At 35.7% G+C, this 57,671-nt stretch carries 50 protein-coding genes, 4 tRNA genes and 1 pseudogene (1 of these 55 only partly in view); 31 read left to right on the top strand and 24 right to left on the bottom strand.

The window, feature by feature from the left end; genetic code table 11:
- Both pncB and HMPREF2660_RS09040 read right to left on the bottom strand, forming a co-directional pair.
- Positions 1-614, bottom strand: the 5' portion of a protein-coding gene (pncB, locus tag HMPREF2660_RS09045) for a nicotinate phosphoribosyltransferase (RefSeq protein WP_013598793.1). 589 nt of this gene lie to the left of the window's left edge; 614 of the gene's 1,203 nt are visible here — the first part of the coding sequence; its start codon is at positions 612-614; the stop codon falls past the left edge of the window.
- 74 nt (positions 615-688) lie between these two features.
- A complete protein-coding gene (locus HMPREF2660_RS09040) occupies positions 689-1,459 on the bottom strand; it encodes a hypothetical protein (protein WP_013598794.1) in 771 nt (256 codons plus the stop codon).
- Positions 1,460-1,531: 72 nt separating this feature from the next.
- Between HMPREF2660_RS09040 and HMPREF2660_RS09035 the strand changes: the two genes are divergently transcribed.
- Positions 1,532-1,924, top strand: a complete 393-nt coding sequence (locus HMPREF2660_RS09035) for an RNA-binding S4 domain-containing protein (RefSeq protein WP_070486834.1) — start codon at positions 1,532-1,534, stop codon at positions 1,922-1,924.
- Here the strand turns inward: HMPREF2660_RS09035 and HMPREF2660_RS09030 are convergent.
- The gene (locus tag HMPREF2660_RS09030; protein WP_070486850.1) at positions 1,884-2,414 is read right to left on the bottom strand and encodes a shikimate kinase; all 531 of its coding nucleotides are present in this window, start codon (positions 2,412-2,414) and stop codon (positions 1,884-1,886) included. The two genes, HMPREF2660_RS09035 and HMPREF2660_RS09030, sit on opposite strands and share 41 nt — an antisense overlap.
- A gap of 128 nt (positions 2,415-2,542) precedes the next feature.
- On the opposite strand from HMPREF2660_RS09030, the gene HMPREF2660_RS09025 reads away from it, so the two are divergent.
- The 5 genes from HMPREF2660_RS09025 (at position 2,543) to typA (ending at position 5,051) form a co-directional block, all read left to right on the top strand.
- Positions 2,543-2,615: transfer RNA gene (locus tag HMPREF2660_RS09025), tRNA-Lys, on the top strand.
- A 7-nt stretch (positions 2,616-2,622) separates the two neighbouring features.
- Positions 2,623-2,706: transfer RNA gene (locus HMPREF2660_RS09020), tRNA-Leu, on the top strand.
- 39 nt (positions 2,707-2,745) lie between these two features.
- Positions 2,746-2,818: transfer RNA gene (locus tag HMPREF2660_RS09015), tRNA-Lys, on the top strand.
- Between the two features lie 55 nt (positions 2,819-2,873).
- Positions 2,874-2,946, top strand: a tRNA-Lys gene (locus HMPREF2660_RS09010).
- A gap of 296 nt (positions 2,947-3,242) precedes the next feature.
- A complete protein-coding gene (gene typA / locus HMPREF2660_RS09005) occupies positions 3,243-5,051 on the top strand; it encodes a translational GTPase TypA (protein WP_013598797.1) in 1,809 nt (602 codons plus the stop codon).
- Positions 5,052-5,109: 58 nt separating this feature from the next.
- Here typA and HMPREF2660_RS10800 read toward each other — a convergent pair whose 3' ends face one another.
- The 3 genes from HMPREF2660_RS10800 to HMPREF2660_RS08995 form a co-directional block, all read right to left on the bottom strand.
- Positions 5,110-5,298 (bottom strand): T9SS type B sorting domain-containing protein, encoded by a 189-nt coding sequence (locus HMPREF2660_RS10800; protein WP_255356444.1) that lies wholly within the window; start codon positions 5,296-5,298, stop codon positions 5,110-5,112.
- Positions 5,243-7,336, bottom strand: a complete 2,094-nt coding sequence (locus tag HMPREF2660_RS10900) for a choice-of-anchor L domain-containing protein (RefSeq protein WP_070486832.1) — start codon at positions 7,334-7,336, stop codon at positions 5,243-5,245. The genes HMPREF2660_RS10800 and HMPREF2660_RS10900 overlap by 56 nt, the downstream gene beginning before the upstream one ends.
- 196 nt (positions 7,337-7,532) lie before the next feature.
- A complete protein-coding gene (locus tag HMPREF2660_RS08995; RefSeq protein WP_013598799.1) occupies positions 7,533-7,928 on the bottom strand; it encodes a hypothetical protein in 396 nt (131 codons plus the stop codon).
- A 43-nt stretch (positions 7,929-7,971) separates the two neighbouring features.
- Here HMPREF2660_RS08995 and HMPREF2660_RS08990 point away from each other — a divergent pair, with 43 nt between their 5' ends.
- A complete protein-coding gene (locus HMPREF2660_RS08990; RefSeq protein ID WP_013598800.1) occupies positions 7,972-8,574 on the top strand; it encodes an NUDIX hydrolase in 603 nt (200 codons plus the stop codon).
- A gap of 1 nt (position 8,575) precedes the next feature.
- On the top strand, positions 8,576-9,085 hold the full coding sequence (locus HMPREF2660_RS08985; RefSeq protein WP_013598801.1) for a DUF4920 domain-containing protein: 510 nt from the start codon (positions 8,576-8,578) through the stop codon (positions 9,083-9,085).
- A gap of 84 nt (positions 9,086-9,169) precedes the next feature.
- On the opposite strand, the gene HMPREF2660_RS08980 is transcribed toward HMPREF2660_RS08985, so the two are convergent.
- From HMPREF2660_RS08980 to HMPREF2660_RS08970, 3 genes are read right to left on the bottom strand one after another with little or no spacing between them, the layout of a single operon-like run.
- Positions 9,170-9,937, bottom strand: a complete 768-nt coding sequence (locus HMPREF2660_RS08980) for a DUF4241 domain-containing protein (protein ID WP_070486831.1) — start codon at positions 9,935-9,937, stop codon at positions 9,170-9,172.
- Positions 9,938-9,967: 30 nt separating this feature from the next.
- Positions 9,968-10,570 (bottom strand): hypothetical protein, encoded by a 603-nt coding sequence (locus tag HMPREF2660_RS08975; RefSeq protein WP_070486829.1) that lies wholly within the window; start codon positions 10,568-10,570, stop codon positions 9,968-9,970.
- A complete protein-coding gene (locus tag HMPREF2660_RS08970; RefSeq protein ID WP_070486827.1) occupies positions 10,563-11,141 on the bottom strand; it encodes a Crp/Fnr family transcriptional regulator in 579 nt (192 codons plus the stop codon). Before HMPREF2660_RS08970 ends, HMPREF2660_RS08975 begins: the two co-directional genes overlap by 8 nt.
- A gap of 206 nt (positions 11,142-11,347) precedes the next feature.
- Here HMPREF2660_RS08970 and HMPREF2660_RS08965 point away from each other — a divergent pair, with 206 nt between their 5' ends.
- Positions 11,348-11,677: a DUF493 domain-containing protein gene (locus tag HMPREF2660_RS08965; RefSeq protein WP_070486826.1), complete on the top strand. Its 330-nt coding sequence runs from the start codon at positions 11,348-11,350 to the stop codon at positions 11,675-11,677.
- Positions 11,678-11,964: 287 nt separating this feature from the next.
- Here the strand turns inward: HMPREF2660_RS08965 and HMPREF2660_RS08960 are convergent, their stop codons facing one another.
- Together HMPREF2660_RS08960 and tsaD are read right to left on the bottom strand one after the other, a co-directional pair.
- The gene (locus HMPREF2660_RS08960; RefSeq protein ID WP_013598806.1) at positions 11,965-12,678 is read right to left on the bottom strand and encodes an RsmE family RNA methyltransferase; all 714 of its coding nucleotides are present in this window, start codon (positions 12,676-12,678) and stop codon (positions 11,965-11,967) included.
- Positions 12,675-13,697 carry a tRNA (adenosine(37)-N6)-threonylcarbamoyltransferase complex transferase subunit TsaD gene (gene tsaD, locus HMPREF2660_RS08955; protein WP_013598807.1) on the bottom strand — a complete coding sequence of 341 codons (1,023 nt, stop codon included), beginning with the start codon at positions 13,695-13,697 and terminating at the stop codon, positions 12,675-12,677. The genes HMPREF2660_RS08960 and tsaD overlap by 4 nt, the downstream gene beginning before the upstream one ends.
- 57 nt (positions 13,698-13,754) lie before the next feature.
- On the opposite strand from tsaD, the gene HMPREF2660_RS08950 reads away from it, so the two are divergent.
- The 5 genes from HMPREF2660_RS08950 (at position 13,755) to HMPREF2660_RS08930 (ending at position 21,761) form a co-directional block, all read left to right on the top strand.
- The gene (locus tag HMPREF2660_RS08950) at positions 13,755-18,371 is read left to right on the top strand and encodes a translocation/assembly module TamB domain-containing protein (protein WP_141743585.1); all 4,617 of its coding nucleotides are present in this window, start codon (positions 13,755-13,757) and stop codon (positions 18,369-18,371) included.
- A gap of 233 nt (positions 18,372-18,604) precedes the next feature.
- Positions 18,605-19,075, top strand: coding sequence for an Lrp/AsnC family transcriptional regulator (locus tag HMPREF2660_RS08945; protein ID WP_013598809.1), 471 nt, complete (start codon positions 18,605-18,607; stop codon positions 19,073-19,075).
- A 39-nt stretch (positions 19,076-19,114) separates the two neighbouring features.
- Complete coding sequence (locus HMPREF2660_RS08940; RefSeq protein WP_013598810.1) at positions 19,115-19,816, top strand: NUDIX hydrolase; 702 nt, start codon at positions 19,115-19,117, stop codon at positions 19,814-19,816.
- Between the two features lie 14 nt (positions 19,817-19,830).
- Positions 19,831-20,217 carry a hypothetical protein gene (locus HMPREF2660_RS08935; protein ID WP_013598811.1) on the top strand — a complete coding sequence of 129 codons (387 nt, stop codon included), beginning with the start codon at positions 19,831-19,833 and terminating at the stop codon, positions 20,215-20,217.
- A 128-nt stretch (positions 20,218-20,345) separates the two neighbouring features.
- The gene (locus tag HMPREF2660_RS08930; protein ID WP_070486823.1) at positions 20,346-21,761 is read left to right on the top strand and encodes an L-serine ammonia-lyase; all 1,416 of its coding nucleotides are present in this window, start codon (positions 20,346-20,348) and stop codon (positions 21,759-21,761) included.
- Positions 21,762-21,851: 90 nt separating this feature from the next.
- Here the strand turns inward: HMPREF2660_RS08930 and HMPREF2660_RS08925 are convergent, their stop codons facing one another.
- Both HMPREF2660_RS08925 and HMPREF2660_RS08920 read right to left on the bottom strand, forming a co-directional pair.
- Complete coding sequence (locus tag HMPREF2660_RS08925; RefSeq protein ID WP_013598813.1) at positions 21,852-22,406, bottom strand: TlpA family protein disulfide reductase; 555 nt, start codon at positions 22,404-22,406, stop codon at positions 21,852-21,854.
- Entirely contained in the window at positions 22,403-22,993 is a 591-nt protein-coding gene (locus tag HMPREF2660_RS08920) for a thioredoxin family protein (protein WP_070486821.1), read from the bottom strand. Before HMPREF2660_RS08920 ends, HMPREF2660_RS08925 begins: the two co-directional genes overlap by 4 nt.
- A 99-nt stretch (positions 22,994-23,092) precedes the next feature.
- Here HMPREF2660_RS08920 and recG point away from each other — a divergent pair, with 99 nt between their 5' ends.
- Positions 23,093-25,198, top strand: coding sequence for an ATP-dependent DNA helicase RecG (gene recG, locus HMPREF2660_RS08915; protein ID WP_070486849.1), 2,106 nt, complete (start codon positions 23,093-23,095; stop codon positions 25,196-25,198).
- Positions 25,199-25,299: 101 nt separating this feature from the next.
- Positions 25,300-25,521, top strand: a complete 222-nt coding sequence (locus HMPREF2660_RS08910; RefSeq protein ID WP_070486820.1) for a hypothetical protein — start codon at positions 25,300-25,302, stop codon at positions 25,519-25,521.
- A gap of 126 nt (positions 25,522-25,647) precedes the next feature.
- Here HMPREF2660_RS08910 and HMPREF2660_RS08905 read toward each other — a convergent pair whose 3' ends face one another.
- The 3 genes from HMPREF2660_RS08905 to HMPREF2660_RS08895 are packed head-to-tail and all read right to left on the bottom strand — an operon-like array spanning position 25,648 to position 28,464.
- Entirely contained in the window at positions 25,648-27,063 is a 1,416-nt protein-coding gene (locus HMPREF2660_RS08905) for an MBL fold metallo-hydrolase (protein WP_070486814.1), read from the bottom strand.
- 3 nt (positions 27,064-27,066) lie between these two features.
- Positions 27,067-27,654, bottom strand: a complete 588-nt coding sequence (locus HMPREF2660_RS08900; protein ID WP_070486812.1) for a methyltransferase domain-containing protein — start codon at positions 27,652-27,654, stop codon at positions 27,067-27,069.
- Between the two features lie 12 nt (positions 27,655-27,666).
- Positions 27,667-28,464, bottom strand: coding sequence for a sulfite exporter TauE/SafE family protein (locus HMPREF2660_RS08895; RefSeq protein ID WP_013598819.1), 798 nt, complete (start codon positions 28,462-28,464; stop codon positions 27,667-27,669).
- Between the two features lie 80 nt (positions 28,465-28,544).
- Here HMPREF2660_RS08895 and HMPREF2660_RS08890 point away from each other — a divergent pair, with 80 nt between their 5' ends.
- Together HMPREF2660_RS08890 and HMPREF2660_RS08885 are read left to right on the top strand one after the other, a co-directional pair.
- A complete protein-coding gene (locus tag HMPREF2660_RS08890; RefSeq protein WP_070486811.1) occupies positions 28,545-29,876 on the top strand; it encodes a M16 family metallopeptidase in 1,332 nt (443 codons plus the stop codon).
- Positions 29,877-29,891: 15 nt separating this feature from the next.
- Entirely contained in the window at positions 29,892-31,937 is a 2,046-nt protein-coding gene (locus HMPREF2660_RS08885; protein WP_070486809.1) for a M16 family metallopeptidase, read from the top strand.
- 291 nt (positions 31,938-32,228) lie between these two features.
- On the opposite strand, the gene HMPREF2660_RS08880 is transcribed toward HMPREF2660_RS08885, so the two are convergent.
- Entirely contained in the window at positions 32,229-32,732 is a 504-nt protein-coding gene (locus HMPREF2660_RS08880; RefSeq protein WP_013598823.1) for an SPOR domain-containing protein, read from the bottom strand.
- 269 nt (positions 32,733-33,001) lie between these two features.
- On the opposite strand from HMPREF2660_RS08880, the gene HMPREF2660_RS08875 reads away from it, so the two are divergent.
- The 6 genes from HMPREF2660_RS08875 to HMPREF2660_RS08850 are packed head-to-tail and all read left to right on the top strand — an operon-like array spanning position 33,002 to position 41,629.
- The gene (locus tag HMPREF2660_RS08875; protein ID WP_070486808.1) at positions 33,002-34,411 is read left to right on the top strand and encodes a c-type cytochrome; all 1,410 of its coding nucleotides are present in this window, start codon (positions 33,002-33,004) and stop codon (positions 34,409-34,411) included.
- Between the two features lie 22 nt (positions 34,412-34,433).
- Positions 34,434-37,613 (top strand): TAT-variant-translocated molybdopterin oxidoreductase, encoded by a 3,180-nt coding sequence (locus HMPREF2660_RS08870; RefSeq protein WP_070486807.1) that lies wholly within the window; start codon positions 34,434-34,436, stop codon positions 37,611-37,613.
- A gap of 30 nt (positions 37,614-37,643) precedes the next feature.
- Positions 37,644-39,047, top strand: coding sequence for an NrfD/PsrC family molybdoenzyme membrane anchor subunit (gene nrfD, locus HMPREF2660_RS08865; protein ID WP_013598826.1), 1,404 nt, complete (start codon positions 37,644-37,646; stop codon positions 39,045-39,047).
- On the top strand, positions 39,034-39,600 hold the full coding sequence (locus HMPREF2660_RS08860; protein WP_052295795.1) for a DUF3341 domain-containing protein: 567 nt from the start codon (positions 39,034-39,036) through the stop codon (positions 39,598-39,600). The genes nrfD and HMPREF2660_RS08860 overlap by 14 nt, the downstream gene beginning before the upstream one ends.
- A complete protein-coding gene (locus tag HMPREF2660_RS08855; RefSeq protein ID WP_013598828.1) occupies positions 39,597-40,265 on the top strand; it encodes a c-type cytochrome in 669 nt (222 codons plus the stop codon). Before HMPREF2660_RS08860 ends, HMPREF2660_RS08855 begins: the two co-directional genes overlap by 4 nt.
- A gap of 26 nt (positions 40,266-40,291) precedes the next feature.
- Entirely contained in the window at positions 40,292-41,629 is a 1,338-nt protein-coding gene (locus HMPREF2660_RS08850) for a hypothetical protein (RefSeq protein WP_070486805.1), read from the top strand.
- Positions 41,630-41,732: 103 nt separating this feature from the next.
- On the opposite strand, the pseudogene HMPREF2660_RS08845 reads toward HMPREF2660_RS08850, so the two are convergent.
- The 3 genes and pseudogenes from HMPREF2660_RS08845 to HMPREF2660_RS08835 form a co-directional block, all read right to left on the bottom strand.
- Positions 41,733-42,284, bottom strand: a pseudogene (locus HMPREF2660_RS08845) (acyl-CoA thioesterase).
- Complete coding sequence (locus tag HMPREF2660_RS08840) at positions 42,277-43,785, bottom strand: GH3 auxin-responsive promoter family protein (protein ID WP_070486804.1); 1,509 nt, start codon at positions 43,783-43,785, stop codon at positions 42,277-42,279. Before HMPREF2660_RS08840 ends, HMPREF2660_RS08845 begins: the two are co-directional and overlap by 8 nt.
- Positions 43,782-44,564, bottom strand: coding sequence for a M23 family metallopeptidase (locus tag HMPREF2660_RS08835; protein ID WP_070486801.1), 783 nt, complete (start codon positions 44,562-44,564; stop codon positions 43,782-43,784). Before HMPREF2660_RS08835 ends, HMPREF2660_RS08840 begins: the two co-directional genes overlap by 4 nt.
- Positions 44,565-44,665: 101 nt before the next feature.
- Between HMPREF2660_RS08835 and HMPREF2660_RS08830 the strand changes: the two genes are divergently transcribed.
- Entirely contained in the window at positions 44,666-47,065 is a 2,400-nt protein-coding gene (locus HMPREF2660_RS08830; protein ID WP_141743584.1) for a type IX secretion system periplasmic lipoprotein PorW/SprE, read from the top strand.
- A 40-nt stretch (positions 47,066-47,105) separates the two neighbouring features.
- On the opposite strand, the gene def is transcribed toward HMPREF2660_RS08830, so the two are convergent.
- A complete protein-coding gene (gene def, locus HMPREF2660_RS08825) occupies positions 47,106-47,777 on the bottom strand; it encodes a peptide deformylase (protein WP_070486798.1) in 672 nt (223 codons plus the stop codon).
- Entirely contained in the window at positions 47,774-48,184 is a 411-nt protein-coding gene (locus tag HMPREF2660_RS08820; RefSeq protein ID WP_070486797.1) for a DoxX family protein, read from the bottom strand. The genes def and HMPREF2660_RS08820 overlap by 4 nt, the downstream gene beginning before the upstream one ends.
- 106 nt (positions 48,185-48,290) lie before the next feature.
- On the opposite strand from HMPREF2660_RS08820, the gene HMPREF2660_RS08815 reads away from it, so the two are divergent.
- From HMPREF2660_RS08815 to HMPREF2660_RS08790, 6 genes are all read left to right on the top strand, one after another.
- Positions 48,291-49,106, top strand: a complete 816-nt coding sequence (locus tag HMPREF2660_RS08815) for a hypothetical protein (RefSeq protein WP_070486795.1) — start codon at positions 48,291-48,293, stop codon at positions 49,104-49,106.
- Between the two features lie 115 nt (positions 49,107-49,221).
- Complete coding sequence (locus tag HMPREF2660_RS08810) at positions 49,222-49,599, top strand: hypothetical protein (protein WP_013598836.1); 378 nt, start codon at positions 49,222-49,224, stop codon at positions 49,597-49,599.
- 149 nt (positions 49,600-49,748) lie between these two features.
- Entirely contained in the window at positions 49,749-51,125 is a 1,377-nt protein-coding gene (gene ffh / locus HMPREF2660_RS08805) for a signal recognition particle protein (protein WP_013598837.1), read from the top strand.
- Positions 51,126-51,232: 107 nt separating this feature from the next.
- Entirely contained in the window at positions 51,233-51,643 is a 411-nt protein-coding gene (locus HMPREF2660_RS08800) for a PH domain-containing protein (RefSeq protein ID WP_013598838.1), read from the top strand.
- An 89-nt stretch (positions 51,644-51,732) separates the two neighbouring features.
- On the top strand, positions 51,733-52,452 hold the full coding sequence (locus HMPREF2660_RS08795) for an AAA family ATPase (RefSeq protein ID WP_070486793.1): 720 nt from the start codon (positions 51,733-51,735) through the stop codon (positions 52,450-52,452).
- Positions 52,453-52,588: 136 nt separating this feature from the next.
- Positions 52,589-54,835: a RelA/SpoT family protein gene (locus HMPREF2660_RS08790; RefSeq protein ID WP_013598840.1), complete on the top strand. Its 2,247-nt coding sequence runs from the start codon at positions 52,589-52,591 to the stop codon at positions 54,833-54,835.
- A gap of 49 nt (positions 54,836-54,884) precedes the next feature.
- On the opposite strand, the gene HMPREF2660_RS08785 is transcribed toward HMPREF2660_RS08790, so the two are convergent.
- Both HMPREF2660_RS08785 and HMPREF2660_RS08780 read right to left on the bottom strand, forming a co-directional pair.
- Complete coding sequence (locus tag HMPREF2660_RS08785) at positions 54,885-56,492, bottom strand: S8 family serine peptidase (RefSeq protein WP_070486792.1); 1,608 nt, start codon at positions 56,490-56,492, stop codon at positions 54,885-54,887.
- Positions 56,493-56,575: 83 nt separating this feature from the next.
- The gene (locus HMPREF2660_RS08780) at positions 56,576-57,496 is read right to left on the bottom strand and encodes an N-acetylmuramoyl-L-alanine amidase (RefSeq protein WP_013598842.1); all 921 of its coding nucleotides are present in this window, start codon (positions 57,494-57,496) and stop codon (positions 56,576-56,578) included.
- Positions 57,497-57,671 lie beyond the last annotated feature (175 nt).

Raw genomic sequence — 57,671 nt, 5'->3', positions numbered from 1 at the left:
TTATATTTATGGGCGAAATGAACATTCGAGCTGCCGACAAAACTTCTTCCGCTGTGGTTAATGAGTTCTTGTATGACCAAGTCATGTACCTGGTAAGAGTGTCTTCTGCGTGTCCCAAAATCGGCAACGGTTACCCCGAGCTTGTTGAAAAGATCTATTTTATTCGATGTTTTTTCAGTAATTTCTTGATCAGACACTCGGGATAAATGATTTAATCTATAATACAATTCACTAATCAAAGCAAGTAAAGGAACTTCCCAAAGAATTGTTCTGTACCAATATCCTTTTACATGAACTTGCAAATCGCTACCTTCTTGTACTATTTCTACTTCATCAGGATCATAACGATAACCTTGTAAAAAATCTAGGTAAGAAGGGCTGATATATGGGCAGTTTCTATGAAGATATTGTTTTTCTTCTTTCGTTAGTCCAAGTTCTGCCATAGCGACTACTTGTCGTTTTAGTTCCTCACCAAAACCTTCTGGGAACTCATGTTTTCCACGGTTAATGAAAGTGTATTTTGCTTGTACATCGGGATACAATTTGGTTACAGCAAACTGCATCGTGATTTTGTAAAAATCGTTGTCTAGTATCGAGTTGATAATTCTTTCCATATAAAACGAATTTAAACAAAAAAAGCCTTTTCTACGATAAAAAAGGCTTTTAAAAAAAAAATATTTATTTTGAATTATTTTTTTCGAGGTATTATTTTGTTCAATTCAAATGAAAATACAAAACTATAATCTCGGTAAATCTGATCATTCAAGTAGTTACCATCCCAAACTTTTCTTCTTGCATAGGCCAAACGAGAAGGTAGAATTATCACCCCTTGCATATGGTACAAGTCGCTGCTGCTTCTGTTGGTTGCTTTGAAATGTTTTAAGCCTTCTACAAAATTTTCTAGTACGTAATATTCTTCTTTGAAACCTGATTTTATTTGCTCATCTGTGAGATTTACATGATAAAATACTGGGTCGTAAACAGGAACGCCTCTTTCTGTTGTGCTCGAGAATAAACGAACTTGCCCGAATTTGTATTTGTAGTTTTTGTTGTCTGTAGCACGGAAAATGTAATTATCGTAAGAAATCAGGATAGAATCATTTTTGTTAGACGTAATGCTATTTCCTTCTGCTTGGACATTTGGGTTTATTGCATACCAAATACCTTTTTCGTCTCGTTGTGCAAAATTATCCAATGTCGGGTATTCATCGTCGTTGATTCCAGTCGTAGGGTTAGTCCCAACAATTGTATCTTTCGCGGTTAACTTACCGTTGGTAGGATGAAAATAATATTTTGCGAGGTATTGTTGGATAGCCTCGTCGTCTAACGCATTTCTTTGTTCTAGAGGAATATCCACATAGACATCTAATTCATCTTTGTTATCATCATCTTTCTTGCACGAAGTTACGCTGTAAACAGAAACGTAAGCCGCAAGGGCGAAAAAGAATTTTTTTATCATTTCTTATTATTTCGTTTTAAATTGCGAATTTATACAAAAATAACGTAAAATTATCTTAAAATTAGCAGACTTATGCGGTTGGACAAATTTTTGTGGAGTGTTCGCTATTATAAAACTCGAAGTTTAGCAGCAGATGCATGCAAGAAAAATCGGATAAAAGTGAATGGTGAAGTCGCAAAAGCGTCACGAGACATTATACCAGGAGATGAAATTGCAGTCAGAAAAGATCAGATGAATTTTTCTTTTCGTGTTTTGCAAGTTCCAGAAAATAGAATAGGAGCCAAGTTGGTCACTTTGCATATCATCGATACTACTCCAAAAGAAGAGTATGAAGCTTTGGAACTTCGTAAAATATCTCAGGATTACTATAGACAAAAAGGAGAAGGACGTCCTACAAAAAAAGATCGTCGAGATTTAGACGACTTTATTTCGGGAGAATTTTCTGATACCGAAGATGTTCTATAAGCAATAGAGCCACATCTTGTGGGTTCATTTGTTGTGTTTTGAAATGGGTGTGCGCTTGCTCATAAAAAGCTCTTCGCTCGAACAAATGTTTCGCTATATACTCGGCTAGCTCATCATCTTCCAGGTGTATTAATAAAGGACGTTGCTCCTTGTTTTTACACAATCTTTCCGTCAATTCGTTCAGAGGGGTTTGCAAATATATAGAATGAGATAGCTGATTTATCAGATGCATATTGTTGTAATAAGCTGGCGTGCCACCACCCAAAGACAAAATAATATTTTCTTTTTGTAGGAGGTTTTCCAACATTTCTCTTTCAATTTTCCTGAAACCAATTTCTCCTTTCTCTCTGAAAATTTCCGGAATCGTTCTGTCATGTGCATTTTCGATAAAATGATCCAGATCGATAAATGTTCTTCCTAGTTGTTTTGCCAATATTTTTCCGACCGTCGTTTTTCCACTTCCCATATAACCTATTAACGAAATATTCATCACAATATATTTTTTGCAAAGGTGCATTAATTTTTAAATCAATTAATTATAAAAAATAATAAAAAATTTCTTCAAAAGGTTTGCAATTGTCATAAACTTCTCTCTATATTTGCAGTCGCAATTCACAAGACCTGGTAGCTCAGTTGGTAGAGCACAACACTTTTAATGTTGGGGTCCTGGGTTCGAGCCCCAGCCAGGTCACATGTTCGCCCATGTGGTGGAATTGGTAGACACGCCATCTTGAGGGGGTGGTGTCCCTTCGGATGTGCTGGTTCGAATCCAGTCGTGGGCACGAAAAATTATAAGAAAAGATTTAAGAAGTTTTACTTCTGACCTGGTAGCTCAGTTGGTAGAGCACAACACTTTTAATGTTGGGGTCCTGGGTTCGAGCCCCAGCCAGGTCACAAACTTCTTATATAAAAGAGGTAGTTTTCTTTATACTACAAAAAAATATGCGGCGACCTGGTAGCTCAGTTGGTAGAGCACAACACTTTTAATGTTGGGGTCCTGGGTTCGAGCCCCAGCCAGGTCACTACTACGCAAAAGGTTTTAGATTTAGTTCTAAAACCTTTTTTCTTTTTGATGGGAAATTTTCGATGAGATGTTGATTGAATTAATAACTAACAGATTTTGTGTTTTTATCTATTCGAGAAACACGCGAATTATTTCAGGTAGCAAACAAAGATGTTTTTTGAGAAGACTGTATTTCATCCTACCGAAAAAATAGAAACAAACTGCTTACTAAAGCGTTAAAAAAAAATAAAAAACCTACAGATAAGCACATACTTACGAGAATTTTTTGTAATTTTGCAGTCTGAAAATTTGAACATGCAAAACATTCGAAATATTGCGATTATCGCTCACGTTGACCACGGAAAAACTACTTTGGTCGACAAAATTCTACATAGCACCATTCACATTCGCGAAAGCTTAGACAACGGAGATCTTATCATGGATAACAATGATATAGAACGCGAACGCGGAATTACCATTTTCTCTAAAAATGCAGCCGTAGAATACAAGGGAGTGAAGATTAACGTTATTGATACTCCTGGGCACGCCGACTTTGGTGGAGAAGTAGAACGGGTGCTGAAGATGGCCGATGGGGTAATTTTGTTGGTGGATGCCTTCGAAGGGCCGATGCCACAAACACGTTTTGTGCTTCAGAAAGCGTTAGAGTTAGGGCTAAAACCATTGGTGGTCATCAATAAAGTAGATAAAGAAAACTGTAGACCGGATGAAGTTCATGATAAAGTTTTCGAATTGTTCTTTAACCTAGATGCAACCGAAGAGCAATTGGATTTCCCAGCCTTTTATGGATCGTCTAAGCAAGGATGGTTCAATACCGAAAATGTTCCTAGCCAAGATATTACACCTTTATTAGACGGTATTTTAGAACATGTCCCAGCTCCTGAAGCTAAAGAAGGACCACTACAAATGCAAATAACCTCTTTAGACTATTCAAAATTCTTAGGGCGAATCGCAGTAGGAAAAGTAACTCGTGGTGTAATTAGAGAGGGCGATTGGATTGCACTGATAAATAAGGATGGAAGTTTCAAGAAACATAAAGTAAAAGAATTATACACATTCAAAGGTCTCGGAAAAGAGAGAACTAAAGAGGTAGTTGCAGGAGATATTTGTGCAGTTGTAGGGATTGATGGTTTCCATATTGGGGATACCATTGCCGATCCAGAACATCCAGAAGCTTTACCGATTATGCATATAGATGAGCCTACAATGAACATGTCATTCGGGATCAATAACTCACCGTTCTTCGGGAAAGATGGGAAGTATGTAACATCTAGGCATTTGGTAGAACGTTTAGAAGATGAACTGGAGAGAAATTTAGCTTTACGAGTAGAGCCTACAGAAGACTCGAATACGATGTTGGTGTACGGTCGTGGGATTATGCACTTATCGGTATTGATCGAGACGATGAGAAGAGAAGGTTATGAGCTAACAGTTGGTCAACCACAAGTAATCATCAAAGAAATAGATGGCGTGAAATCTGAACCTTATGAAGTTTTAGTGATTGATGTGCCGGATCATTATGCTTCAAAAGCAATAGACTTGGTTACTCAACGTAAAGGAGATTTATTGGTTATGGAAGCCAAAGAAGGTATACAACATTTAGAGTTCGAAATTCCATCACGTGGATTAATTGGTTTGCGTTCGATGATGTTGACTTCTACTGCTGGTGAAGCTGTTATGGCACATACTTTTAGCGAGTACAAACCGTTTAAAGGTACTATCTCGGGGCGTTCGGCAGGAGTATTGATTTCTAAAGATCAAGGAACCTCAACACCATATTCAATCGATAAACTACAAGATCGTGGAAAATTCTTCATCGAACCGGGAGAAGAAGTGTACGAAGGAATGATTATCGGTGAACATGCACGAAACAACGATTTGGTTGTGAATGTTATCGAAGCAAAAAAATTAAACAATATGCGTGCTGCTGGTAAAGATGATTCTACGTCTATTGCACCAAAAATAGAAATGACTTTGGAGGAATGCATGGAGTATATTCAGGCAGATGAATGTATAGAAGTTACACCAAACCATATCCGTTTACGAAAAATTCACTTGAAAGAAGTAGACCGTAAGCGTTACGAGAAATCAATGGAAGGTGCTTAATTAGCAGATTCTATAGAAATAGGAAAAAGGGAAATTCGAACAGAGTTTCCCTTTTTATTTACTTGTTTTTTAAGATGATAGAATTGCTTATTTTCTGTACTTGTGTGCTTCCAGGTTCGGTCCATTCTAGCTTATACCAATAAGATCCTGTTTCTTGTCGATACCCATTTTGTTTTCCATCCCAAATAAAATTATTCGAAGAAGTCCCTTCGAAAATCAATTTCCCGTACCGATTGAAAATCTTCATACTTGGGGTTTTCTTTGCTCCGTAAATCCGAGAAATCCAACACGTCATTTTTACCATCACCATTGGGCGAAATAAAATTCTGAAATTGAAGCATAATAAAGTTTTTCTCGGTAGGATGACAATCGAGCACAGTCGATCTCACTTTCACGGTATGTGAACCAACTTCTACTTGATGAAAACTATTCGAGGTCTGATAATTACCATTATCCAGTGCGTATTCGTAAGGAGGAACTCCGCCCGAAGCATAAATGGTAATTGTCTGATTTTGGATTTCTATCTTTTCGATCACGATGTCTTCGGCTTCTTTTACCTCTACAAATTGTAGATATTCGCAACCATTGGAACCTAATTTCACCCAATATTTTCCGACAGAAACTCCGTAAATCGTTGAGGTGGTTTCTCCAGTCGACCAAAGATAAGAGTCGAATCCTTCACCTGCGTCTAAATTTGTTGTAGTTCCTTTACAAATCGTAACTTCATCTAATAGTGTTGATGTGTTGGGTTGTTTAAATTCTAATGAAATCTTCTCGATTGTTGGGCATTTATTTGATTCTTTGAAACGAACGTATAAATCAACCGAAGAAGTCAATGTGTAGGCATTGGCTATAGCATTTTGGTTTTTTTCGGCCTCTTCTGCTGTAAGATAAAACAGTGCATATTCATAATCTTGTGTTATGAAATCTGGTAAATAAACCTCTACTTTACCATCTAAATCATCATCACAAAACGATAATAAAGTATTAGAACTGAAAGTAGATTTTTTGTCCATCATGAGAGAAATTTCATGTATAGTAGCGGGACAATCTTTGGTTTGTGTCCTTAGATAAATCTTTTTTTCTGGTTCAGATGAGTTAAGTTCTACAGTGGATATTTCGTTCTTCGAATTCAATTCGGCGTCATGTTGATTGAGATAAAATTTTGCATCATATATCGGATAAAAATCCTCGATAATTCTCTCTGTCAGGTCGTGGAGTTGGATGGATATAACGTCGTCAAAATTGTCGTCACAAAAAAAGAATTCATTTTCGGTGATTTTGGCAGTCGGATATTCTTCTACTATTACTTTTCCGGCCACTGTACAACCGTTGGATAATTCTATAAAAACTTCGTACATTCCTGCTTCATTTACCTCGAGTTTTGGCTCGTTTTGTCCGATCAATTCTTCGTTGTTTTTGTACCAACGATAAACAACTGCATCGGCTACGGTGGCATCTATCGTATGCGAATTTCCTCGGCAAAGTGCAGTGTTATTTTCGACTAATAAATCATCTCCTAAATCTATGTTGCCAACAAAACTACCGGCTTTTAACATAACTGCAGAGTCATAACGCCCTAAACGGTCTCCATGATCAGCAATAACCAATTTAATGTGATATTTTATGCCTTTTTCTACTTTTGTAGTTGCTTTGAGGATTTTGGTTTGTCCATTGAAATTGGTAGGCGTATGGACGCCATTAAAACCTCCGAAATAGTTAGAGTGATGTATATGATTAATGCTAAGAGAAGTTACCGGAATATTTGTCCCAGGAATTAAGGCAATATTTTGATAAGGTTCGGTAGAATCTGCTTTTTTTATCAAGAATGCAAACGCATCCGAGTATTTTGTATTTTCTTCACGATATTCTTCGGATAAGAAAATGTAATCGAAACTTATTCTCTCGGTGAGATGAGAAACAAAATCGAATTCGAGAAAAGTAGCATTGAGAATGTAATCGGAAGGTAGTCCGTACATGTCTAATACATCAATCAGATCTTGATCGCCTCTCCAAGAACCATCTTTCGGATAAAAATCTTGTAGTGAGCTATTGGGGCCTTTTGCGTCCTTAGCTAAACCAGTAGAGAGGATGATTCCTTCGGATAACTCGAATGTGCTTGTTCCTCTCGAAAAGTACCCATAACTTTTTCCTTCTGGACCATCCCAACCAGAGATTCTGATGTTTTCTATTTCGATACACGTCGAATTTCTTGCTCCAAGAAAAATATCTTTTATTAATTCTTCTACGGAGTAATCTGTATTTACTTCGATATATTGTGCCATGGCACTATTGCTCGTATATAGCCAGCAAAAAAAGAGGAATAGGAGTTGTTTTGTAAAAAATCTTTTCATTTATTTTTACTAATGAATTGGCTAATAATGTTAGAAAACAGAGGTAGAAATAGAAGTAGAAGGTTGAGCATCTGCTATACAAAATGTTAGCAGATGACCTTATTATATAATATATAGTGCGAGCGTCTTAGACGTTCTTTAAATTTTCTGAGATAGTTTCGATAAAAGAAGTTAGTGGCTTTTTGGCCATCATTTCTATCATCATATTAAACTTTCCATCAAAATCAAGAGAAACATCCGAAGAATGATCATCAACAGCTTCGATATTAACAGTTAGATAATATTCGAAGTTTGGCGATGGCGATTCGAAAACGATCTGATTAGGTTCGTGCGTTTCTTTCAAGCGCATTCCAACTTTTGGCAAAGAACCAACTCCTACCGTGAAACCTTTGCCCGATTCGTGTATCTCGAATGAATTGGTGTCTTTAGGCATAAGGCTTTCGTAGTTCTTCATATCCAACAAAAAAGTATAAGCATCTTGCTGATTTTTTTGTAGTCTGACTTTCTCTGTATTAACTTTCATGTTTTTTAACTTTATTTTAATAAATTTGTATCAAACCTGTCAAATGTACAAAGTTTTTTTAAATGAAAATTGCATCATTTTATCCGAAAAACCGGAAGAAGGTGCAAAAAATGTTTTATATCATTATACTTCACAAATAGACGAAGCAGTTCATTATCTATCGACTAATCAAAACGTGCGAGTGAATTTGTATAGTGAAGATTTGGAAGAATTGTGGTTTGATTTTAAGAACCATTTCAAGATCATTGAAGCGGCAGGCGGAATCGTGAAAAATTCTAAGAACGAATTTCTTTTTATTCATCGACTTGGTCGATGGGATTTACCCAAAGGTAAAATAGAAAAAGGTGAAGATCCAGAAACGGCTGCGATACGAGAAATTGAAGAAGAATGCAGTATTCATGGGCTGGTATTGAATCGTTTTATCACAACAACCTATCATATTTACTATCAGAAAACTTATATTTTGAAGTTGACGCATTGGTATGATGTTTCGTATATAGGAGAAGAGCAACCAAAACCGCAAACTGAAGAAGGTATAGAGAAAGTAGAGTGGGTGAAAGAGTCAGAGTACGAAAAACTGTTGGTCAATAGCTATCCAAACATACATTTACTGTTCGAAAAATTCTATAACCAAAATAATAACTAGCATGAAAAAATGGATACTTTATTTTAGTGTTTTTGCTTTTACAGTAGCTTGTACATCGCAAATGCAAAGCACCAAAAATGCAACGATAACAGAATTTGCCAAAACGCACGAAAGTTTTGGTGAAGCTTTCGACGTGAAAAATCCTTTGACCCAAAAGGAAATGTTGCAACACTATAAAAAACTTTCGGTAGGAGATACGTTGCACAATGTACAATTTACCACTACCATACAAGAAGTTTGTGCCAAAAAAGGATGTTGGATGAAGTTGTCTCTTTCTGATGCGAAAAACGAAGTGAATGTTCGATTCAAAGATTATGGATTTTTTGTTCCAATGGATGCAAGCGGGAAAGAAGTTGTCGTGCATGGGATAGCATATGTTGCAGAAGTTTCGGTAGATAAGTTGCGTCACTATGCAGAAGATGCTGGGAAATCTGCAGATGAAATTGCAGCCATAACAGAGCCTGCAATGCAGTATCAGTTTTTGGCCGACGGTGTCTGGATTTCGAAATAATTTTATCTACTTTTTTGGATAGAAGATACATTTAAAAAGCTCAACTTCTGTTGAGCTTTTTATGTAATATAATGATTGATTTAATCACAAGAAATCATCATCTTCTTCATCGATTTCCATTTCGGCATCGATAAACTGAATATATAAGGCTACAATTTCGTTTTTTTCATTGTATCCATAATAAACCGGATATACTCCTTCTCCAAAACCAGCCTGGAAAATAGGGAACTTTGCATCTGACTCTGGTACCGACCAATTTATCCAGTCACCATCTTCTGATTGATAATTGGGGTGATTTTTAAGGTTTTCTTTGAATAAAGGTTCGAAATAATCATCATACAAATTTGCATCGTCGCCTTTGTTTTCGATTCTGTCGATTAGTTTGGTGATTTCTGGGAAAGCATCTTGATCAAAAATTGTTGCCAATCCACTATCGGTATTAAAACCAAAATATTCATCTTCTTGCAAACTAGCTAAATCTTCATTCCCACGCAAAGCTTCACGGTACTCTGTTGGTGTTTCGTCTGAAAAAGCAATTTTATAAGATGCAATTAGATCGACAGTTTCGGCTTCATTGTCTGGGTTTTCTAGAGTAATGAAGCTTGCATATGTCGGGAAAACGCCTACCGGAGCTACTTCGTAATACGGTTTATCGTCATCCGTTAGGATAAATCCTAATGGATCGCAAGCAATTAATTTACCCGAAAGGGAGGTGAATTCTCCCATAGAGATCTGTTTCAGTGGATACTGATCTACTTTGTCGTCTGTAAAATATTTCTCCAAATCAATCGGAGCTTTTAATAAATCTTTTTTTTGATCCAATAGATCAAACCATTCTTTTGTTGGTTCCATTCGCTATATTTTTGTTTCTGTCGGAGATTTTTATCGCTCCAAATTTTTTTTTAATTCAATTTTATCCAAATCGTACTCAATTTTCATGATGTATAATAAATCGTCGTAATCGAGAAGATCTTGATGATAATAATCGATCAAAATTTCTCGCATGTTTTGGAATTCTTTTCTTGTTTTCTGTTTGAATTGTACTTCTTTAAAAGTATTGTTATGATCCTGAATGGTCAGAAAATTATGTACGCCGAACGAGCCTTCTTCTCTTTTAAATTCACCAAAATCTCGAACTTCTTTACCGACGTAGTCATCATTTTTTATCGTGATATGTTTTATGTTTTTCGTAGGGATTAATGTATCGCCTAAAAAAATTTTGTCGGGATAAAAAGCAATTTCTCCCATCGTTGTTCCTTTGGGTTCGTATTTCTCTTTTTGGAACATTTTGTTGAAATACGCTACAATTGTCGCCATGATTAGGATATAAATTATCCAAACGAAGCTGTTCTCTAGCCAACCTTCGACTGTGAAAATATAGGATAAGCCTGATACTAGTCCTAAAATAAAAAGATTGAATAGGATGTTTCTAAGTTTGATATTCTTTTTTTCTTTGACGAAAATTTCAAATGTATATTTAACCATGAATGGAGATTTCTTTGCGTACTCTGCTTAAACTTTCTGGGGTAATACCTAAATAAGATGCAATCGTTCTCTGAGGAACGCGTTGTAAGAGATTGGGATACAGTTTGACAAATTCTTGATAACGTGTTTTGGCACTTGCACTAAGTAATAAATTTACACGGTCTTGCAGATATCTCACATGATTGTGCAAAAGATAAATAATAGCTTTGCCATATTCGGGGTTAAGTTGGGTTAGATATTCCTGGAGTTCGAGCGACATTATTACCACGGTACTATCTTCAATAGTTTGAATGTTGAGTTTAGCGGGCTGTTTACAAACCGTAGAATAGCGATCGCTTATATACCAGTTTTCTGGTGAAAATTGTATAACATGTTCTTTGCCATCGTTGTCATAAGAAAATGATTTTACAAGGCCTTCTTCTACAAAATAAAAAAAATCAGATTGTTGCCCTTCACGTAAAAGAAAATGATTCTTAGGGTAATCTTTTACTTTCGCAATATGTATTACTTCGTTTATTTGCTCTTCGGTAAAGTTTGCAAGTGTTTTAAGATGATTTGTGAAATTTTTCATTTTTCTTTATATATGTCCAAAAATACTACAAAAAACTTAGAATAGATTTTTTTGTTTTATTATGTCTTTCTTTGTTGTAAGCAATATTCAGTCAAAAAGACAGTTCAGAGAAAAATTTTATCGAAAAAAAAAGTATTTTTTACCGTAATTGTCAGCCTCGAGAAAAGGTATAGTTCTTGCGTAGAGATTAAGTAAAAAAAAGGAATATGGCAGAAAATTTTAATAATCTAGATTTTCAAGAAATACCGGATAACTACCATACTAAGGAAGAATTTTATAAAAAGTTCAAAGAGCGATTAGAGAATGTTGAAAAATTTCCTACTCCATATATGTTTAAGTTTATTTATCCCTCGAGTGAAGAAACCATGAATCGCGTGAAAGAAATTTTTAATGATGTAAACCCAACGTATAATTATAAGGCTTCTAAAAACAGAAAATACACCTCGATTTCAGTAAATATTCTTGCAGAAGATGCAGATCAAGTGATTGCTTTCTATAAACAAGTAGCAGAGATTAAAGATGTGATAATGCTCTAGAAATATAATCCAGTTCCCTTTCTTAGGAATTGATTTTTGGTATATAAGAGAGACTTTTAGGTTTTATGAAAATGTGTGGATTAGGTGCTTTGTATCTTTACATGCAGAAAAACATTCTAAAAACTACACCCAATAGATTGTTGGCACTCTTACGGCAAAACCTTTTTATTGTAATTCAATAAAGAAAGACCGATTGTGTGGCTCTAGTAAAAATGACTCAACTTACCATAGATTCTATGCAATGAAGCGTAGTGATGAATAAGTTTACCACAAATAATAGAAAAAAATTATTCGGGTCGAAAAGACCAGTCGACTGCGAAAACTGCTTGTAGAGCAGCTGTTTCTGTACGAAAACGTTGAGTACCTAAACTAACACCTCGGAAATTTTTTTGCAATGCACTTGTGATTTCTTCTGCAGAAAAATCGCCTTCAGGTCCAATCATTAAAATGATTTTTGAAGGTTGAGTTGATAAATAAGTTTTGAAATTTTCTCGATCCCAATCATCACGACAATGCGCAATAACTTTAGAAAATTCTTGATAATCTTGATCAATAAAATCATGAAATTTCATCAAAGAATTTACTTTTGGGGTATAAGCCTTTAGGGATTGTTTGCAAGCAGCTTGGATGATTTTTTCTATACGCTCTATTTTAATATTTCTTCTTTCAGAATGAAAAGTTTGCAAAAAAGTAATTTCATCAATGCCGATCTCAGTTGCTTTTTCTAAAAAAAACTCTAAACGTTCCATTGTCTTGGTCGGCGCAATGGCAACGTGCAAATAGTATGGTTTTTGCTGGAAGTTTTCTTGAATTTCGAGAATGTTCGCTTCAACTTTTTTCTTACTAAGTTGAGAAATTTCACACTTTGCTAAAGTTCCTTCTCCGTTAGTAATATAAACAATATCGCCTTCTTTGCCACGTAAAACTTTGGTGAAATGATGACTTTCTTCTTCGTTTAACGTTGCATGATTGTCGTGTATTTCTCCGAAAAATAATTTCATTCGATCGAATATTTAGCTGTTGATTTGTCTGTTATATTGCCAAAAAGCTGGCGTTCATATTTTAGTTGACCCACCATTGCAATCATAGCGGCATTGTCGGTTGTGTAAGCAAACTTAGGTAAGAAGACTTTCCAGCCCAATGTTTTTTCGTTAGCCAAAAAAGCCTCTCTAATCCCAGAATTTGCAGACACACCACCAGCAATTGCAATTTGTTTTATACCAAGATCTAAGCTGGCTTTTTCTAGTTTCTGCATAAGGATATTCACAATCGTGTACTGAATAGAAGCACATAAATCGTTTATGTTTTTTTCTATAAAGTTCGGATCCTTTTTTGTTTCTTTTTGTAAAAAGTAAAGAATTGCAGTTTTCAGGCCACTAAAACTATAATTGTAATTTGCCAACTTTGGTTTATTAAATTCAAAACGATGTGGATCCCCTAATTTTGCTTTTTTATCGATAATCGGGCCAGCAGGATAAGGAAGGTTGAGGAGTTTTCCGGCTTTGTCGAACGCTTCTCCTGCAGCATCATCAATGGTTTGACCAATCAACTCAAAATCAAAATAATCATTTACTTTCACAATCTGTGTATGTCCTCCGCTTACTGTCAGGCAGAGAAAAGGGAAAGATGGTTTTTGTTCGTTTGCATCCTCTATGAAGTGTGCCAAAATGTGTGCTTGCATATGGTTTACTTCTATCAAAGGAATATTAAGTGCCAAACTCATCGATTTAGCAAAACTACTTCCCACCAAAAGAGAGCCCATAAGACCGGGACCTCTCGTATAGGCGATAGCTTTGAGGTCTTTGAGGTGGATATTTGCTTTTTTTATCGCTAGATCAATTACTGGTACAATATTTTGTTGATGAGCCCTAGAGGCCAATTCGGGAACAACGCCTCCGTATTGCTGATGAATTTCTTGATTTGCAACAACATTTGATAAAATTCTGTTATTGAGAATTATTGCAGCACCAGTATCATCGCAAGAAGATTCGATGCCTAGAATTAAGTTGTTTGATTCCATTTCGTAACACGAAAAATTTAATTACTTTTACACTGCAAATATCGTAATAAAAAAGGATTGAAAATAATAAGACGTATAGGAAGGGTAATTTTAGTCGGGATAATAATAGTTCTCACATCACTTTTGTGCTTAACGGTTGCTATTCAGATCCCTGCAGTACAAACATGGGCAGCGCATAAGGCTGTAAAATCTTTAAATAAAACCTTCAACACAGAGATTTCGGTAGAGAAAGTTCATATCAATTTCTTCGGGAGGATACATCTTTATGGTTTAGCGACAAAAGATGACCATGGACTAGAGTTTATTCGGGTAAAAGAATTAGAAACCAGTTTTCGGATTTGGTCTTTAATCAACGGAACGGACAAAATAGATCTGAAAGAAATCGAACTTCATGAGCCGCAGTTGCAGATCATCACATATAAGAATGATAGCATTGCTAACTTTATCAAATTTGTAAAAAACTTCGCAAGTAAAGAAGAAAAAGATCCTTCACCATTTACGCTAAAAGGAAACTTCCTTATACATGACGGTCAATTATTAATAAAAAACGAAAATTTAGAAGACAGACAACAAGTTTGGTTAGATGCCAAAAAACTTCAACTCGATGTGCGCGATTTTTCATTGATTAATGATGATTTGAATGCTGATATCAGAAAAATAGCTTTCGAAACTCAACGAAAAGGAGAGCAGTATGTTGTACGTAATCTATCGGGAATAGCACATTATAATGAGAAAGAAATTCGGGTTACTCAACTACATTTACAGACCGAAGACAGCAATTTGCAAGGTGATTTGGTACTGAATACCGCCGAGAAAAATGCTTTTAGTGATTTTGCTAATAAGGTGATTTGGGAGGCAAGAATAGACAATCCTTCAGTAATTAATTTTAAGGATATTCGGTATTTTGCAGATAATTTTGATAAGAATTCCTCTGTCAATGTTTACGGTGAAATTTATGGACCTTTGAATGCTCTAAATTTGAAAAACTTCGAATTATCTGGGCAAGAAAACTACATTGCTGCACAGAAATTACAGCTTAGCGGAATGCTGAATGATGATTTGCGAATGTTTAGCAACGCATTGAGAATCAAAACATCCTATCGAAATCTTCGAAATCTTTTACCTACATTTATATCGACTAAACTCCCGGTTTTTATTCAGCGTTTTGGTACCATGAATTATCAAGGAGATTTAGTACTTGATAATCAAGAAATTGCAGTAAAAGGAAATTTGTTAACTTCCTTGGGGCAAGCAAAAGTCAATGCTCTTTTCCAGCAATATACACAGCCCAAAATTATGCGTTACAAAGGTCTTCTCGATGCTAAAAATTTAGATTTACGAGCGATAACTGAAGTAAAAGATTTGGGGTTAGTAAGTGGACATCTCACGTTCAATGGGCGAGGAACAGACCTCAACACCATACATCTCGAGGTAGACGGAAATCTTGATTATATGGATTTGATGGGCAAACGTTATCAGAATATGGCAATCGATGGTTTGCTCGAAAATTATACCTATAACGGAAAATTCTATATCAACGATCCAAGATTGAAAGCCAATTTTGATGGAAAAGTAGCCTTCAGAGATAAACCATATCGATTGAATTTTAGTTCGGATTTGAATTATATTGATTTGGATTATTTAGGTTTGACGAAAAATTTAGGAGCAAAAATAAGAGGGAAAATCACTGGCGATTTTCAAGTATCTAATTTGGACGATTTTCTAGGACAACTCACGCTGAAAAACGTTTACTATCACTCGAAAAAAGACACTCTAACTATAGCTTTTGCAGAATTAACTTCTGAACTATCCAATGGCATAAAAACCATACGAGCCAATGTTCCAGACTACGTAGAAGCAGAAATTACAGGGCGTTTTGTGGTAAGTGAGATTGCCGATGCAGTCAACAATAGCCTAGTCTCGGTAGTACCATCTTTCAGACATAAAAAAGTTTCACCTCATCAAGAATTTACGGTAGATGTGGTGGTGCATCAGAATATTTTGGCATATTTCAATCCAGATATTGTTATTGAACCAGAAACCTTTTTAAAAGCTTATATCAATACCAACGAAAACTCTTTCCGAGCAAATCTCGACACACCAGGTGTTGCCTACGGAAATATCCGAGCATATAATGCATTGGTCAATTTCGATACCACAACAGAAAACAATAAAACAAATGGAAGAGTAGATAGTTTGTTGGTGAATACAGTCGCGATCAGAGAAATCAATATCAACTCGTTGCCTAAAAACGATTCGTTAATGATTCATACCGATTTTAATATCGGGAAAGACGAAAATTTAATGAAGTTTGACCTCAACCTTTTCCATACCATGAGAAATAATCACACGATGGAATTTGGTTTTGCCTCGTCAACTTTCAATCTAGATAAAACTATTTGGACCATCAACAAAGACAATTCTACCGACACCAATAAACTCATCATCGATATGAATACAAAAAAGATGAGAGTAGAAGATATTTCGTTGAATCATGAGGATCAGCAATTGGTAGTCAGTGGTTTTTATAATGATGCGAAAGATTACAAATTCGATGGAATGTTCGAGAAGATTGTCCTTTCTAAGTTGATCCCGAGCAGTTTACTAAAAGGACTAAGTGTAGACGGAGTTGCAAATGGAGAAGTGCATGTAATACGCAACGCGGCCGAACTAAAACCTACCTTAGCAATGACAATCGATCAACTAGAACTCAATGAATTCGAGTTAGGAAACCTCGCCTTAAATGGAGGGTATAACAATGTACAAAATGTTTTTGATGTAGAGTTGTCCCTAGATCAAGGATTGGTACAATCGCTTTATATGAATGGCTTTATAGATAATAACCCTGAAACACCAGAAGTAAATATGGTTGCCAACTTCGATGATTTCAATGTAGGTTTTGTCGAAGGTTTCTTATCCGAAGTTTTTTCGAATATGCGCGGAACAATATCAGGAGAAGTTCATTTTGATGGTAAAATAACTCAACCTAATTTCAGTGGTGATATGGCCGTTAGAGATTTAGGCTTTAAGTTTAATTATCTCGGGGTTGATTATCTATTCAGCGGCGTGAATGACATTCATGTCAATAAAATTGGTGGAAGCCAAGGAACAATCATACTAGACAATTTAATATTTACCGATACTTTTTACAAAACAAAAGGTTTGGTAGATGGAACAATACTCTTTAGAGATTTCTCAGAATGGTTCCTCAACTTATCGTTTACTTCGAACAATTTGTTGGTAATGAACACCACAGCAAAAGATAATGAACTCTTTTACGGGCGAGTATTTGTCGACGGATATTTTGATATCTTCGGGCCAGTACAAGGATTAGATATTGTAGCACGAGCTGATGTAAAAGACAACTCTCAACTAACCATCAATACAAGTGGAACCATTATAGAATCTGAAAAACAATTGGTTCGTTTTGTTCCTAATCAAGAAAAATTAGAAGATGATACCCTACGGACCAACCCGAAGGGGATGACCGTAGATATAACCGTAAATGCATATCCTACAGCAAAAATGAATCTCATTTTAGATGCGGCCACCAACGACATGGCATCAGCTCGTGGAACAGCAGAAAATCTCAACATTCATATGGATAATTCTGGTTTGTCAATTACAGGAAATTATAATATAGAATCGGGTACTTATAACTTCCGCCAGTCTGGAATCCCGTTGTTGAACAAAGACTTTAGTATCCGTAAAGGTAGTAGTATCGATTTCTCAGGAGATCCATTGGATGCAGAACTTAATATAACAGCAGTATACACTAGAACCATATCCAATGTGGGAGAGTATTTGGCAGGCGCAGGTTCTTCTCAACTGTATGATGGAGAGCTAATTATTAATATCAAAGAAAATCTGAAAGCACCTGTAATTACTTATGATATAGAAATTCCGAGAGCCAGCTCGGACATGAATGCACAGCTTGCTGCAAAACTTAATAATCAAGATGAAAAAACCATGCAATTCGTGTATATCCTTATGACCGGAAAATTTGGTGATACTGCAACACTTTCTTCTAGTCTGCAAGGAGGTTTGGCATCGGGTGCAGCAGATATTGGCTTATCGGCTGTAGCAGGTGCATTGAGCTCTCTTATGGAAGGTGTTGATCTCGATGTACAATATATTCAGGGAAGTGACGGAAGCTCTACCAACGACAAATTACGTTATTCTTTATCCTACCAAATTAATAATCGCTTACGTGTTACAGGATCCTATGGTATGGCTGTGACCAATGAATACCAAGAAAATTTTGATGGTAATCTGAATATTCAATATGATATTTCACGGATGAATAATGGTGGATTTTTAATCAATGTCTTTACGCGTCCTACAACTTTCGGTATACAGGCAGGCAATGTAAATCAACTCAACCAAAGTTTCGGAGCTGGATTGAGTTACAATACATCATTCAACAATATTGAAGAAATATTCAGAAAAATAAAAGACAAAAGAACTACAAAAGACTCTATTGCGATGCAAATTGGTCCTGTGAAAAGAGTAAAACCAAATAGTAATCTCGAACCTTCAGATTCGGTCAAAGAAAAATTCCAACTAGATACAATGCAGATAAAACCAAATCCTGTAAGTTTTGCTCAACCAGTGAGCGATCAACAAATCATCGAAAATAAAGTGAAAAAACGTAGAGGATTGGTTCGTTTCTAAAACAATAAGAAGTAAAAAAAACTTCATTAGAAAGAAAAGAGTTTATTGCATTTCGGCAATAAACTCTCGCAAACAAACAAAAGTGAAAACACTATCCAAAATATTTGAAACAAAGCTAAAATATTATATATATCATTAAATTTTTTTTGGAGAAATGTTATGATAATTTATAATTTTGCTAAAAATTGAAGTATAAATTACAGAATTAACATTTTTTAACAAAAAATACTAAGATGAATTATATAATTGATGAAATCGACAAAAAAATTCTCATGTATCTAATCGATAATACTCGTATTCCGTTTACTGAAATAGCTAAAAAGATGAATGTGTCAGCAGGTACCATTCATGTACGGGTAAAAAAATTAGAAGACGCTGGAATTATCAAAGGTTCTACTTTGGTGATTAATTACGAAAAAATGGGCTATCGGTTTGTTGCATATGTTGGGATTCTACTTACAAAAACCAATAAAACACAGCACGTTATCGATGAGTTGTACAAAATACCTAACGTTACGGTGGTACATGTAGTTTCTGGGAAATATAATATTTTCTGTAAAATTCGTGCAAGAGACACATCACATGCCAAAGAGGTAATCTATCGTATCGATCAGATAGACGATGTTCTTAGGACAGAATCTACTATTTCATTAGAAGAATCTTTTAACGATAAAAATCGCTTGTTACATTCAATATTTCAGTAACTTAACCAACAAATTATAAGTGAGTAAAAAGTAAAAAAAATGACTCCTCAAGAAAAAGAGTTATATTTCAATGTTGCTTTGTGCTCAGGCTTGGTTTTGTTTGGTTTTGATGGAGAAGAACTAAAAATACTTATCTATCGAAAAAAAGATGATCCCTATCGTGGTGCTTTAACAATACCTAGTAAATATGTAGCTCCCGATACAAGCAACGAGTGCGTTGTGCAAACCATGCTAAAAGAAAATATAGGCATAGACGACAAAAATATCTATGTAGAACAGCTGAAAGCATTTGTGAAGGTTTTTCGTAATCCACTCGGTCGTGTAGTAAATGTAGCGTATTATGCATTGGTAAAGCTAACACCAGAGATAGAAAAAGAGGCAGAGAAACGTAACGGTTTGTGGGTGAAGTATAATGAAATCCCAGACCTAGCATTCGACCATAACGAAATTATCTCTTATGCCAAAGAACGTGTAAAAAGAAGAGTGAAACGTCGTCCGATTGGGTTTCATCTTTTACCAAAAGAATTTACCATTGCTCAACTACAAAGCCTATACGAGAAAGCACTGGATCGGGAATTAGACAAACGTAACTTTAGAAAAAAAATATTCAACTCTAATTTGATTATCGAAACAGGCAACACGACCGACCCAAAGGAATACCGAAAAGTGGCTAAACTGTATCGTTTTGATGAAGAAAAATTTGAAAAATTAAGCTTAAAAGGATACGATTTCCTATTTTAGAAAAAATTATAAATATGAAAAAACAAAAAAGAACTTTTTGGTTTAATTTACTAGTTGTCATCATGGCTATACTAGTACTTAGCTTACTTTATCGAGGGATAGAACTCTATCGCACACAAGATTATTTATTCCGAACATTTCTTAATAATGATGCCCCAGAAATGCCATCATGGTATCCGATAACAACTATAATATTTTCGGTAATATCAGTAATCGGTGTCGTATTACTATATTTTTACAAGAAAATAGGAGTCTTTTTATTGTTAGGATCTTTGTTTATTGCAGCCTGCCTCCAGCCAGAATTTATGCCAGACGGAACACTTTATACACTTTTTAGTTTATTCTTTTTTGTAGGATACGGTCTTGCAATCCTTTATCCACATTGGAAAGAGTTTGATTAAAATCAAAACATCCAGCTCATGAAAAAAAATAATAGTTTCTTGAGATACAAGTAGTGCAATATATTAGGAAAATAGAATATATTTGAGTAAGAATAAATAATCATCAATCAGACAATTTATCAATTATTATGGATTGTATCTCGGTATTCGATATGCTGAAAATAGGGGTGGGACCTTCCTCTTCTCATACTTTGGGACCATGGCGTGCAGCCCAGGCTTTTCTTGTAGAATTACAAGAAATGAATAAACTAACCCAAGTACAAAAAATCATTATCAATTTGTACGGATCTCTTTCTCTTACAGGTAAAGGCCACGCAACCGATTTTGCCGTACTTTTGGGGTTAACGGGAGCAGATCCCGAATATATCCCAGTAGAAGATATTCAAGCTACGATTCAGACAATTAAAACAACACATCAATTATACTTAAATCAAGAGAAAAATATTCCTTTTGATTTTGATAAGGATATAATTTTCAACCGAGAATTTTTAGATTTTCATCCAAATGGAATGATGTTTACAGCTTATTTTTCTGAGAAAGAAAAATACGATTCAACATTCTTTTCAATAGGAGGAGGTTTTATTAATAAAGGCGACGAAGATTCTACTACCGATATGATTTGCGCTTATCCTTATCAATTTAATACATCCGAAGAATTATTAAGACATTGTGATAGTTCTGGATTGTCCATTTCTGAATTGATGAGAGAAAATGAACGAACACAAAGGACAGACCAAGAAATAGATGCCGAATTGATGCGTGTATGGAACACTATGCTCGAATGCATGTATATCGGATGTCATACAGAAGGAGTCCTTCCTGGCGGGTTAAATGTAAGAAGAAGAGCGTACGATTTGTATCAAAAGCTAAAAGCGGCAATCCCTTATCAAACCCATAACGAGTGGATTAATTCAATCAGAAAAACGAAAATTGCTTTTCGAGAAATCTTCAAGTGGGTAAGTTGTTATGCTTTGGCAGTAAATGAGGTTAATGCTTCTCTTGGGCGAGTGGTTACTGCGCCAACCAACGGTAGTGCAGGCGTAATTCCAGCAGTTCTCATGTATTATCTCACGATAGATAATCATAAGGCGGGTGAAAAAGAAATAAAGCAATTCTTGATGGTTGCTGGCGTAATCGGAAGTATTTTCAAGAAAGGTGCAACCATTTCTGCTGCAATGGGTGGTTGTCAGGCCGAGATTGGTGTTTCCTCTGCTATGGCAGCCGGAGCCCTATGCGAATTGTTAGGAGGTACACCCGAACAAGTAACCATTGCAGCAGAAATTGCCATGGAGCATCATCTAGGGCTTACATGCGACCCGATAGCGGGCTTGGTGCAAGTCCCTTGTATAGAACGTAACGCGATGGGTGCTATCAAAGCAATAAATGCAGCAGAACTTGCTTTAGAAACTAACCCAAAAGAAGTGAAGGTTACCTTAGACGATGTGGTGAAAACGATGTGGGAAACCGCAAAAGATATGAACAATAAATACAAAGAAACATCAGAAGGTGGACTTGCAGTAGCGGTGAATATTGCAGATTGTTAACAGATAAATATAATTATTCCTAAGAAAAAAACGCAACTGAATTGAATATTCTGTTGCGTTTTTTATAGAATTGTAGGATATTTTAACCAATCATTCTTTAATTAATTTTTCTAATAATGCATTGATTTCTTGATCATTCCAATCTCTGGTTTTATTTTCGTGCAAAACGATTTCTCCTTTTTTATTGAGGATATAAGTCGTCGGAAAAACTTTTGGCATCATGGCAACCGATATCGGACTAATAGGCTCATAAAGCGGTAAAGTAAGCTCGTGTTTCTTTGCAAAATTGATGATGTCGTTCGGTTTATCTTGAATCGCAATAAAAATAAATTTCACCTTTTCATGATGTGTGTTGTACAATTCTTGTAAACTCGGCATTTCCTTAACACAAGGAGGACACCAACTGCCCCAAAAATTTATCAAGACAACTTGTCCACTATTTTTGGCAGATTGTAAATTCTCATCTAAGGCACCATTGTAGCCTTTCAAATCAATATTATAGTCCTCTTCATTCAAAATTTTTATACCCGCAACATGCGATTTATCTTCTAGTTTGTCTTGGATAAATTTACCAATTGGGGTATAAAAAATAGCTGCAATAAAAACCACAAAAAAACCTAAAAAAAATAATCTTTTTTTATTCATGCGTTCATTAGACTTAAAAGTTCGTGGATGATATCTTCTCCCTTATTGGTATTGTAAAATTTCTGTAAGTCGGCATGAAATTCGTCTTTAGAATATTTATCGGGATTTTCTTTGAATTTTTTTAGCAACTCCATTCCTTTTTGTGGGCGAGGACCATAATGAAAAAGTTCTTTCCCTTCTGAGTCGATACCTAATACAATCGGAATAGAAAGTGCACCATTTGTTTTATATCTTTCGATTAATTCTAGATTTTCATCACGAGAAATATAGCGATTTTCTATACCTAATTTTTCGGCTAAAAGATGAACAACTGGGACAATCTGTGACGCATCTCCGCACCAACCTTCAGTAATGGTGAGCAATCGAATCGATTTGTCTAAACTTGCTTTTTCTATTTCTGCAAGCGAAATATCCGAGAACTGAAAGGATTTTGTAATCCGATTCATGCGTTGTAAGCCCATCGAATAATGCTGTACAAACTCTTTCGGATCACCATTTTCTACTTCTTCTTCTAATTGATTTTCTGTTTTTTCGATATACGATTCGTAGCTGATGCCTTTCTTGAAATACGTTTCTAAATTGAGCATAAATGTAATCTTTGTCATTAATGTAAACAAATATACAGAATTTGAGTGGTTTTCATGGATTCTTTTTTATTCCGTAAATTAGTTGCAGAAAAGAACCCCATGTATTCATCGAAAATAAAAACCCCTATCGAATATCTAAAAGGCGTAGGACCAGAAAGGGCTAAATTGTTACAAAAAGAGTTGCAAATATTTCGGTATGAAGATTTATTAAATCATTTTCCTTTTCGGTATGTAGATAGATCGCGTTTCTATAAAATAAAAGAATTAGTCCCGACCATGGCAGAGGTACAATTGATTGGTAAAATGGTAAGTTTAGAAACGATAACCTCGGGCAAGAAAAAACGCTTGGTAGCAAAATTCATAGATGATACAGGACAAATGGAGTTGGTTTGGTTTAAGTTTACCAAATGGCAAGTAGAGAAATTTCAGAAAGAGTTGCATCAACCGATTCTGATTTATGGTAAACCAAATCTTTTCAACTCGGTATTTAGTATGGTACATCCCGAAATAGAAGATGCAGAAAACGCCAAAACAATGCCGTTGGGTTTATTCCCAGTATACCCGAGTACCGAACTTTTGGCAAAAAAAGGGATTACCAATCGTATGATGCAGAAAATTATTCTCCAACTCTTTCAGGAGTCAATAATGATAGAAGAAAATTTATCAACTTCTTTGGTTGATCAATTAAAACTTATCTCTCGTGCGAAAGCATATGCACAAATTCATTTTCCGAAAAATGCAGAAGAACTCAGACAAGCAGAATTCAGATTAAAATTTGAAGAATTTTTTTTCTTTCAATTGAGCATGTTCGTAAAAAAAATTGGACATCAACAAATTAATAAAAGTCAAGCTTTTCCTAGAGTTGGTGAATACTTCAATACTTTTTATAATAATTATATTCCGTTCGAATTAACAAATGCACAGAAACGTGTAGTAAAAGAAATATATAGAGATTTGCGTCAGCATAAGCAAATGAATCGTCTTTTGCAAGGCGACGTGGGGAGTGGAAAAACAATGGTAGCTTTATTAAGCATGTTACTGGCAATCGATAATAACTTTCAAGCAACATTAATAGCTCCTACCGAAATTTTGGCACAACAACATTATCAGAGTGTCGTAGAATATTTAGGAGATTTAGATGTCAAAGTAGCCCTGATAACTGGTTCCACAACCAAATCACAACGACAACCAATCCACGAAGGATTGCTTTCGGGCGAGATTAATATCTTGATTGGTACGCATGCAATTCTAGAAGATACAGTGCAATTTAATAATATAGGTTTGGCTATTATCGATGAACAGCATCGGTTCGGAGTAGCGCAACGGGCCAAATTTTGGCGAAAAGCAAAACAACCTCCGCATATTTTGGTGATGACAGCCACACCGATTCCACGAACTCTTGCTATGAGTTTATACGGTGATTTGGATATTTCGGTTATCGATGAGTTGCCAAAAGGTAGAAAACCAATTCAGACTATACACAAAACTGACGCACATCGATTACAGCTTTTTCATTTTCTAAAAAAAGAAATCGATAAAGGTCGGCAGGTATACATAGTTTATCCATTGATTGAAGAGTCTAAAAAACTAGAGCTTAAAGATTTAATGGATGGATATGAGAGTATCACTAGAGAATTTCCATTGCCAAAATATGCTGTCGGTATCGTGCATGGGCGGCAAAAGCCTGCAGAAAAAGACTATGAAATGCAGCGTTTCATAAAAGGGGAAACTCACATTTTGGTAGCCACTACGGTTATAGAAGTAGGGGTTAATGTGCCAAATGCTTCGGTAATGGTAATTGAAAATGCCGAGCGTTTTGGTTTATCACAATTGCATCAGTTACGCGGACGAGTTGGCCGTGGAGCAGAACAAAGTTATTGTATTTTGATGACGCATGGGCAACTCAACGAAACGTCTTATCAACGGATAAGTACCATGTGCCAGACAAATGATGGGTTTCAGATAGCAGAAGTAGATTTACAGCTTCGAGGACCAGGAGATTTGATGGGGACACAACAAAGCGGAGTACTCGACTTCAAATTGGCCAGTTTAACCAAAGATCGACAATTAATCGAATGGTCGAGACAAGCTGCAGATCGATTATTGAAAGAAGATCCTCGATTAGAGAAATCCGAAAATCTTCCTATAAAAAAATATTTTTTAGCGCATCATAAAGATAAAATTGCTTGGTCACAAATCAGTTAATACACTCAAAGTTGATTTATTAAAGCTAGAATAATATTTTTTGGTTTGAAATTTGTTTATCATTTTATAACTAGAAAAAAGTAATTAGAAAAAACAAAAATATGCTATCAACAATAATCAAGAAACTAGGAACTAGAGAGGATAAAACCTTAGCACCTTTGGCAGCAGCAGCAACAACAGGAGTTAGTATCGCTCGATTTTTGGGTAAACGTTCAATTTATGGAGCGATTGTCGGAATTGGTGTAGGTTTGGTTGTAAAAAAAATAATGAAAAAACAAGAAGAAAAACAAAATCTACCGGCACAAGAACCACAAGAGATTTAAAAACAATTATCAAAGAAAGAAAAGAAAAGAGTAGAAGTTTTCAACGTTATAATATTCGTTGTATGTTTATTGAAAAAGAAAATCAGCACAATCTTGTGCTGATTTTTTATGAATATTAATTAGATTTTACTTAGATAGAGAACAGTTTCCTGTAACTAAAGGAACGTTTTTTTGCTCCTTTATTTTGTTGAATCCACCAGAAACATCAATCAAGTTTTCATAACCTCTTGCACGCAAGATCGAAGTAAAAATCATCGAACGGTAGCCTCCTGCACAATGAACTAAATAAGTCTCTTCTGGATCAATAGCCAACATACTTTCATTGATAAAGTCTAATGGAGCATGAATTGCATTGTCAACATGTGCAGCATTATACTCACCTGGACGACGTACATCCAAAACTTTCAATTCACCTTCGTTTACCAAATCTACAAACTCATCTACAGAAATAGAGACAATCTCATCGTATTCTTTTTCAGCTTCTTTCCAAGCGTCAAATCCGCCGTCTAAATAGCCAATTGCATGGTCGTAGCCTACTCGTGCTAAACGAGTAATTGCTTCCTCTTCTTTGCCCGTTTCTGCAATTAACAAGATAGGTTGTTGGATGTCGGCTATCAACGTCCCGACCCACGGTGCGAATTGTCCACCAAGACCGATGTTGATAGAGTTTGGTATAAAACCTTTAGCAAAGACTTGCGGGTCACGAACATCGAGCAATAGTGCAGAGGTTTCATTTGCTATAGTTTCGAATTCTTCTACCGAAAGCGCTTTTTTACTACGGTTCATCACTTGGTCAAACGTATCATATCCTTCGATATTCATACGAACGTTTTCTGGGAAATAGGCAGGTGGCGGTAATAAACCCTCAGTAAGTTTCTGAATGAAATCTTCTTTGCTCATGTTCACATCCAAACCATAATTTTTTACTTTCTGATTGCCTAAGGTATCGAAAGTTTCTTTGCTCATATTTTTACCACAAGCCGAGCCAGCACCATGTGCAGGATAAACAATTACATCGTCTGCCAACGGTAGAATCTTATTGTGTAGAGAATCGTACAACATACCGGCTAATTTCTCTTGTGTAAGGTCGTTGTTTAATTTTTGTGCCAAATCTGGACGACCAACATCACCGATAAAAAGAGTGTCTCCGGTGAAGATTGCATAATCTTTTCCATTCTCATCTTTCAGCAAATAAGTGGTACTTTCTAAGGTATGACCTGGCGTATGAATCGCCGTAATGGTAATATCACCAATAGAAAACACTTCGCCATCCTGAGCAATATGAGCATCGAAAATTGGTTTAGCAGTAGGGCCGAATATAATTTTCGCATTGGTTTTTTTCGCTAAATCTACATGGCCAGATACGAAATCTGCATGAAAATGCGTTTCGAATATATATTTTATTTTGGCATTATTTTTTTCTGCTTTATCAACGTATGATTGAGTTTCGCGTAGCGGATCGATGATGGCGGCTTCGCCTTTCGACTCGATGTAATAAGCTCCTTGAGCCAAACATCCGGTGTAAAGTTGTTCTATTTTCATCGTTTACGATTTATTTTGCAAATTTATGAAAATTTCAGAATCCTGACGGGGTGGAATAGAATTATAGCATTTTTCCATTGTCTGAATCTGAAAATATGGTTGAAATAATTTTTTATATTCATCTAATGAGCCTCCGAACGGTGGATTGTTACTCCCGAAATGTTTATTAAACAAAACTCCTACCAATCGACCATTCGGAAGAATAATTTTATGCATATGCTGCGCATAATCTTCTCTTTGTGAAGGGAGTAATGCACAAAAAAAAGTTTGTTCAAGAACCAAATCGTATTGGTTGGTATGTTGAAAAAAATCTTGGCAGGTTATTTTTATTTCTTTTCGGTCTTTATATTTTTCTTGTAATTTTTCTACAACCGTTGGCGCATAATCCAAAATCGTAATGTTTCGGAAGCCTTTAGTTAGTAAATATTCAGCTTCATGTGCATTGCCGCATCCAGGAATTAGAATCTCGAGAGATTTATCTTCGAGTTGATCGATGTATTCTTTAATCGGTGTGGTCACTTCTTGAGCGTCCCAGCCGGTTTGTTTGTTTTGGTAACGTTGATCCCAATATTCAGCTCTGTAGGCTTTCATTTTTCACTTTTTTTAAAGGATAAATTCTTCTAAAAAGATAAAGATAGCCATTAATATGATAAATATAGCAAAACTTTTTTTTAGGGTTTCGGTAGAGATTTTGGTAGAAAAAAAAGTTCCTAATAAAATACCTATCATCGATAAAAATACAAACTCTAGTAAGAAGCCCCAATCGATGGTAAGATGATGTACATCGCCAATAAAAAAACCGATCAAAGAATTAATTGAAATGATAAATAAAGAGGTTGCAGAAGCATGTTTGATATCTAACTGTGCAATAACCATCAGTGCTGGGACAATAAGAAATCCACCGCCTGCTCCGACTAATCCTGTGAGGCATCCAATAAAAAAACCTTCGGACAATAATAGTGGATGAAATTTTGATTTTTGTTTTCTTCTAGGGCCTTTATTGTCACTTAGCAAAGAAAACGCAGCAAAAAGCATCAAAATAGAGAAAAGCCCAAACATAGCCATGCGTCGTGTGACTATATATTGGCCAACATGAAATAAATTTTCGGGTAAATTGGGAACTACAAATGTTCGGATGATAGAAATACCAATAACTGCTGGGAGACCAAAAATGAGTACGGCACGCCAATCGACCATTTTTTTTAATGCTTGTTTTATGCCGCCAACTAGACTTGTGCTACCTACTATAAACAATGAATAAGCTGTGGCAACTTTTTCATCGAAATGAAATAAATAGGCCAGGATAGGAACGGCTAAAATAGATCCTCCACCGCCCATTAAACCTAGAACAATTCCAATAAATAATGCACCAGTATAGCCTATAACTTCTTCGAGGCTCATGAATTTTTTTTCCGAAAATTACAATTTCTTTGTAACAAAATGTATTTTCGTAAGACAAATTATGTAAAATAGATTACTCAATGAAAAAATTAGTACTGTCTTTACTGTTAGTAAGCTCAACGATGTTCGGGCAAAAAATCGACTTTGAAGAGTACGATTTACCTAACGGTTTACATGTTATTCTACATCAGGATAATTCAGCACCTATCGTTACTACGGGAGTTATGTATCACGTAGGCTCGAAAGATGAGCAAGAGGGAAAAACCGGATTTGCCCATTTCTTCGAACATTTATTATTCGAAGGAACACATAATATCAAACGCGGAGAATGGTTCAAAATTGTTTCATCGCATGGTGGGCAAAACAATGCCAATACGACAACCGATCGTACTTATTATTACGAAACATTTCCGTCTAACAATTTAGAGTTAGGTTTATGGATGGAATCGGACAGATTACTGCAACCTATTATCAATCAGATTGGTGTTGATACCCAAAAAGAAGTAGTACAAGAAGAAAAAAGACAACGATTAGATAATCAGCCGTACGGACGTTTTATGTACGGTGAAGCTCTGTCGCCACATGTTTTCGATAAGCATCCATATAGATGGAGTGTGATCGGTTCTTTTGAAGATTTGAAAGGAGCAAAACTAGAAGATTTCCAGCATTTCAGTAGTACCTATTATGTACCGAATAATGCGGTGTTAGTAATAGCAGGGGATTTTAAAATGAAGGAGGCTAAACAAATGGTCGAAAAATATTTTGGCATGATTCCTCGTGGAGCAGAGGTGAAAAAAAGTTTTCCGAAAGAAGAACCTATTACCAAAGAGCGTCGTGTAACAGAATACGATTCGAACATTCAAATTCCTTTATTAGCGATCAATTATCGTACGTCGGATAATAAATCGAAAGATGCTTTTACGTTGAATATGTTGTCGAATTATTTAACGGGAGGAAAAAGTTCTGTCTTGTATAAAAAATATGTAGACGAGAAAAAAGAAGCATTGCAAATATTTGCTTTCAATCGTCAAATGGAAGATTATGGAATCTATACCATTGGCGTATTGCCGCAAGGAAAGGTTTCATTAGAACAGTTAGAAAAAGATATCCAAAAAGATATTGAAAACGTTCAGACAAATTTAATTTCTGAAGAGGATTATCAGAAACTTCTCAACTCATTCGAGAATAGTTTTGTAGCTCAAAGGCAAGGCGTAGAAAATATAGCTCACTTACTAGCGGATGCTTATATGTTGCAAGGTGATACCAATAAAATCAATACAGAAATGGATATTTATCGTTCGATCACTAGAGAAGATATTCGTAACGTAGCCAAAAAATACCTAGGTAAGAACCAGCGTGTTATAGTGCAGTATTTACCAGAATCAGCTAAAGAACAAAAAGAAAAAAAATAGTTAAGAAGAAATCTAATGAATACAAAAATATTTACCCTCGCTTTTGCATTTTTTGCTCTTTCTGTCAATGGACAGATCAATCGACCAATGCCAGTACCAGGGCCAGTTCCTACAATAAATTTAGGGAAATCACATGAGTTTAAGCTCAACAACGGGCTCACTGTTATTGTTGTAGAAAACCATAAATTACCACGTGTAAGTGCAACGTTAACAATCGATAATACACCTTTTACTCTAGCAGACAAAAAAGGGGTCGATGGTTTGTTAGGGAGTATGTTAGGAACCGGAACAGAAAAGGTTGCTAAGGATGATTACAACAAAAAAATAGAGCAATTAGGAGGCAATGTAAATTTTTGGAGTGAGGGGGGAAGTGCTTCTTCATTAACCAAATATTTCGATGAGGTTTTTGGTTATTTTGCAGATGGAGTAATCAATCCGAAATTTGATCAGAAAGAATTCGAAGCTGTCAAAAATCGTTATATCGAAGGTTTAAAAGCAGATGAAAAAAGTGTGGAAGCTGCAGCTTCACGTGTTCGTGATGTATTGACGTATGGAAAAAACCATCCGTTTGCCGAGTACGATACGCCAGAAAAAATTCAAAAAATTACTCTCAAAGACGTACAAGATTTTTATAAGAACTATTACCGCCCAGACAATGCGTATCTTATTTTTGTAGGGGACATCACTGCGGATAAGGCTAAAAGTCTAACTACAAAATTGTTTTCTAATTGGCATAAAGGAGTGGTGAAGATTGCCGATTTACCATCAGTTCAGCAAGTGAAGAAAACAGAAGTAGATATCGTTAATATGCCAAATGCAGTACAATCGGTGGTGTCTGTAACGTATCCGGTAAACCTTACCAAAAAAGACAAAGATTATTATGCTGTGCAAGTTGCTTCAACTATTTTAGGAGGAGATTTCAATTCGAAATTGAATATGAATCTTCGCGAAAAACATGGTTGGACATATGGAGCACGAGGAGGAGTTTCTGATTCTCGATATATCGGACGTTTTTTCACCAATGCTACCGTTCGTAACGAAGTAACCGATTCGGCAGTAATCGAAACGATGAAAGAAATCCGCTCGATGACTCAGGAAAAAGTAGATAAAGAAGTTTTGGAAAACGTAAAAGCAAAGTTCTTGGGGAACTTTATCATGTCGTTAGAAAGACCACAAACTGTAGCGAGCCAAGCATTGATAAAAAAAATAGAAGGGTTAAATGACAACTTCTACGCCGATTATATCAAAAATATAAATAACGTAACAGTAGATGATGTCTTACGCGTTTCAAAAAAATATTTCCGTCCAGATCAGGCTAAAATTGTTGTTACAGGAAAAGCAGAAACAATCGGTGAGGGACTGAAAAAACTAGGCTACCCTGTGAACTTTTATGATGCGTACGGAGAGCCCATTGCAGATCCGTCTACTATGAAAAAGGATGCAAAAGTAACAACCCACCAAATAGCCGATGCCTATATAAAAGCAGTAGGAGGAAAAGCAAATATCGAAAAAGTGAAAACCGCACACCGTGAAGGAAAAATTAGCTTGATGGGGATGGAGGGTAATTACAAAGAAAAATATGCTTTACCAGACAAAACTGCAATCGCGATGGAAATAATGGGTATGAAAATAAAAACTGTTTTCGACGGAGCCAAAGGCTATGTAGACCAAATGGGTCAGAAAATAGATTTCCAGAAAGACCAAATCGATGGGATGAAAGGATATAATCAATTATTTCCAGTATTATCGAGCAGCTTTGCCAAAGCAAGTGTAGAGGGAATTGTAACCGAAAACGGCGTAGAATACTATAAGGTATATACCAAAGAAGCTAAACGTACCGAATATTACGATGTGAAAACTGGATTGTTGGCAAAATCAGAAATCGTTGCATCAACACCGCAAGGAGATATGGTAACCGTTAATGTGTATAAAAACTATCAACCATTCGACGGTGTGTTGATGGCTACAACAATCGAAACCCAATCTGGGCCACAAACTTTTAAAATAGAATTAAGCAAAGTGGAGTTCAACAAGAATGTTTCGGACGTTGATTTTAAATAATCTATTTATTTCGACGATAAAAAAGCTTGAGGAAACTCGGGCTTTTTTTGTTTTCGAAAATCACTCATAGTTTATCTAATCAAATAACTATTTTTCTGCTTTTTGTACAATTAGCTTATTAAATAAGAGGAGGAGAGTAGCCTGATAATGATAAGATTTGTCTATGAAAAGATATTCTAAGTATTGATGTACAATAGAAAAGTAGAAAGCCCTTTTTACAGACACATAAAAACTACTTCTAATAAAAGAAATGGTCATGCATAAATAAAAATTGTTTAAACTATCATCACTTTACTTTGCTCTTCTACATAAAATTCTGTACTGAATGGCAAAAGCACTATTGTATTTTGACTTGATTTTTCTTATATCAGTATTAGCAGAACTTTTCGTGAAATAATCACCAACCAAAACTCGATAATCCGGTGACATATAAACAATTTCGGTAGAAAAAGATGGGAAATTCGCCTCAAATTCTCGTTTTACTCTATCGGCCTGTGCTCTATTTTTCGAGTAATAAACCTGAATTTTATATCCCGGCATTTGGGTTTTTCCGGCGCATGGATCACTCGGATTGTTACGGGGGCGAGTTGTAGTTGTAGTAGGTTTCGTTGTGGTTCTAACAACTGCACAAGAGGTGTTTTCTTTGTTATTGATAAATTTAGCGATTTCAGGATCCATTTCAATAGAAATTTTACCTGCATCTTCAATTCTCACCGTATCGACGTTAATTTGAGCTTTTCCTTGAAAAATAATCGTCAAAAAAACAAAAGTCAATATCTTTTTCACTATTTTCATTAAGTTGTATTTTTACAAATATAAGTTAAACCAACCAAAAATACTCTAAAAAAAATCAGCAATACATCTTTGGCTTTGATAGTGAAAACAATATAGCTAAAAAGTAGATTCTTTTATGATGTAGAATTTATTTAGAATAGTTTTAAATTACATTAAGTGATAAAGTTCATTATAGTTTCTTTATGATTTTCTTAAGTATTGCCCCTATTTTTGTTGACAATAAAGCGTTCAAATATTAAATTACGAAAAACGAAACTTATAATAAGTAAATGAAGGCAAGAATTCTAACAAGGTTACGTCTATGGAGTGCCGCGGCAATAATGCTCGGTTTCTCTACTGCTAATGCTCAGGGTGACGCTGCTAATGGGTACGATTTGTTTCAAACCAATTGTACAGCATGTCACCAGATAGATGGAGAGATGATTGGTCCAGAGATGCGAAATGTAGTGCAACGTGTACAAGAACAAGCGGGGCTTGGTACCGATTGGTTACATGCGTGGATAAAGGACAATAAAGCACTGCGAGAGTCGGGGGATAAGTATGCAAATGAAATATTTGCAAAATACAACAATCAAGAGATGTTGGCTTTCCCAGGATTAAGTGAGGCAGATATCGATGATATCTTGGCTTATACATCAGACCCAGAAGGTGGGCAAGCAGCTTTTGAAGAAGCTAAAAAAGCAGCAGCTGCTGCAAATGCTCCTGCAAAAGGAGGGGAGGATTCTGCAAGTACAGGTGTAGTTGCAGTTGGGTTTGTTGTTTTGGCAGCTCTTTTGTTTTGGATTTTACTTAGAATTAATGCTTTAGTAAAACAAACCCGTGATACAACTTTAGAAGAAGACACTCTTAATAAAGCAGTCTCTTTTAATGAGGTGTTGCAAAAATACAAAGCAGTTGGGCTTGTAGGGGTTGTGATTCTTACATTCGTTGTAATGTATAGCGTTTTCTGGGGATTGATGGGGATAGGTGTAGATAAAGGATATGAGCCAGAGCAGCCAATTTATTTCTCGCACAAAGTTCATGCAGGAATTCAGGGAATTGATTGTCAATATTGCCATACATCTGCAAAATACGGTAAAGTATCTGGTATTCCTTCAACAAATACATGTATGAACTGTCATCGAACAATTAAAGAATACCGTGGGGATTATTACGAAGAAGAATTGGTAACTTCTGGTAAATTTGCGTCTGCAGATGATGTAAAAGCATTTTATACAGGAGAAATTCAGAAAATGTATAAAGCAATCGGTTGGAATCCTGAAACCAATAAATACGAAGGTAATCAAAAACCAATCGAATGGGTACGTATCCATAATATGCCAGACTTTGTTTATTTTTCACATGCACAGCACGTAGTTGCGGGAGAACAAGCAATTTTAAAGGCTATCAAGGAAGGAACAATTCCTAACGCAAAAGAGCTTAATATCGGAAGCGCAGATCAGGTATGTTTTGCATGTCACGGTCGCATAGATGAAATGAATGAAGTAAAAATGGCCAACGATTTCACTATGGGATGGTGTATCGAATGTCACCGTACAACTGAGGTGGACATGGATAATGGTTATAACAAAGAATATTACGCAGAGCTACACGAAAAGTTGAAAAAACAATACGGTGATGCAACCAAAATTACTGTGGATGCAATCGGAGGTTTAGAGTGTGGTAAATGTCATTATTAATATACTAAAAAGAGGACTATAAATGGCTTCGAAGAAAAAATACTGGAGAAGTTTTGAGGAGTTAACTGATTCTAATTTAAGCGAACAGTTATCCACCAATGAATTTGCAGAAGATATTCCTGTAGATGAATTCTTAGGCAACACAAATGCCATGGAAAACAAGAAGACTTCGCGACGTGACTTTTTGAAAATCTTAGGATTTAGTACAGCTGCTGTAACTTTAGCAGCCTGTGAAGCACCAATCGTAAAGTCTGTGCCTTACGTTGTGAAACCAAACGACGTAACACCTGGTGTACCAACTTATTATGCATCAACAATTTTTGATGGATATGATTATGCAAACGTTTTGGTAAGAACCAGAGAAGGTCGACCAATTCGTATAGATGCGAATCACGATGCACGATTCTTCGGATCGACAAACGCTCGTGTACAAGCATCGGTATTATCTTTGTATGATAGCGATAAGGTGAAAGGCCCAATGGTGAAAACTGGGGAAAATAAATATAAAACTACAACTTGGAAAGATCTCGATGCTAAAGTAGTATCAGCTCTAAATAGTTTAGGAGGTAAAAAAGCGGTTATCTTAACCCCTTCACTGCCATCGCCGACTACAAAAAAACTAATACAAGAATTTCAAGCAAAATACCCTACAGTTCAGCATGTAGTGTTTGATGCTGTTAGTTATTCTAACGCTCTAGATGCTGCACAAGAAGTATATGGTAAACGCGAAATTCCTTTCTACGACTTTTCTTCTACAGAATTAGTGATATCATTCAATGCAGATTTTTTAGGAGATTATAACGGTGGAGGAATGGAATCTTCTTATGCAGCAGCTCGAAAACCTGGAGCAAACATGTTGCGTCATATACAAGTAGAATCTGTATTATCATTGACAGGTGCCAATGCAGATACTCGTATCCCTAAAAAGTTTACAGATACAGAAAAGTTGCTGGCAGAAGTATACAATGGTTTGAAGGGAGCTTCTGTTAAAGATGAAGCTGCAAGCATTGTAAAAGAAATTAAAGCTAAAGGAAGCAAAGCGGTTGTTCTGGCAGATGGATCAAAAGAAGCATATGCTTTGGCTTTTGCAATTAATCAAATGATTGCTTCTGGAGCTGTAACAAACCGAGCTGTTAACTTAAAGGTTTCTAACGATGCTGTGTTCAATCAATTTATTGCTGAAGCAAATGCAGGAAATGTAGGAGTATTGTTTACATATCAAGCCAATCCTGTATATGCAGCAAATCAATCAAAAGCAGTACAAGCAGCTTTTTCTAAAATTGGTTTAAAGGTAGCATTAACAGAAAAATTAGATGAAACTGCATCTTTAGCAGATTTAGTAGCACCAGTTACTCATGCATTAGAATCATGGAATGATTATAATCCAATTACAGGAGTATACTCATTACAACAGCCTACTATACCTCGTATTTTTGATTCTCGTCAATTTCAAGACTCATTAATTACTTGGTTAACAGGAACATCAGTTGTAAATAAAGTAGAAAATCCTAATGATCCTACTATGATGATGGCAACATCAGAAAGTGTACAACCAGTTTCTGCGTATTATGAGTATTTACGAAACAATTGGTTATCAACTATCCTACCATTAGTCGGAGGAATTGATTTTAATCAAGCGTTGTACAACGGAGTTAACGAATCTTCTGAAACAACAACTTTTGTTGCTAATACTGCAGTAGCAGACGGATATGCTGCAAAATTAGCCTCTACAAAAGCAGGAGAGTGGGAAATCCAATTCTATACAAAAACAGGTATAGGAGATGGAACACAATCTAATAATCCTTGGTTACAAGAGTTACCAGATCCAATAACTCGTAATTCTTGGGATAACTACATTACCTTGAACCCATTAGACGCAGAAAAATTAGGTGTAAAAATCCAAGATAATTACAACGTTCATAACGGACGTATGCAATTTGATGGCGAATACTTTGATCTGACAGTAGATGGCGTTAAGCTAGAGAAAGTGCCTGTATTTATCCAACCAGGTCAAGCCATTGGTTCTATAGGTTTAGCCTTAGGTTATGGTAGAACTAAAGCAGGAAAAGTAGGAAACGAAATCGGAGTAAATGCGTATAGCTTATATAAAGGAACCATAGGTGCAAACAATGTAACTTTAGGCAAAACTGCAGGTGCAGGTAAGCACAAGTTTGCCAATATGCAGCAGCAGCCTACTCTGATGGGGCGTTATGAAATTGCACGTGAAGTTTCTTTAGATGACTTTATAAATCGTCCTAGAGAAGAATGGAACGAATTAGGAGTAATGCCAACCTGGAAAGGATTAACACCTGAAAAAGAGGTTGATATCTGGAGAACACATGATCGTTCAGTAGGTCCACACTTCAAGCTGTCAATAGACATGAATGCATGTACAGGTTGTGGTGCTTGTATTATAGCTTGTCAAGCAGAAAACAACGTACCGGTTGTAGGTAAAGATGAAATCCGTATGTCACGAGATATGTATTGGTTGCGTATAGACCGTTACTACTCAGATGTTACAGATAATACATTAACGCAGAAGGTTGCTCTTGAAGGTCCGAATATGGATGGAAAAGGAGACGGGTTGAATGAACCTCAGCAATATAAATTGTTGATTCAGCCAAAAGCAGAGAACCCAGACGTTATATTCCAACCAATTATGTGTCAACATTGTAATCACGCACCATGTGAAACAGTATGTCCGGTTGCGGCAACATCACACGGTCGTCAAGGACAAAACATGATGGCCTATAACCGCTGTATTGGTACACGTTATTGTGCAAATAACTGCCCTTACAAAGTACGTCGTTTCAACTGGTTTACTTATACCCAGAATGATAAGTTCGATTTCCATATGAACAACGATTTAGGACGTATGGTATTGAACCCAGATGTAGTAGTACGTACAAGAGGGGTAATGGAGAAATGTTCTTTCTGTATCCAACAAACACAAGCAGCTATCCTAAAAGCCAAGAAAGAAAACCGTCGTGTAACGGATCAAGAATTTAAAGATTCAGCGGCATGTGCTGCAGCTTGTGCGACTGGCGCAATGGTGTTTGGAGATATAAATGATGAAAACAGTGAAGTGAAAAAACTTTCAGAAAGCAATCGATCTTACGTATTGTTAGAAGAAGTTGGTACACAACCAAACGTTTTCTATCATGTGAAAGTTAGAAACAGAAAAGAACAAAAAAACGCATAATTAGTATAGAATTTATTAAGGTAAAATAATATGTCACATTACGAATCACCAATTAGAGAGCCTCTTATATTAGGACATAAGTCTTACCATGATATCACCGTAGATATTGCTCGTCCAATCGAGAATAAATCGGGAAAATTATGGTGGATCGCCTTCGGTATAGCATTCCTTGGTTTCCTATTATTCATAGGTTGTGTCTTCTACACCGTTGGTACCGGAATCGGGGTTTGGGGTTTAAATAGAACAATTAACTGGGGTTGGGATATTACCAACTTCGTATGGTGGGTAGGGATCGGTCACGCTGGAACACTAATATCCGCTGTACTCCTTTTATTTCGTCAGAAATGGAGAATGTCGATTAACCGTTCAGCTGAAGCGATGACAATTTTCGCGGTAGTACAAGCAGCGGTTTTCCCGATGATCCATATGGGTAGAATCTGGTTATCTTACTGGGTTTTCCCAATTCCGAATCAATTTGGTTCACTTTGGCCAAACTTTAACTCGGCACTATTGTGGGACGTTTTTGCGATCTCAACCTACTTCTCAGTATCGGTAGTGTTCTGGTTTATTGGTCTTATGCCCGATTTTGCGATGATCCGCGACCGTGCAACAAAACCATTTGCAAAGAAAATTTATGGAATTTTATCATTTGGATGGGGTGGACGAGCAAAACAATGGCAACGCTTTGAAGAAGTTACCCTTGTATTAGCAGGATTATGTACACCACTTGTGTTCTCAGTACATACAATCGTATCATTCGACTTCGCTACATCTGTAATAAAAGGGTGGCACTCAACTGTATATCCACCATATTTCGTAGCAGGAGCTATTTTTTCAGGTTTTGCTATGGTGCAAACACTATTAAGTGTGATGCGAAAAGTATTGCATTATGAAGATTATATTACTCGTAAACATATCGAGTATATGAATATCGTAATTATCGTAACTGGAGGAATGGTGGCTATTGCTTACTTAGCTGAGTTATGGATAGCATGGTACTCAGGTTCTAGATACGAGGACTTCACTTATTTCTCTCCAGGAGCAGCAACTGGTCCTTATTGGTGGGCATTCTGGGCATTAATTATTTGTAACGTATTAGTACCAGGACTGTTGTGGATACGCTCTATCCGTCGTTCGTTCCTTTGGACATTCTTAATCTCGATTGTTGTAAATATTGGGATGTGGTTCGAGCGTTTCGACATTATCGTGATAAATCTTTCACGTGACTATTTACCTTCGAGCTGGACAATGTTTATGCCAACATGGGTAGACGTTGGAATCTTCGTAGGAACTAATGGATTCTTCTTTGTACTTTACTTATTGTACGCACGTACTTTCCCAGTAATCTCACAAGCAGAATTAAAAACTATTTTGAAATCATCAGGCGAAAGCTATAAAAAACATCATACAGAAGATGAGCATCACGAACACTAAAATCGTTTATGGTCTATACGGAGACGACGATGTTTTACTAGACGCAATTAAAAAAATCCGTAGTAAAAATGTTGCGATACAAGAAGTTTATACGCCATTTCCTGTTCATGGATTGGATAAAATTCTTGGATTGAAAAAAACTCGAATCTCAGACATCGCGTTCTTTTACGGTGTCTTTGGATTGACATTGGCCTCTGTAATAACTTGGTTTTTTATGAACCATGATTGGCCACAAGATATTGGTGGAAAACCATCTTTCTCTTGGGGAGAGAATATGCCAGCATTCGTTCCAATTATGTTTGAGATTACAGTTTTTTGTACCGCGCACTTAATGTCACTAACTTATTTAGTTCGTAACAAGATGTATCCAGGTGCAAAAGCTCAAAATCCTGATCCAAGAACTACAGATGATAAATTCCTAATAGAAATTCATACTACAGATGTAGATGCAATTAAGAATATTTTTGTAGAAACAGGAGCAGAAGAGGTTACGGTAAGAGGTGTAGAATCACCAGATAACAATATTAACCAAGTAGAAGAAGCATACTCATGAAAAAGATAGTATTTTTAATGGTTGCAGGAAGTTTATTAGCTACAGCCTGTTCAGATAAAAAAAGGAAGCCAAGTATAGTGTACATGCCAGATATGTATTATGCGACCGCTTACGATCCATATGAGAAAGCAACTTTTGGTTACCCTGATTATGCAGAGTCATCAGATGTTCCGGTTTTTCAACGCAATCATAACATGTCAGCACTAGAGCCAGTTGAAGGAAGTGTACCACATAATGACGGAGGTATCTTGCCATGGACTTTACCTAATAATAATGCTGGTTATGAGCAATCGAAATCAGTAACATCTCCATTAAACCCTGCTAATAAAGAAGTAGATCACAAGCGTGGTGAATTGTTATATAAACAAAACTGTTCTGTTTGTCATGGTGCAAATGGAGATGGGCAAGGTTCTATTGTAAAATCCAAAGCATACTCTGGTGTACCTACATTCGCAGAAAGAAATATTACAGTAGGAAGTGTCTACCATGTAATTATGTACGGTAAAAACGCAATGGGTTCTTACGCATCACACTTAACACCTGTAGATAGATGGAGAGTGGCAGAGTATGTAATGAGCTTGAAAAACGCTGGTAACGATCAGGCAGCCCCTGCTGAAACACCAACAGCAAATGTTGAACCTGCAGATTCTACTGCAAGCAAATAATCGTTAACGCTAAAAAAGATTTAATCATGCAATATACTTTTTCCAATCGATTAAAAATGGCTTCACTAATCATGTTAGTAGTAGGAGTCGTATTATATGCAATTGGATTCTTTATCTTTAAAGGACACATGAACAATTCTGAGGCTTATATCACAGAATTAATGCATGCAAATCCTTCACATTTCTATGGTGATTATATCAGTGATCAGTTTTTAGAACTGAACCCCGATCATCAAAGTCATATGGAACATTTGCAAAATTTATTAAGCAACCGTCCATGGGCAGCGTTCTATGTACCAGCATATTATGCATTCGGTATCGCTGCAACAGCACTTTTCTTTTTGTGCGTTCAATTCGTTGGACAAGCAGGTTGGTCTATGGTAGTAACTCGTGTAATGGAAGGAATCGCTTCTTACTTACCAATTGGTTCTTTGATTTTAGGAATCTTTGTTATTCTATCTGCAATGCAAATGAATCATTTATTTCACTGGATGGTTCCAGAACTGATTGATCCAAATGATCCACAATATGATATCTATATCGCAAACAAAGCAAAATTGTGGTTAAACGTTCCCTTCTGGACAATCCGTTGCTTAATTTATTTAGCTGTTCTCTCTTTGTTTGTATACATTATCAAAGGAGCAACAAGAAAATTAGATGAATACAAAGGTGACATCACTTATTACAATAAGTTATATACCAAAGCGGTTTTAGGAATTGTGTGTTTCGCACTTTTCTCAGCAGCGTATGCATGGGACTTTGTAATGTCACTAGACCCACACTGGTATTCTTCTTTATTTATGTGGTACGGAATGGTAAGTCATTTGGTAGCATCTGTTTCTGTCATGGCAATCATTTCTATCTACCTGAAAAAGAAAGGAGCATTACGTTTATTCAATGATAACCACCAACACGATTTAGCTAAATTTATGTTTGGTTTCTCATTACTGTGGTCATACTTATGGTTCTGTCAATTCATGTTACAGTGGTATTCTAACGTGCCAGAAGAAGTTCAATACTTCCAACAACGTATGGCACAATATCCACTATATTTCTGGATGTTATTGGCTAATCTAGTTTTACCATTCGTAATCATGGTAAGCTCTAGCATCAAGCGACGATCACAAGTAGTTTTCGTAGTGGCTATTCTGATTGTTGTAGGACACTACTGGGATTTTTATAACCAAATAATGCCTGCAGCTGTTGGACCATTCCACAACTTCGGATTTATGGAAATCGGTGCATTAGTTGGTTTCACAGGATTATTTATATTCATAGTAATGAATGCCATCTCTAAACTCAACTTAGAAGCAACTGGACACCCTTATTTCCACGAATCAAAAATTTATGAATATCCATTCTAAGAGAATCGATAAAATTTAAAAATCTCAGTCTATAAAGGCTGAGATTTTTTTTATTGATGAATTTTACAGTTTTATACGATAAACTAAACTGTAATAAATTTTTTTATTTATCTAAGGCTAAAACAACACGATAATTTTCCTCCAAAAAAGTTAAATCACTCAAATCCTTATGTTTGAAAGCTTTACTATCTTTTAATAAAGAATTTCGGTTTTCTATTCTCTGTATTGCACTATAAAATCGACGAACTTCTTCTTTATTACACAGCATCAATTTCGTAACCGTAACATTTTCACCTGCTTCGTTCTTAGAAATCATTGTAAAATAACTCGAATTACAATGCTTGATTTCTCCTGTTTGGATATTCTAACTTTCTACGCGAATACCAACCACAACAGATGTTTTACCGACATAGTTTACCGAAGCCTTCATTGTTAATAGATTACCAACTTCTACTGGATTTAGAAAATCTACTCGGTCTGTTGAAGCCGTTACACAATAGGTTTCGGTAAATTTAGACGCACAGGCAAATGCAATTTGGTCTAGCAATGATAAGATGTATCCGCCATGTATCTTTCTTCTAAAATTAGCATATGATGGTAACATAAGTTGTGTCATCGTTACCTTAGAACTACTCACTGTTTTTATTTTATTCATAAGGTTTTTCGATTAAGTCTAATTGATAAAATTTATCTGCAATCAAGCGATCATTGGCTAAGCGCGGAACTTTATTTTGTCCGCCCAACTTTCCCAAAGACTTCATATAATTCTGAAATCCATGCTTTTTTACCAAAGAAATTTTCAATGGTCGTAAAACATTTCCGTTAATCAAATCTTGATAATAAACATTTAATAGACACATTTGTCTGTCCAGTTCTTTTTCGAATTCTTCTATACATGTAGGGTTTTCACCAAATTCGATCAACCATTCATGGTAAGGTAAGCCAACGTTCGGGTTTACCTGTGGTGCTACACTAAACTCTATAATCGATGCAGGAAACTTTTGTAAAGTAGCTTGCAATGCGGTTTCTACCTCGTGGGCTATTACATGCTCACCAAAGGCAGAAGTAAAATGTTTTATTCGTCCGCTCACAATTATTTTATAAGGTTTGATAGAAGTAAAACGAACCGTGTCTCCAATATTATACGCCCACAAACCTGCTGTGCTACTCAAAATCAAAACATAATCTTTGTTCAGCTCTACAGATTCTAAAGAGATTCTAGTAGGATTATCTTGATGAAATTCTTCAGCAGGAATAAATTCATAAAAAATTCCATTGTCTAATAGCAATAATAATTCTTCTGATTTTTGTGAGTCTTGATACGCAAAAAAACCTTCAGAAGCAGGATAAGTTTGTATACATGGTAAAGATTTCCCGAGCAAAGCATTCATTTTATCGCGATAGGGATCATAATTTACACCACCGGTTACCAGGAGCTGTAGATGCGGGAAAAGTTCCTTTACAGTTTTAGAGTCTGTTTGTTGCAAAAGCTTTTCGAAATACATAATCATCCATGGCGGAATTCCACTAATCAATGTCATGTTTTCATGTTGCGTTTCGTCAACAATAGCATCAACTTTTTCTTCCCAATCCTCTATACAATTGGTATCCCAAGATGGCATGCGGTTTTTTTGTAGATAATCAGGAACAAAATGAGCTACAATACCCGAAAGACGTCCTGTCTGAATCCCATTTTTTTTTGTCAATTCTGGGTTTCCTTGTAAAAAAATCATTTTTCCGTTTAAGAAACTCGCATTGCCAGACTCGTAAATATAAGCCAATAAAGCATTACGAGCAGATTTTATATGAGTAGGAATAGATTCTTTGGTCAACGGGATAGCTTTTGCGCCCGAAGTTGTACCCGAAGTTTTTGCTAAATATAGCGGTTTACCTGGCCAAGTTACGTTTTCTTCACCATCGATAATCGCATCAAAATAATTTTTTAAACCCTCATAATCACGTACCGGCACTCTTGCTTTGAAATCCTCGTACGATTGGATTGAAGCAAAATCATGATTTTTACCAAATCGAGTATTCTGGGCAGTTTTAAGCAAATAATGAAATGTTTTATCTTGCGTTTCTATCGGATGATTAATCCATTTCTGATTTTGATAGTGAACGTATTTTGCAAAAATTTTTGCTAAGAATGCCTTCATGTGTTCGTCGACTTTTTAAAGTTGATATATAGTTCGGGATTAACAGCTTTCCCATTATGCCAAATCTCTAAATGTAAATGTGGACCGGTCGTAAATTCGCCAGTATTACCTACAGAACTAATCGTTTCGCCTTGTGTAACTTTGTCACCGATTTTTTTATACACATCTAGATTGTGCTTGTAAATTGACAAAAAATCATTGGTATGATCCACTACAATCACAAAACCTGTTTCGGGAGTCCAATCGGTGAAAATAACATATCCGTCTGCAATTGCTTTTACAGGATCACCAGTTCTAGAAACCAAATCCAAAGCCAAATGTTTTTCATCTGCGTTGTAGGTATTGCTTATATAACCATCGAGAGGTGAAATGAATATCGGTTTTTTCTTTATATTTTCTGCCGAAATATTTTCATTTTCTTTCTTTATATCTAAAATAATTGGTAGAATAGGAGTTTGTTTAAAAGGTTGAATATTAGAATAATAAGTTTTTTGAGCCAATAAGTCTCGGTTGTATAATTCGAGATTTTTAACGGTTTTTTCGATAGATTTTATTTTCTTGTTTTGGTTATTGATTATCGAATCTTGTTGATCGAGTAGAGCATTTTTAGAATGAATTTTTTGCAGATAAGTGAAATTGTAGTAAAGAGAAAACAACAATCCTAACAACAACAAAACCAATGACCAATAGAACCTACGAATGATTCTCGGTGATTTATTTGCTATTGTAGTTGATTTGTAATGAGTTACGTTTGTTGTGTATTTTTGTTTATCGGTCATAGATTCTTATACAAATATCATAAATGTTTGTCGAAATAAATACTTCAGACAAGATTTTTTCAATTCTATCGTTTTTTAGTAGATTTGCTTTTATTGGTCGTATGAAAAAAATTATACTAAGTTTATCTGTGGTGCTCAGTTTGGGAAGTTGTTCTACCCAAAAAAACACCTTTCAGAACAGAACTTATCATAAAACAACTGCTTGGTTCAATGCACTTTACAATGCAGAGCAAGAATTGGATAAAGTAAAAGAAGAACAACTTAACGAATATCAGTACAATTGGGGGGAGATTTTACCCGTAGATCCTGTTAATGAAATTAGGTACACAAAATCTCAGGCTCCCAATATCAATCAAATTAGTCGTCCTGGGCAAAAAGAAAAATTTGTAACGCCTACAGGTTTGGATGCAGTAGAAACAAAAGCCCAACGAGTTATCGAAAAACATTCGATGTATATAGACGGTAAAGAAGAAAATCAATTGATCGGTAGAGCCTATTTATTGATGGGGAAAGCGAGATATTATAAGAAAGAATATTTCGATGCGTTGGATGCTTTAAACTTCATCAAATCACAATTACCAAACTCTAAATATGCAGAAGAAGCACAAATTTTTATAACACTTTCCGAACTGAAAGGAGGTAATTTTTACGATGGCCGAGAAAAGCTAGCCGAGATGTATGAGCAAGGTATGAGCAAAAGAAACTTGCAATTAGAAGTAGCAAAAAACTTTGGACAATACCTCATAGATACACAAAAATATGAACTAGCAACTGAAGTTTTGACGCATGCTGAATCTTTATCGAAAAATAAAACAGAGCGTGCAAGACTAAATTTTATATTAGGACAACTGTACGCAAAGTTAGATGATCGACAAGAACAATCAGAAGCCCATTTTACAAAGGCATATGAGCTAAAACCTGGTTACGATATGGAGGTGAAGGCACAAATTGCCATGGCCATAAACTTCCAAAAAGAAAAAAACGATTACGAAACATATAAAAATCATTTAGAATCGATTTCTAGTAAAGGCGTTTATAAAAAACGAAAAAATGAGTTAGATTATGCCATTGGTAAATTAGCAATTCTAGCAGGAAATCTTACCGATGCAGAAACCTACCTGAAAAGTAGTTTAAAAGAAAAAGAAATTTCCGATCCATACATCCGTGGTAAAGCCTACGAAGCTTATGCAGACTTAGAATTTGATCGCGGAAATTACTTATATGCAACTGTTTATTACGATAGTGCGGTGACAGCAATTACACACGAAAAAGAAATCAATAGAATAAATCTTCGTAATGATGCATTGAAGAAGTTGATGGAAAAACATTATTTGGTACAGAAAAATGATAGCATTTTACGAATTGCTCAAATGTCGAAAACTGAGCAAGAAAAATATTTTCAGAACTATATCGATACCTTGAAAATAAAAGAAGAGCGTCAACGAATAGAAGAAGAAAAGCAAATGGCTTTGGCTAATTCTTCGCCATCGGTCGATTTTCAGTTAGGAGGAACTATAAAAAACTTTAACTCTACTAGTAGCGGTGGAAGTAAATTTTATTTCTACAATCAAGGACTGAAAAGTGATGGCGTTTTAGAATTTCAGCGAGTATGGGGAAATCAATCCCTACGTGATAATTGGCGTTTTTCTACCGGAGGAACATCTGCTCTAGAAAAAAGAGAACTAGAATTAACCGGAAAACTGGAAGAAGGAAATCCGCGTAGATTTGATTTGGATTTCTATCTTGAGAAAATCCCGACTCAACCCAAAGTGATCCAGAACCTGAAAATCGAAAGAGACACCACCGAACTTTCATTAGGTATAGGTTATTATGATCAATTCTCCAACGAGCGATTGGCGATTTCTACCTTAGAGCATCTGATAAGTACACCACCCAAAAATATCGATATCAAAGCCAATGCAATTTATCAGATGTACAGAATTACCAAAGCAGAAAACGATCCTTCTATGGAGAAGTATAAAAATCAAATCTTGACCGAATTTCCTAATACTTTGTATGCAGGCTATATCAATAACCCAATGGAGGATTATCTTACTCCCGAAACCAAAGAAGCTTTAGCAGACTATGAAGCTGCTTACTCTCTCTATAAAGAAGGGAAGTATGAGGATACTAAAACAAAAGTAAGACAAGCAATAGAGCAATATCCTACCCAAACGTTGATTGCGAAGTTTGCATTATTAAACGCTTTTGCAGTTGGTAAAACCGAATCTCTAGAACAGTTTAGAGGCGCACTCGAAGTAATAACGATAGCGTATGATGGTACGCAAGAGGCAAAAAAAGCCAAAGAATTATTGATGAAATTAGATGCTACTAAAAATAAAACAAACGCTGCTGAAGAAACTAAAAAAGAGGTAGATCGAGCAGCCGATGTTTTGATGCCAACAGAAAAAAAAGAGTCTACGACACCCCAAAGAAATAGGACAGGAATTACTGGTCCTGGATCTATAGATGAGGAAGATACGAAGCCAGTAGTAAAATAAAATTAAGATACTAAGTTTGTGAATAAAAAAAGCTTCAGAATTATTCTGAAGCTTTTTTGTATAATAAATTTTGTTCGGCTCCTGCTTTTGTGTAGGTTGTTTTCTCTTGTTCTTGTAGGCGATCAGTAAAGAGAACTCCATTAAGATGATCGACTTCATGCTGTGCTATAACTGCAGTAAAACCTTCGATAACTTCATCATGAAATTGTCCATCTAAATCATAAAATTCTATTCGTATTGCATAGCTTCTCACCACATTCCCTATCGTGTCTGGAATCGATAAACAGCCTTCTCTGCCATTTTGTAGAAGAGAAGAATACCAAGTGATTTTTGGATTGATGAAAAATTGGAACGGTTGATCTTTCTGATCAAAGCGTTGTATCCATACAGCATTACGATTGATGCCAATTTGTGGTGCTGCAATGCCAACTCCACGAGTTTCTTCGTCGAGAACTGTGGCTAGCATCCGATCGGCTAATTTTTTCACAGAAGAATCTGTAGGATCAAGGTCGATGCTTTTAGTACGAAGTATTCTAAAATCGTCTCGACTAGTTGTCAAAAGAACTCTAAATTTATGAAGGTGATTTTTTTCATTAATCAAGGTTAACTCATTTTTTGTAAAAGGTTTACTTTGGGGCATTGCAGAATTATTTTGTGCAAATAACAAACTTTGTATAAGAAATACGCCCAAAAAAAGAATATTTTTTGTCATTTTCTGTATATTTTATAATCCAATGAAAATTTACCAGGGCCAGTGATCATCAAAACTATGTAAACTATTAAGTAAATAATTGTTAATTCTTTTGTAGCTAAATCATGGTGTAGATGAACCATGAAAATGGCAATAAACATAGTGACAATTAATGGGATAAGAACTGCTCTTGTCCACAAACCAAGAATCAATAAAATAGAACAGACCACCTCGGCTAATATAGCTAAGATTATGGATAATTCTAGACCGATACCAAGAGGATCTGGAAATTGTAAGGGGGCAAGATCAAAAAAGTTGAGCAACTTTGTTACTCCGTGTGTCAACATCAGTAAACTAACAGAAACGCGTAAAAAGAGTAAAGCATAATTGGTTTTGGTGTCGAGTTTACCGACATGAAATAATTTCATTTCTATAAATTTTTTTTAGAAAAACATCATCAAAATTAATCTTTTTCTTTTAAACTATAAGAACTTGTGTAAGTTTACGTTCAGATAAAATAGAAAAATAAATAGTATGAAAAATATCATCGGTTTCGTTGCATGTATCTTGCTAGGAGTTGTCAATGCTCAAGAAACGGATTGGGTAAGGCAAGATTTACGTGGGCGTGTGAAATCTGTAACAGAAGTAAAAACAAAAGCTATGATACGCGTAAATCATATCGAGAAGTATCAGCAAGAATATAATCGAGTGAGTGAGTTTCGGGAAGATGGTTTGTTGCAAGCAGAAAAATTTTTTGATGAAGAAAATCTGCCAACTTATACTGTAAATTATATTTATAACGAAACTAATCAACTAATACATAAAGATATCGATTCGTATAATCAGTTTCTGAAAATTGATGAAATTTATACGTATGAGGCTCATCAAACCAAAATAACCGTCACAGAAAATGAGGTGGCTGTGCAAGAAAGAATTCAAGAGTTTGATGCTTATAAGAATCTGCTAAGCGAAAAAATGCGAAGCTTAGAGGAAGAAGGAATCTTTGTAAACGAAGAAAATAAATACAACGAACAAAATCAACTCACCAGTAAGCGAGTAAACTATGATCATGGAGAATACGAAATACGTTACTCGTATAATGCAAAGGGTTTACTGACAAAAGAAGAGGTTTTAGTAAATGGAGAGGTATCTACTACAAAAATGCGGCAATATAACGAGCAGAATGATTTGATTGCCGAAAAACAGTTCGATCAATCGATGAAACTAAATTATAGTGTAGAAATAAAGTATGCGTACGATCAACATAACAACTGGATTACGAGAACACAATACCACCATAAATTAGACGCACCGATTAGCAATACAACTCGTCAGATTGTTTATTATTAATCTAAACTGATTAAATTCTTTCGTAAAATATCTTAAAACCAAAAAAAAATAGACAAATCAAGTAGTGTGGCAAAATGTTTGTTTAATGATAAATAGAACTTTAAAAAAAAAGAATATGAAAAATGTATTAAAATTTTTAGGTATTTTCATTTTTACCTTATTTATCGTTACTGCTTGTTCGGATGATGATGACCCAGCTGACAATGATATTTTCGCTGGAACGTACAAAGGAAAAGTTACGTATATAAGCAAAGGAGAAACTATAACAAAAGATGATGGTTCTGTATTTGTAACCAAATTAAGTGGAGATACTTACAACTTTAAATTCTCTGATAAAATCCCAAGCTTAAACGGAATTAAAATGAAAAAAGGAGAAAACAATACTTTGATTTTAGAAGATGGGGCATTGGGAGCAATATCTATCTCGGCAGGTAAATTAAACATCAATTATACAAAAGATGGGCAATATTGGTCTGCTAATGCAACCCGATAATTGAAGATATGTTTTTTAGAAATAAAATAGAAATAAAGAAACCTTCTGCTTCTTGTAGGAGGTTTTTTTTTTATGACAAACTATCAATTACAAGTTATGATTCACGACAAATCATTATCTTTGTCTAAGCTATTGATAAAAAGTAGAAAATGTTTCAGAATCTTCAAGATAAATTAGATAAAGCACTACATACCCTAAAAGGGAAAGGACAAATTACAGAAATTAATGTTGCAGAAACAGTAAAAGAGGTGAGAAGAGCCTTGGTTGATGCCGACGTAAGCTATAAAGTAGCCAAAGAATTTACCGATACCGTTCGTAAAAATGCCATCGGAGAAAACGTGTTAACGTCGTTGAATCCCAGTCAATTAATGGTCAAAATCGTTCATGATGAATTGGTGAAGTTAATGGGAGGTGAACATAGCGAGTTAACTATAAGTGCCAATCCTACCATTATTCTAATTGCCGGTTTACAAGGTTCAGGAAAAACAACTTTTTCTGGTAAGTTAGCCAACTACTTAAAAACGAAGAAGAATAAAAAACCATTACTTGTTGCTGGTGATGTTTACCGTCCGGCGGCAATCAACCAGTTGAAAGTTTTAGGAGAGCAGATTGGCGTAGAGGTATATGCCGAAGAAGAAAATAAAAATCCGGTAGAGATTGCAGAAAAAGCAATTGCCTATGCAAAACAAAACGGAAACAATGTCATCATACTCGATACGGCTGGTCGCTTGGCTGTGGATCAGGAAATGATGGATGAAATCCGTCGAGTTCACGCTGCAACAAATCCTACCGAAACCCTTTTCGTGGTCGATTCTATGACCGGTCAAGATGCGGTGAATACAGCAAGAGCTTTCAACGATGTGTTGGATTATAGTGGTGTTGTGTTGACTAAATTAGACGGTGATACGCGTGGTGGTGCTGCATTGACCATCAAAACTGTGGTAGATAAACCCATCAAATTTATTTCTACCGGAGAAAAAATGGAAGCCCTAGATTTGTTCTACCCAAGTCGTATGGCCGATCGTATTTTGGGCATGGGTGACGTGGTTTCGCTAGTAGAAAGAGCGCAAGAACAGTTTGATGAAGAAGAGGCAAGACGTCTACAAAAGAAAATTGCAAAGAATAATTTCGATTTTGATGATTTCCTAAAGCAGATTCAGCAAATCAAGAGAATGGGGAACATGAAAGATTTAGTTGGGATGATTCCTGGAGCAGGAAAAGCCTTAAAAGATGTCGAAATTAATGATGACGCATTCAAAGGAGTAGAAGCAATTATTCATTCGATGACTCCACAAGAAAGGAAAAACCCAAAAATAATCGATAATTCGAGAAAAAATAGAATAGCAAAAGGCTCAGGAACCTCCATACAAGAAGTTAATCAATTACTAAAACAATTCTCTGAAATGGGAAAAATGATGAAATTCATTAACTCTTCTCAAGGTAAACGTATGATGGAAATGATGTCGAAAAACATGCCTGCCGATGGTTCTTTACCAAAAATGCCAGGTGGTTTCCCGAAATTTTAACATAAATTTTCACCATCCTTCTAAGACAATGAACACACCAAAAAGGACAGAAGCATTTGCGTTTGCTGTCCTTTTTTTGTACCTTTTCTTATAGCAAATCATCGTAAATGAAGATCTATCACTCGAAACTAAGTCCGGCAATTCTTTTTCTCATTGTACTTGTTTTTGCTATTAGCATTTTCGCAGCTATGAACAGTCATGCCAGTGTTTTGTCTATTTCTTTCGGTGTTGTTCTTCCGATAATTCTAATATTCGTTGTGCTAACGACCATTACCTATACTGTGAAAGAAGGCGAATTACAAGTGCGAGTTGCTGGTTTTTTGTATAGAAGAATACCAGTAAGAACCATCAGAAAAATAGAAAAAACAAGAACCATCCTTAGTGCTCCCGCAGCTTCTCTCGATCGGATAATTCTTTACTATAATCGGTGGGATGAAATTGTTTTATCGCCCAAAGATAAAGAACAATTTATTGCAGATTTGCAAGAAGAAAATCCTTCTATAGAAGTCAATTTGTAGAATTGCATCTCGGTTTTTTGATAATTATTCTGTAGGAAAGTAGTTTTTTGGTTCGTAAGCGCTTATTTTTGTAAAATCAATAAAACAGTATGCAGATTTATGATTTGATTATATCTCAGGACGAAGCTATATCGCTCGATGATGTATTCATTGAAGAAGAATACCGAGAGAAAATACAGCGCTTTGTGAAAGAACATTCTTATCGAGAAAAATTAATAGAATTAGGTTTAGAAGTCGATCACAAGATTATGCTCTACGGAGCATCGGGTTGTGGAAAAACAATGACGGCAAAAGCCATCGGTAATGCGTTGTGTAAAAAAGTTTTGATTCTAAATCTAAGTAATATTGTCTGTGCTCGTATCGGAGAAACCTCTCAAAATCTCAAACAAATATTCGACAAAGCAAAAAGAGAAAAAGCCATATTGTTTCTTGATGAGTTTGATTTACTTGGGAAATCTAGAACTTATGATGATCAAGATGTCGGAGAAATGAAACGTTTGGTCAACGTCATTATACAACAAATAGACTTATTGAGTTCGGACGTAATTCTGATATGCGCCACAAACCATGCAGAAATGATAGATACGGCTCTTTGGCGTAGATTTCAATTGAGGATTCCGTACCAGTTGCCCGACCGCGAAGCGTTGGATGATTACTACCAATCGTTACGAAAATCTTTTCCTGTCGAACTTCCTACGTTCGATTTGCTTTTTTATGATATTTCTTACGCAGAAGCCAAAGATTATTGGCTAACCGAAGTAAAAAAACATTTAATTGCTGCTTGGGAAAAAGATAAAGAATATCTATAAAATTCATTGTATTTTTAAGAAGGAAATAAATTCTTTTTCTCTGAATCTTGATAAAAATATCGTTTGGATGATGAAGAAAAACTTTATCAACTCAATAGAATTTCCTAACTTTATTACTTAATACCGAAAACTATCTATGGCGGAACCTTTTGTAATAACGGAAGAACAACTCGAAAAAGAAAACGTAGAGATTGCACGTCTCTATAAAGAAATGCTCAAAAATACGTATATCACCTTATCAGACGAAGATAAAAAATTGATTCGTAGAGCGTTTGATTTAGCAGTAGATGCACACAAAGATCAACGTAGAAAAACAGGAGAACCTTATATCTATCATCCGATTGCAGTAGCAAAAATCGTTGCCGATGAAATTGGTTTGGGTGCAACTTCTATTGCCGCAGCTCTAATGCACGATGTTGTAGAAGATACCGATTATACATTAGAAGATATAGAAAAACTTTTTGGTAAGAAAATTGCCAAAATTATCGACGGTCTAACCAAAATTTCCGTTCTCAACAAACAAGAAGTTTCGATACAATCAGAAAATTATCGTAAGCTCTTGCTTACTTTATCAGAAGATGTCCGGGTAATCCTAATAAAAATTGCCGATCGCTTGCACAATATGCGTACACTCGACAGTATGCGAGAAGATAAACAACTAAAAATAGCATCTGAAACGGTTTTTATATATGCACCTCTGGCACACAGAATGGGTTTGTATAATATAAAATCTGAGTTAGAAGATCTGAGTTTACGCTATACCAAGCCCGAAGCATATTTCAGTATCGAGCAAAAAATGACCCAATCGAAAGAAGAACGCGAAGCGTATATCAAGAATTTTACTGATATCATTAGCGATAAATTACGCGAAGAAGGTTTAGAATTCGAAATCAAAGGTCGTTCTAAATCAATCAACTCGATTTATCGTAAAATGACCAATCAGAATATTACTTTCGAAGAGGTATTCGATCTTTTTGCAATTAGAATTATATACCGTTCAGATCGCAAGAATGAAAAGTTTATTGCCTGGAAAATCTACTCTATCGTGACGGATATCTTCACACCGAATCCTAAAAGAATGCGCGATTGGATTACCACTCCCAAATCTACCGGATACGAGTCTTTACACATAACGGTTATCGGACCTATGGCTCGTTGGGTAGAAGTACAAATCCGTTCAGAGAGAATGGATGAAATCGCAGAGAAAGGTATTGCGGCACATTATAAATACAAAGAAAATAAAGGAGCAGACGAAGATGATACTAATGTGGATCGCTGGATACGACAGGTGAGAGATATGCTCGATAACAATGATACACAAGATGCAATAGAGTTTATGGATAACTTCAAATTCAATCTCTATGCAAAAGAAATTTATGTGTTTACACCAAAAGGAGATTTATTTTCGTTGCCAAAAGGATCTTGTTCACTCGATTTTGCATATGCCATTCACTCGAATATTGGCGACCATTGTTTGGGTGCAAAAGTTAACGGTAAGCTCTTTCCGCTAAGTCATCAATTACAAAGTGGAGATCAGGTAGAGATCATTACATCGGTTCAGCAAAAACCTAAAATGGAATGGTTAGACTATGTGATGACCAGTAAAGCACGCTCGAAAATTAAAGCTTCTTTGAACTCGGAAAAAAGAAAAATTTCGGAGGAAGGAAAAGAAATTTTGATACGAAAATTACGCCATCTAAAAGTTGATTTCAACGAAAGAACGCTCAATAAAATTCAAACATTTTTCAGACTAACCAATAGTCAAGACGTATTTTATAATGTTGCAACCGGGGTGATAAGTAATAAAGATCTGAAGCGATTTGTTGATTCGCAAACAGGTTTCACAGCTATGTGGAATAGAATAAGAAAAACAGCTATTCCATTGCCAATCAACTCGAAAGAAAATAAAACGAATGAACATGTAGAGTTAGATAGTTTGGTTTTTGGTCCGGATGAAGAGCATCTCGACTACGAATTATCGCAATGTTGTCATCCAATTCCTGGCGATAAAGTTTTTGGCTTTATTACGGTCGGAAATGGGATAAAAGTCCATAAATACGATTGTCCGAATGCAGTTTCTTTACAAGCAAACTATGCCTATCGCATTATCAAAGCAACGTGGATAGATTCTACAAAAAAAGATTTCAAAGCCATTCTCAATCTAGAAGGATTGGACCGTTCTGGGATGATTAGTGATATTACCTTGGTAATTTCTAAGAATAATTCCATCAATATGACCAATATAAATTTCTCTGAACAAGCTGGAGTTTTCCAAGGAATTATTTCTCTTCTAGTAAAAAATAAAGAACAATTAGAGCATGTAATTGATGAGCTAAAAAAAGTAGAAGGTGTGAAGCATGTCCATCGAACGTATAAAAAATAAAAAAAGTAGTCGGATTTTCGACTACTTTTTTTATTTACAAATAGGGTAATTAGTTTAGTTTTTTGGTTTTGTACATTTTCTCAGCCAATTGTACAGCTTTGTATGCATCAACAACCCCACCAGTTACCGAAAAGTCTGTTAACTGTTCTGATTTGTTTACAGAGTCTAGTATGATTTGTCGAATATCTTTCATTGATAGTTTTGGGTAATGAGCCCAAACCAAAGCAGCTACCCCTGCAACAGCAGGCGAAGCCATTGAGGTTCCACTGTTCGACTCGTATTTTCCTTCTCTGGTCGGTACAGTCGAATAAATATCAGATCCTGGGGCAAAAACATCAACTGATTTTTTTCCGTAATTAGAAAAGTCAGAACGTAAATTCATTGGGTTCATGGTAGAAGATCCTACCGTAATTACGTTGCTAGAAACCCTGTCACCTTTATCATTGAAGACGGTAGGATAATGAACTTCTTTGTCGATATCTACATTGTCATTACCAGCAGCTTTTATTAATAAAACACCTTTAGAGTCTGCATATTTGAAGGCATCCCAAACTTTTTCTTTATGAGGTGAATAGGATTTACCGAAAGACATATTCAAGATTTTTGCACCGTTGTCTACTGCGTAAAGAATAGCGTTAACGACATCTTTATCTCGCTCATCACCATTAGGTACCGTACGTACACTCATGATTTTTACATAACCATCTCCGGCAATTCCGTCTATCCCTATTCCATTATTTCGTTTGGCAGCAATTATACCAGAAACATGAGATCCGTGATTAGAATCAGGACCATCTACATCATTGTTACCGTAGTGTTTTTGTTTGATATCTGCATAATCATCCCCAACAACTTTTCGGAAATCCTCTTTTGTGTTGTAATGGTATTTTACTTGGTCCCCAAAATATTTTACAGCTCCTTCTAATTCTTTTGTCATTTCTTTAGCAAATTCACTCATGGTTTTATTCAACCAAACCTCTTCAGGAACCATTGCAAATAATTGCAAGAAATTTGCATTTTGGGGGTCTTTTGCGCTGAATTCTTGTAAGCTTTCTGCTGTCAATTTAGTATCCCCTAAAGCTTCTACAAGCTTATTAAGAGGAACTCTTAGATTCTCAAGGTAAGAAGAATATTCCGTTTCGTTTTGTTTTGCAGTAGCTAATTTTTTTTCATATTCTGCTTTTATTTTTTTGAAAGCTTCGTATTCTTCAGGATGTTTTTTGATGTTCTCATTGGCTTTAGGACCTTCGAAAAGTTTACGTTGCTCAATATATAAGCGTGTCAATTCCATCGTATCTCCATCAACATTGCCGTTCGGGCCACCAATAAAATTCCACCCATGTATATCGTCTATATAGCCGTTTTTGTCGTCATCTTTATTGTTTGCTGTTTCTTTAGCATTTACATAAATATTATCTTTGAGGTCTTCATGCGTAACTTCTACACCCGAATCCAAAACCCCCACAACAAGCGTTACAGGTTTTCTGTTTTTTGATTTAACGAAGTCTAATGCCTTTTGAGTATTTACTCCATAAACACCCGTTTCTTCTAAGCTTGCATGCTGCCATGCACGAGGATCAACTTCTGTTTTCGTTTGAGCAAAAGCTGATGTAGAAATAAATAAGGCCAAGCCTAAGCTTAAAAATAATTTTTTCATTAATTTATAGATTATGTATTTTTTATAATTATTAAGTTGCAAAATGCATGCAAAATGTTACAAGATTTCCAAGAAGATAGTAATTACTTCGAGTATTTATAGTTCAAGGCTTGTAATATTGCCCAAGTTTCTGCATCTAAAACGCCATCATATTTCTCTGGACGGAAATGGTACTGAAATGCTTGTATTACTTTTTTGGTCTGATCATCCCAAACCCCTGTAATGGCAATGTTGTAACCATACTTAGCCAAGTCATTCTGAAATTGTTGGATAAATGTAAACGAAGAAGTATCATAAGGATACTGATATAGGTAACCATTTTTGTCTGCATCATCATACCAGGCACCAACACCGTATTCTAGATACAAGCGTTTCCAAGGGAATTGCGGTCCTGGATCATGTTTTCTACCAGGAGCAACATCAGAGTGCCCAATAACATTGGTCGGTTCTATATTGTATCGGTCAACAATATCTTTTGTCAGAGCAGCCACTTTCCTGAACTGATATTCTGGATAAGGAACAAAATCAATTCCACCATATTTATTATCATTCGACTTGTTCACAATCTCAATTCCAATCGAACTGAAATTGATATTATCCAAGCCTTTCCACTTACTGACTCCTGCATGCCAAGCTCTTTTAGACTCATCAACCAGTGCAAAAATTTCATCATCAAAAGAATCTCCTACCACATAATGCGAACTCACTTGTCGTGTAGATAGTACTCGTAAAGACGGTTCTTGATCCATCGAGGTATAATGCAAAACTACATGTCGTATACGTTCATCTTGGCCAATAGAAGGAAAATAATTCGTGTTTATTTTATAGTCATCTAACTTAGCAAAGCGAGCAACCATTGGCTGTTCTGTCTTTTTATTGATGAAAACAGTATCTCGTATTACTTTGGTTACCGTTTTGGTTTGTACCTTATTTTTTTGAGTAGCACAAGAGCTTAAAAATAAAAATCCACTCAAGGATGCAAGAAGTATGTGTTTATAATTCATTTTATTAACAACTTATTTTATGAGATTAAAATCAAAAGTAATGCATTTATTTGATAAATTTTCTTAAAAGATTTGTAAAGATTGAAATCTCACTTTATATTTGCAACCGCTTTTAGAGCTAGATTTCTACTAAATTCTAAAAGTGTAGGAGAGGTGCCAGAGTGGTAATGGAGCA

It is taken from the genome of Weeksella sp. HMSC059D05 (genome assembly GCF_001809725.1).
GTDB lineage: Bacteria > Bacteroidota > Bacteroidia > Flavobacteriales > Weeksellaceae > Weeksella > Weeksella virosa.
The sequence above is the reverse complement of the archived record's forward strand: the minus strand, read 5'-3'. Positions and strand labels throughout refer to the sequence as shown.

Coding starts and splice junctions, on each gene's coding strand:
- HMPREF2660_RS08795 (WP_070486793.1), top strand. CDS start 51,733: ATGCAGATTTATGATTTGATTATATCTCAGGACGAAGCTATATCGCTC.
- HMPREF2660_RS08990 (WP_013598800.1), top strand. CDS start 7,972: ATGTACAAAGTTTTTTTAAATGAAAATTGCATCATTTTATCCGAAAAA.
- typA (WP_013598797.1), top strand. CDS start 3,243: ATGCAAAACATTCGAAATATTGCGATTATCGCTCACGTTGACCACGGA.
- HMPREF2660_RS10800 (WP_255356444.1), bottom strand. CDS start 5,298: ATGAAGATTTTCAATCGGTACGGGAAATTGATTTTCGAAGGGACTTCT.
- HMPREF2660_RS09035 (WP_070486834.1), top strand. CDS start 1,532: ATGCGGTTGGACAAATTTTTGTGGAGTGTTCGCTATTATAAAACTCGA.
- HMPREF2660_RS08875 (WP_070486808.1), top strand. CDS start 33,002: ATGAAGGCAAGAATTCTAACAAGGTTACGTCTATGGAGTGCCGCGGCA.
- HMPREF2660_RS08785 (WP_070486792.1), bottom strand. CDS start 56,492: ATGAAAAAATTATTTTTAAGCTTAGGCTTGGCCTTATTTATTTCTACA.
- ffh (WP_013598837.1), top strand. CDS start 49,749: ATGTTTCAGAATCTTCAAGATAAATTAGATAAAGCACTACATACCCTA.
- HMPREF2660_RS08830 (WP_141743584.1), top strand. CDS start 44,666: ATGAAAAAAATTATACTAAGTTTATCTGTGGTGCTCAGTTTGGGAAGT.
- HMPREF2660_RS08890 (WP_070486811.1), top strand. CDS start 28,545: ATGAAAAAATTAGTACTGTCTTTACTGTTAGTAAGCTCAACGATGTTC.
- recG (WP_070486849.1), top strand. CDS start 23,093: ATGTATTCATCGAAAATAAAAACCCCTATCGAATATCTAAAAGGCGTA.
- nrfD (WP_013598826.1), top strand. CDS start 37,644: ATGTCACATTACGAATCACCAATTAGAGAGCCTCTTATATTAGGACAT.
- HMPREF2660_RS08880 (WP_013598823.1), bottom strand. CDS start 32,732: ATGAAAATAGTGAAAAAGATATTGACTTTTGTTTTTTTGACGATTATT.
- HMPREF2660_RS08800 (WP_013598838.1), top strand. CDS start 51,233: ATGAAGATCTATCACTCGAAACTAAGTCCGGCAATTCTTTTTCTCATT.
- HMPREF2660_RS08980 (WP_070486831.1), bottom strand. CDS start 9,937: ATGGAACCAACAAAAGAATGGTTTGATCTATTGGATCAAAAAAAAGAT.
- HMPREF2660_RS08910 (WP_070486820.1), top strand. CDS start 25,300: ATGCTATCAACAATAATCAAGAAACTAGGAACTAGAGAGGATAAAACC.
- HMPREF2660_RS08920 (WP_070486821.1), bottom strand. CDS start 22,993: ATGCTCAATTTAGAAACGTATTTCAAGAAAGGCATCAGCTACGAATCG.
- HMPREF2660_RS08995 (WP_013598799.1), bottom strand. CDS start 7,928: ATGAAAGTTAATACAGAGAAAGTCAGACTACAAAAAAATCAGCAAGAT.
- HMPREF2660_RS08965 (WP_070486826.1), top strand. CDS start 11,348: ATGGCAGAAAATTTTAATAATCTAGATTTTCAAGAAATACCGGATAAC.
- HMPREF2660_RS08895 (WP_013598819.1), bottom strand. CDS start 28,464: ATGAGCCTCGAAGAAGTTATAGGCTATACTGGTGCATTATTTATTGGA.
- HMPREF2660_RS08960 (WP_013598806.1), bottom strand. CDS start 12,678: ATGAAATTATTTTTCGGAGAAATACACGACAATCATGCAACGTTAAAC.
- HMPREF2660_RS08900 (WP_070486812.1), bottom strand. CDS start 27,654: ATGAAAGCCTACAGAGCTGAATATTGGGATCAACGTTACCAAAACAAA.
- HMPREF2660_RS08940 (WP_013598810.1), top strand. CDS start 19,115: ATGACTCCTCAAGAAAAAGAGTTATATTTCAATGTTGCTTTGTGCTCA.
- tsaD (WP_013598807.1), bottom strand. CDS start 13,697: ATGGAATCAAACAACTTAATTCTAGGCATCGAATCTTCTTGCGATGAT.
- HMPREF2660_RS08925 (WP_013598813.1), bottom strand. CDS start 22,406: ATGAATAAAAAAAGATTATTTTTTTTAGGTTTTTTTGTGGTTTTTATT.
- HMPREF2660_RS08935 (WP_013598811.1), top strand. CDS start 19,831: ATGAAAAAACAAAAAAGAACTTTTTGGTTTAATTTACTAGTTGTCATC.
- HMPREF2660_RS08975 (WP_070486829.1), bottom strand. CDS start 10,570: ATGGTTAAATATACATTTGAAATTTTCGTCAAAGAAAAAAAGAATATC.
- HMPREF2660_RS08810 (WP_013598836.1), top strand. CDS start 49,222: ATGAAAAATGTATTAAAATTTTTAGGTATTTTCATTTTTACCTTATTT.
- HMPREF2660_RS09040 (WP_013598794.1), bottom strand. CDS start 1,459: ATGATAAAAAAATTCTTTTTCGCCCTTGCGGCTTACGTTTCTGTTTAC.
- HMPREF2660_RS10900 (WP_070486832.1), bottom strand. CDS start 7,336: ATGGCACAATATATCGAAGTAAATACAGATTACTCCGTAGAAGAATTA.
- HMPREF2660_RS08930 (WP_070486823.1), top strand. CDS start 20,346: ATGGATTGTATCTCGGTATTCGATATGCTGAAAATAGGGGTGGGACCT.
- HMPREF2660_RS08870 (WP_070486807.1), top strand. CDS start 34,434: ATGGCTTCGAAGAAAAAATACTGGAGAAGTTTTGAGGAGTTAACTGAT.
- HMPREF2660_RS08850 (WP_070486805.1), top strand. CDS start 40,292: ATGCAATATACTTTTTCCAATCGATTAAAAATGGCTTCACTAATCATG.
- HMPREF2660_RS09030 (WP_070486850.1), bottom strand. CDS start 2,414: ATGAATATTTCGTTAATAGGTTATATGGGAAGTGGAAAAACGACGGTC.
- def (WP_070486798.1), bottom strand. CDS start 47,777: ATGACAAAAAATATTCTTTTTTTGGGCGTATTTCTTATACAAAGTTTG.
- HMPREF2660_RS08905 (WP_070486814.1), bottom strand. CDS start 27,063: ATGAAAATAGAACAACTTTACACCGGATGTTTGGCTCAAGGAGCTTAT.
- HMPREF2660_RS08815 (WP_070486795.1), top strand. CDS start 48,291: ATGAAAAATATCATCGGTTTCGTTGCATGTATCTTGCTAGGAGTTGTC.
- HMPREF2660_RS08790 (WP_013598840.1), top strand. CDS start 52,589: ATGGCGGAACCTTTTGTAATAACGGAAGAACAACTCGAAAAAGAAAAC.
- HMPREF2660_RS08840 (WP_070486804.1), bottom strand. CDS start 43,785: ATGAAGGCATTCTTAGCAAAAATTTTTGCAAAATACGTTCACTATCAA.
- HMPREF2660_RS08820 (WP_070486797.1), bottom strand. CDS start 48,184: ATGAAATTATTTCATGTCGGTAAACTCGACACCAAAACCAATTATGCT.
- HMPREF2660_RS08855 (WP_013598828.1), top strand. CDS start 39,597: ATGAAAAAGATAGTATTTTTAATGGTTGCAGGAAGTTTATTAGCTACA.
- HMPREF2660_RS08970 (WP_070486827.1), bottom strand. CDS start 11,141: ATGAAAAATTTCACAAATCATCTTAAAACACTTGCAAACTTTACCGAA.
- HMPREF2660_RS08885 (WP_070486809.1), top strand. CDS start 29,892: ATGAATACAAAAATATTTACCCTCGCTTTTGCATTTTTTGCTCTTTCT.
- HMPREF2660_RS08945 (WP_013598809.1), top strand. CDS start 18,605: ATGAATTATATAATTGATGAAATCGACAAAAAAATTCTCATGTATCTA.
- HMPREF2660_RS08780 (WP_013598842.1), bottom strand. CDS start 57,496: ATGAATTATAAACACATACTTCTTGCATCCTTGAGTGGATTTTTATTT.
- HMPREF2660_RS08835 (WP_070486801.1), bottom strand. CDS start 44,564: ATGACCGATAAACAAAAATACACAACAAACGTAACTCATTACAAATCA.
- HMPREF2660_RS08985 (WP_013598801.1), top strand. CDS start 8,576: ATGAAAAAATGGATACTTTATTTTAGTGTTTTTGCTTTTACAGTAGCT.